57 protein-coding genes and 2 tRNA genes (2 of these 59 only partly in view) are annotated in these 54,724 nt (G+C 68.0%); 38 read left to right on the top strand and 21 right to left on the bottom strand.

All coding sequences use genetic code 11. The annotated features are described in order from the left end of the window. The 4 genes from ACN6O8_RS16905 to ACN6O8_RS16890 all read left to right on the top strand — a co-directional run. Positions 1-304: the end of a HesA/MoeB/ThiF family protein gene (locus ACN6O8_RS16905; protein WP_427992178.1), read on the top strand. It extends 452 nt beyond the left edge of the window; the window shows 304 of its 756 coding nt (coding positions 453-756); the start codon falls outside the window, past its left edge; its stop codon occupies positions 302-304. Between the two features lie 139 nt (positions 305-443). Then, complete coding sequence (locus ACN6O8_RS16900) at positions 444-1,634, top strand: GGDEF domain-containing protein (RefSeq protein ID WP_427992177.1); 1,191 nt, start codon at positions 444-446, stop codon at positions 1,632-1,634. An 82-nt stretch (positions 1,635-1,716) separates the two neighbouring features. Further along, positions 1,717-2,436, top strand: a complete 720-nt coding sequence (locus tag ACN6O8_RS16895; protein WP_427992176.1) for a FadR/GntR family transcriptional regulator — start codon at positions 1,717-1,719, stop codon at positions 2,434-2,436. Then, positions 2,433-3,845: an FAD-binding oxidoreductase gene (locus tag ACN6O8_RS16890; protein WP_427992175.1), complete on the top strand. Its 1,413-nt coding sequence runs from the start codon at positions 2,433-2,435 to the stop codon at positions 3,843-3,845. Before ACN6O8_RS16895 ends, ACN6O8_RS16890 begins: the two co-directional genes overlap by 4 nt. Positions 3,846-4,058: 213 nt before the next feature. Here ACN6O8_RS16890 and thiC read toward each other — a convergent pair whose 3' ends face one another. Beyond that, positions 4,059-5,972, bottom strand: a complete 1,914-nt coding sequence (gene thiC, locus ACN6O8_RS16885) for a phosphomethylpyrimidine synthase ThiC (RefSeq protein WP_427992174.1) — start codon at positions 5,970-5,972, stop codon at positions 4,059-4,061. 371 nt (positions 5,973-6,343) lie between these two features. On the opposite strand from thiC, the gene ACN6O8_RS16880 reads away from it, so the two are divergent. Further along, the gene (locus ACN6O8_RS16880; protein ID WP_427992173.1) at positions 6,344-6,907 is read left to right on the top strand and encodes a SecDF P1 head subdomain-containing protein; all 564 of its coding nucleotides are present in this window, start codon (positions 6,344-6,346) and stop codon (positions 6,905-6,907) included. A 76-nt stretch (positions 6,908-6,983) separates the two neighbouring features. On the opposite strand, the gene ACN6O8_RS16875 is transcribed toward ACN6O8_RS16880, so the two are convergent. Beyond that, a complete protein-coding gene (locus ACN6O8_RS16875) occupies positions 6,984-7,433 on the bottom strand; it encodes a helix-turn-helix domain-containing protein (protein ID WP_427992172.1) in 450 nt (149 codons plus the stop codon). 79 nt (positions 7,434-7,512) lie between these two features. On the opposite strand from ACN6O8_RS16875, the gene ACN6O8_RS16870 reads away from it, so the two are divergent. Next, the gene (locus tag ACN6O8_RS16870; RefSeq protein WP_427992171.1) at positions 7,513-8,229 is read left to right on the top strand and encodes a response regulator transcription factor; all 717 of its coding nucleotides are present in this window, start codon (positions 7,513-7,515) and stop codon (positions 8,227-8,229) included. Positions 8,230-8,242: 13 nt separating this feature from the next. On the opposite strand, the gene proB is transcribed toward ACN6O8_RS16870, so the two are convergent. The 4 genes from proB to rplU form a co-directional block, all read right to left on the bottom strand. Further along, positions 8,243-9,379, bottom strand: coding sequence for a glutamate 5-kinase (gene proB / locus ACN6O8_RS16865; RefSeq protein WP_427992170.1), 1,137 nt, complete (start codon positions 9,377-9,379; stop codon positions 8,243-8,245). A 58-nt stretch (positions 9,380-9,437) separates the two neighbouring features. After that, complete coding sequence (gene obgE, locus ACN6O8_RS16860) at positions 9,438-10,574, bottom strand: GTPase ObgE (protein ID WP_427992169.1); 1,137 nt, start codon at positions 10,572-10,574, stop codon at positions 9,438-9,440. 267 nt (positions 10,575-10,841) lie between these two features. Continuing rightward, entirely contained in the window at positions 10,842-11,102 is a 261-nt protein-coding gene (gene rpmA / locus ACN6O8_RS16855) for a 50S ribosomal protein L27 (protein WP_006216229.1), read from the bottom strand. Between the two features lie 35 nt (positions 11,103-11,137). Then, a complete protein-coding gene (gene rplU, locus ACN6O8_RS16850; RefSeq protein WP_175132805.1) occupies positions 11,138-11,449 on the bottom strand; it encodes a 50S ribosomal protein L21 in 312 nt (103 codons plus the stop codon). Between the two features lie 429 nt (positions 11,450-11,878). On the opposite strand from rplU, the gene ispB reads away from it, so the two are divergent. The 5 genes from ispB (at position 11,879) to ACN6O8_RS16825 (ending at position 15,306) form a co-directional block, all read left to right on the top strand. Beyond that, a complete protein-coding gene (ispB, locus tag ACN6O8_RS16845; protein ID WP_427992168.1) occupies positions 11,879-12,844 on the top strand; it encodes an octaprenyl diphosphate synthase in 966 nt (321 codons plus the stop codon). A gap of 232 nt (positions 12,845-13,076) precedes the next feature. Further along, positions 13,077-13,153: transfer RNA gene (locus tag ACN6O8_RS16840), tRNA-Pro, on the top strand. Positions 13,154-13,172: 19 nt separating this feature from the next. Beyond that, complete coding sequence (locus ACN6O8_RS16835; RefSeq protein WP_427992167.1) at positions 13,173-13,298, top strand: hypothetical protein; 126 nt, start codon at positions 13,173-13,175, stop codon at positions 13,296-13,298. Positions 13,299-13,569: 271 nt separating this feature from the next. Beyond that, on the top strand, positions 13,570-14,544 hold the full coding sequence (locus ACN6O8_RS16830) for a Bug family tripartite tricarboxylate transporter substrate binding protein (protein ID WP_427992166.1): 975 nt from the start codon (positions 13,570-13,572) through the stop codon (positions 14,542-14,544). A gap of 27 nt (positions 14,545-14,571) precedes the next feature. Continuing rightward, complete coding sequence (locus ACN6O8_RS16825; protein ID WP_427992165.1) at positions 14,572-15,306, top strand: alpha/beta fold hydrolase; 735 nt, start codon at positions 14,572-14,574, stop codon at positions 15,304-15,306. Positions 15,307-15,467: 161 nt separating this feature from the next. Here the strand turns inward: ACN6O8_RS16825 and ACN6O8_RS16820 are convergent, their stop codons facing one another. From ACN6O8_RS16820 to ACN6O8_RS16810, 3 genes are read right to left on the bottom strand one after another with little or no spacing between them, the layout of a single operon-like run. After that, positions 15,468-16,259 (bottom strand): flavin reductase family protein, encoded by a 792-nt coding sequence (locus tag ACN6O8_RS16820; protein ID WP_427992164.1) that lies wholly within the window; start codon positions 16,257-16,259, stop codon positions 15,468-15,470. Positions 16,260-16,269: 10 nt separating this feature from the next. Next, on the bottom strand, positions 16,270-17,334 hold the full coding sequence (locus tag ACN6O8_RS16815) for an LLM class flavin-dependent oxidoreductase (RefSeq protein ID WP_427992163.1): 1,065 nt from the start codon (positions 17,332-17,334) through the stop codon (positions 16,270-16,272). A gap of 33 nt (positions 17,335-17,367) precedes the next feature. Next, positions 17,368-17,544: a hypothetical protein gene (locus ACN6O8_RS16810; protein WP_427992293.1), complete on the bottom strand. Its 177-nt coding sequence runs from the start codon at positions 17,542-17,544 to the stop codon at positions 17,368-17,370. Between ACN6O8_RS16810 and ACN6O8_RS16805 the strand changes: the two genes are divergently transcribed. Beyond that, positions 17,474-18,382: a LysR substrate-binding domain-containing protein gene (locus tag ACN6O8_RS16805; RefSeq protein WP_427992289.1), complete on the top strand. Its 909-nt coding sequence runs from the start codon at positions 17,474-17,476 to the stop codon at positions 18,380-18,382. The two genes, ACN6O8_RS16810 and ACN6O8_RS16805, sit on opposite strands and share 71 nt — an antisense overlap. A 9-nt stretch (positions 18,383-18,391) precedes the next feature. Here ACN6O8_RS16805 and ACN6O8_RS16800 read toward each other — a convergent pair whose 3' ends face one another. Next, positions 18,392-19,270: an SMP-30/gluconolactonase/LRE family protein gene (locus ACN6O8_RS16800; RefSeq protein ID WP_427992162.1), complete on the bottom strand. Its 879-nt coding sequence runs from the start codon at positions 19,268-19,270 to the stop codon at positions 18,392-18,394. 255 nt (positions 19,271-19,525) lie between these two features. Between ACN6O8_RS16800 and ACN6O8_RS16795 the strand changes: the two genes are divergently transcribed. The 7 genes from ACN6O8_RS16795 to ACN6O8_RS16765 are packed head-to-tail and all read left to right on the top strand — an operon-like array spanning position 19,526 to position 27,246. Further along, a complete protein-coding gene (locus ACN6O8_RS16795; protein ID WP_427992161.1) occupies positions 19,526-20,296 on the top strand; it encodes an enoyl-CoA hydratase/isomerase family protein in 771 nt (256 codons plus the stop codon). 2 nt (positions 20,297-20,298) lie between these two features. Further along, on the top strand, positions 20,299-22,431 hold the full coding sequence (locus tag ACN6O8_RS16790; protein WP_427992160.1) for an acetate--CoA ligase family protein: 2,133 nt from the start codon (positions 20,299-20,301) through the stop codon (positions 22,429-22,431). 8 nt (positions 22,432-22,439) lie between these two features. Beyond that, a complete protein-coding gene (locus tag ACN6O8_RS16785; protein WP_427992159.1) occupies positions 22,440-23,645 on the top strand; it encodes an acyl-CoA dehydrogenase family protein in 1,206 nt (401 codons plus the stop codon). Next, the gene (locus tag ACN6O8_RS16780; RefSeq protein WP_427992158.1) at positions 23,642-24,586 is read left to right on the top strand and encodes an acyl-CoA dehydrogenase family protein; all 945 of its coding nucleotides are present in this window, start codon (positions 23,642-23,644) and stop codon (positions 24,584-24,586) included. The genes ACN6O8_RS16785 and ACN6O8_RS16780 overlap by 4 nt, the downstream gene beginning before the upstream one ends. Before the next feature lie 4 nt (positions 24,587-24,590). Further along, positions 24,591-25,355, top strand: coding sequence for an SDR family NAD(P)-dependent oxidoreductase (locus tag ACN6O8_RS16775; protein ID WP_427992157.1), 765 nt, complete (start codon positions 24,591-24,593; stop codon positions 25,353-25,355). After that, positions 25,355-26,518, top strand: a complete 1,164-nt coding sequence (locus ACN6O8_RS16770; RefSeq protein ID WP_427992156.1) for an SDR family NAD(P)-dependent oxidoreductase — start codon at positions 25,355-25,357, stop codon at positions 26,516-26,518. Before ACN6O8_RS16775 ends, ACN6O8_RS16770 begins: the two co-directional genes overlap by 1 nt. Next, positions 26,515-27,246 (top strand): carboxymuconolactone decarboxylase family protein, encoded by a 732-nt coding sequence (locus tag ACN6O8_RS16765; RefSeq protein ID WP_427992155.1) that lies wholly within the window; start codon positions 26,515-26,517, stop codon positions 27,244-27,246. Before ACN6O8_RS16770 ends, ACN6O8_RS16765 begins: the two co-directional genes overlap by 4 nt. Before the next feature lie 21 nt (positions 27,247-27,267). Here the strand turns inward: ACN6O8_RS16765 and ACN6O8_RS16760 are convergent, their stop codons facing one another. Next, positions 27,268-27,648 (bottom strand): hypothetical protein, encoded by a 381-nt coding sequence (locus ACN6O8_RS16760; RefSeq protein WP_427992154.1) that lies wholly within the window; start codon positions 27,646-27,648, stop codon positions 27,268-27,270. A 166-nt stretch (positions 27,649-27,814) separates the two neighbouring features. Between ACN6O8_RS16760 and ACN6O8_RS16755 the strand changes: the two genes are divergently transcribed. The 3 genes from ACN6O8_RS16755 (at position 27,815) to ACN6O8_RS16745 (ending at position 30,712) form a co-directional block, all read left to right on the top strand. Beyond that, on the top strand, positions 27,815-28,801 hold the full coding sequence (locus tag ACN6O8_RS16755; protein WP_427992153.1) for a Bug family tripartite tricarboxylate transporter substrate binding protein: 987 nt from the start codon (positions 27,815-27,817) through the stop codon (positions 28,799-28,801). 47 nt (positions 28,802-28,848) lie between these two features. Further along, positions 28,849-29,628 carry an SDR family NAD(P)-dependent oxidoreductase gene (locus tag ACN6O8_RS16750; RefSeq protein ID WP_427992152.1) on the top strand — a complete coding sequence of 260 codons (780 nt, stop codon included), beginning with the start codon at positions 28,849-28,851 and terminating at the stop codon, positions 29,626-29,628. Between the two features lie 475 nt (positions 29,629-30,103). Continuing rightward, entirely contained in the window at positions 30,104-30,712 is a 609-nt protein-coding gene (locus tag ACN6O8_RS16745; protein ID WP_427992151.1) for a class I SAM-dependent methyltransferase, read from the top strand. Between the two features lie 42 nt (positions 30,713-30,754). On the opposite strand, the gene ACN6O8_RS16740 is transcribed toward ACN6O8_RS16745, so the two are convergent. The 4 genes from ACN6O8_RS16740 to ACN6O8_RS16725 all read right to left on the bottom strand — a co-directional run bounded on the left by ACN6O8_RS16740 (position 30,755) and on the right by ACN6O8_RS16725 (position 34,541). Beyond that, the gene (locus ACN6O8_RS16740; protein WP_427992150.1) at positions 30,755-31,570 is read right to left on the bottom strand and encodes a carbon-nitrogen hydrolase family protein; all 816 of its coding nucleotides are present in this window, start codon (positions 31,568-31,570) and stop codon (positions 30,755-30,757) included. A 12-nt stretch (positions 31,571-31,582) separates the two neighbouring features. Further along, the gene (locus ACN6O8_RS16735; RefSeq protein WP_427992149.1) at positions 31,583-32,446 is read right to left on the bottom strand and encodes a serine hydrolase; all 864 of its coding nucleotides are present in this window, start codon (positions 32,444-32,446) and stop codon (positions 31,583-31,585) included. 11 nt (positions 32,447-32,457) lie between these two features. Then, on the bottom strand, positions 32,458-33,903 hold the full coding sequence (locus tag ACN6O8_RS16730; RefSeq protein ID WP_427992148.1) for a gluconate:proton symporter: 1,446 nt from the start codon (positions 33,901-33,903) through the stop codon (positions 32,458-32,460). A 266-nt stretch (positions 33,904-34,169) separates the two neighbouring features. Then, positions 34,170-34,541 (bottom strand): MerR family transcriptional regulator, encoded by a 372-nt coding sequence (locus ACN6O8_RS16725; protein WP_427992147.1) that lies wholly within the window; start codon positions 34,539-34,541, stop codon positions 34,170-34,172. A 91-nt stretch (positions 34,542-34,632) separates the two neighbouring features. Between ACN6O8_RS16725 and ACN6O8_RS16720 the strand changes: the two genes are divergently transcribed. Beyond that, on the top strand, positions 34,633-35,541 hold the full coding sequence (locus ACN6O8_RS16720; protein ID WP_427992146.1) for an alpha/beta fold hydrolase: 909 nt from the start codon (positions 34,633-34,635) through the stop codon (positions 35,539-35,541). A 39-nt stretch (positions 35,542-35,580) separates the two neighbouring features. Here the strand turns inward: ACN6O8_RS16720 and ACN6O8_RS16715 are convergent, their stop codons facing one another. Beyond that, a complete protein-coding gene (locus ACN6O8_RS16715; protein ID WP_427992145.1) occupies positions 35,581-36,015 on the bottom strand; it encodes a SecDF P1 head subdomain-containing protein in 435 nt (144 codons plus the stop codon). Positions 36,016-36,086: 71 nt separating this feature from the next. On the opposite strand from ACN6O8_RS16715, the gene ACN6O8_RS16710 reads away from it, so the two are divergent. The 6 genes from ACN6O8_RS16710 to otnK all read left to right on the top strand — a co-directional run bounded on the left by ACN6O8_RS16710 (position 36,087) and on the right by otnK (position 41,307). Then, complete coding sequence (locus tag ACN6O8_RS16710; RefSeq protein WP_427992144.1) at positions 36,087-36,545, top strand: hypothetical protein; 459 nt, start codon at positions 36,087-36,089, stop codon at positions 36,543-36,545. Between the two features lie 160 nt (positions 36,546-36,705). Beyond that, on the top strand, positions 36,706-37,344 hold the full coding sequence (locus tag ACN6O8_RS16705; RefSeq protein WP_427992143.1) for an aldolase: 639 nt from the start codon (positions 36,706-36,708) through the stop codon (positions 37,342-37,344). Positions 37,345-37,380: 36 nt separating this feature from the next. After that, complete coding sequence (gene otnI, locus ACN6O8_RS16700) at positions 37,381-38,172, top strand: 2-oxo-tetronate isomerase (RefSeq protein WP_427992142.1); 792 nt, start codon at positions 37,381-37,383, stop codon at positions 38,170-38,172. Next, the gene (denD, locus tag ACN6O8_RS16695; protein WP_427992141.1) at positions 38,169-39,146 is read left to right on the top strand and encodes a D-erythronate dehydrogenase; all 978 of its coding nucleotides are present in this window, start codon (positions 38,169-38,171) and stop codon (positions 39,144-39,146) included. Before otnI (ACN6O8_RS16700) ends, denD begins: the two co-directional genes overlap by 4 nt. Further along, the gene (ltnD, locus tag ACN6O8_RS16690; protein WP_427992140.1) at positions 39,143-40,048 is read left to right on the top strand and encodes an L-threonate dehydrogenase; all 906 of its coding nucleotides are present in this window, start codon (positions 39,143-39,145) and stop codon (positions 40,046-40,048) included. The genes denD and ltnD overlap by 4 nt, the downstream gene beginning before the upstream one ends. Continuing rightward, on the top strand, positions 40,045-41,307 hold the full coding sequence (gene otnK, locus ACN6O8_RS16685; RefSeq protein WP_427992139.1) for a 3-oxo-tetronate kinase: 1,263 nt from the start codon (positions 40,045-40,047) through the stop codon (positions 41,305-41,307). Before ltnD ends, otnK begins: the two co-directional genes overlap by 4 nt. Positions 41,308-41,386: 79 nt before the next feature. On the opposite strand, the gene ACN6O8_RS16680 is transcribed toward otnK, so the two are convergent. Together ACN6O8_RS16680 and ACN6O8_RS16675 are read right to left on the bottom strand one after the other, a co-directional pair. After that, on the bottom strand, positions 41,387-42,094 hold the full coding sequence (locus tag ACN6O8_RS16680) for a FadR/GntR family transcriptional regulator (protein ID WP_427992138.1): 708 nt from the start codon (positions 42,092-42,094) through the stop codon (positions 41,387-41,389). Between the two features lie 49 nt (positions 42,095-42,143). Continuing rightward, the gene (locus ACN6O8_RS16675) at positions 42,144-43,064 is read right to left on the bottom strand and encodes a LysR substrate-binding domain-containing protein (protein ID WP_427992137.1); all 921 of its coding nucleotides are present in this window, start codon (positions 43,062-43,064) and stop codon (positions 42,144-42,146) included. A gap of 171 nt (positions 43,065-43,235) precedes the next feature. Between ACN6O8_RS16675 and ACN6O8_RS16670 the strand changes: the two genes are divergently transcribed. From ACN6O8_RS16670 to ACN6O8_RS16650, 5 genes are all read left to right on the top strand, one after another. Further along, positions 43,236-44,567, top strand: coding sequence for an MFS transporter (locus ACN6O8_RS16670; protein ID WP_427992136.1), 1,332 nt, complete (start codon positions 43,236-43,238; stop codon positions 44,565-44,567). Then, positions 44,567-45,658: a M14 family metallopeptidase gene (locus ACN6O8_RS16665; protein ID WP_427992135.1), complete on the top strand. Its 1,092-nt coding sequence runs from the start codon at positions 44,567-44,569 to the stop codon at positions 45,656-45,658. The genes ACN6O8_RS16670 and ACN6O8_RS16665 overlap by 1 nt, the downstream gene beginning before the upstream one ends. Before the next feature lie 213 nt (positions 45,659-45,871). Then, on the top strand, positions 45,872-47,890 hold the full coding sequence (locus tag ACN6O8_RS16660) for a TonB-dependent receptor domain-containing protein (RefSeq protein ID WP_427992288.1): 2,019 nt from the start codon (positions 45,872-45,874) through the stop codon (positions 47,888-47,890). 74 nt (positions 47,891-47,964) lie between these two features. Continuing rightward, the gene (otnI, locus tag ACN6O8_RS16655; protein WP_427992134.1) at positions 47,965-48,750 is read left to right on the top strand and encodes a 2-oxo-tetronate isomerase; all 786 of its coding nucleotides are present in this window, start codon (positions 47,965-47,967) and stop codon (positions 48,748-48,750) included. 129 nt (positions 48,751-48,879) lie between these two features. Beyond that, complete coding sequence (locus ACN6O8_RS16650; protein ID WP_427992133.1) at positions 48,880-49,863, top strand: Bug family tripartite tricarboxylate transporter substrate binding protein; 984 nt, start codon at positions 48,880-48,882, stop codon at positions 49,861-49,863. Positions 49,864-49,921: 58 nt separating this feature from the next. Here the strand turns inward: ACN6O8_RS16650 and ACN6O8_RS16645 are convergent, their stop codons facing one another. After that, positions 49,922-50,821 (bottom strand): EamA family transporter, encoded by a 900-nt coding sequence (locus ACN6O8_RS16645; protein ID WP_427992132.1) that lies wholly within the window; start codon positions 50,819-50,821, stop codon positions 49,922-49,924. 22 nt (positions 50,822-50,843) lie between these two features. Then, entirely contained in the window at positions 50,844-50,987 is a 144-nt protein-coding gene (locus ACN6O8_RS16640) for a hypothetical protein (RefSeq protein ID WP_427992131.1), read from the bottom strand. Positions 50,988-51,124: 137 nt separating this feature from the next. On the opposite strand from ACN6O8_RS16640, the gene ACN6O8_RS16635 reads away from it, so the two are divergent. After that, complete coding sequence (locus tag ACN6O8_RS16635) at positions 51,125-51,601, top strand: Lrp/AsnC family transcriptional regulator (RefSeq protein ID WP_427992130.1); 477 nt, start codon at positions 51,125-51,127, stop codon at positions 51,599-51,601. Between the two features lie 147 nt (positions 51,602-51,748). On the opposite strand, the gene ACN6O8_RS16630 is transcribed toward ACN6O8_RS16635, so the two are convergent. Then, positions 51,749-51,824 (bottom strand) — tRNA-Phe (locus ACN6O8_RS16630). Positions 51,825-52,108: 284 nt separating this feature from the next. Here ACN6O8_RS16630 and hemA point away from each other — a divergent pair. From hemA to prmC, 3 genes are all read left to right on the top strand, one after another. Further along, the gene (gene hemA, locus ACN6O8_RS16625; RefSeq protein WP_427992129.1) at positions 52,109-53,383 is read left to right on the top strand and encodes a glutamyl-tRNA reductase; all 1,275 of its coding nucleotides are present in this window, start codon (positions 52,109-52,111) and stop codon (positions 53,381-53,383) included. A gap of 82 nt (positions 53,384-53,465) precedes the next feature. Then, positions 53,466-54,548: a peptide chain release factor 1 gene (prfA, locus tag ACN6O8_RS16620; RefSeq protein WP_427992128.1), complete on the top strand. Its 1,083-nt coding sequence runs from the start codon at positions 53,466-53,468 to the stop codon at positions 54,546-54,548. A 13-nt stretch (positions 54,549-54,561) separates the two neighbouring features. Next, on the top strand, positions 54,562-54,724 hold the 5' end (the start) of the coding sequence (gene prmC / locus ACN6O8_RS16615; protein WP_427992127.1) for a peptide chain release factor N(5)-glutamine methyltransferase. It continues 665 nt past the right edge of the window; 163 of the gene's 828 nt are visible here — the first part of the coding sequence; the start codon lies at positions 54,562-54,564; the stop codon falls past the right edge of the window.

Raw genomic sequence — 54,724 nt, 5'->3', positions numbered from 1 at the left:
CATCCGTTTCGACGGCCAGGTCAGCGTCTACGACCTGCGCGATCCCGAAGCGCCGTGCTACCACTGCCTGTTTCCCGAGGCGGACGACGTCGAGGAAGCCAACTGCGCCACCATGGGCGTATTCGCGCCGGTGGTCGGCATCATCGGCAGCATGCAGGCGGCCGAGGCCCTCAAGCTGCTGTCCGGGGTGGGCGAAAGCCTGTCGGGCCGGCTGCTGTGGCTGGACGTGCGCACCATGCAGTGGCGCAGCGTCAACGTGCAGCGCGATCCCGAGTGCGCGGTCTGCGGCGGCCGCGATCACTGACACGCACGGTCGCCCATCGTTCCGTCCCCTTAAATTCCGCGCCATCCTTGCCCGCCAGGACAATATAAAAGGCCTGAAATACCTGCTATAACGCCAGCCAGCCTGCCGCTCCACGGCAGGCAGCATTGGACGTGACGGTGTGGATACAGGACTGAGATTCAGCCTGCCGAAATGGCGGTTGACCCGTTGGTTGACGGATTCCGGGCAGGACACGCCCGCGGATATTCGCGCCGCCTTGATCGCCAGTCTGTTTGGCACTCTGCCGATCTTTGCCGGCGGCGTCATCAATACCCTGATGATCTCCGGGGTGGTGACATGGCGCCGGCCCGAGCCGCTCTATATCTCTTGGCTGATCCTGGAGATCCTGCTGGCCGGGGTGCGGGTCACCATCCTGCGGTCGGCCTTGCGCAATGCCGCGCGCGGCGGTAACACCCATACCGACATCTACATCGTGCTGGCGCTGCTGTGGGCCTTCAGCGTCGGCTACGGGGTGTTCGTCACCTTCCTCAACCACGACTGGCTGGCGGCCACGCTGGCGGGGGTGTCCTGCGGCGCCATGGCCGGCGGCATCTGCTTTCGCAACTACGGCGCGCCGCGGCTGGTGGGGGCGATGATCTTCCTGAGCCTGGGCCCGATGTGCCTGGGCGCGCTGTTCGCCGGCGAATACATCACCGCCATCGTCTTCATCCAGATTCCGTTCTACCTGGTCAGCATGAGCATCGCCTCGCAGCGGCTGCGGCGCATCCTGGTGTCCACCATGCTGGCCGAGCGCGAGAACGAGCGCCGCGCCAGCCTGGACGCGCTGACCGGCCTGGCCAACCGCGCCGGCCTGGAAGCGGCGCTCGAACGCATCTGCACCAGCGCGCGCGAACACGATAGCGCCGCCGCGCTGTTCTACATGGACATGGATGACTTCAAGATCATCAACGACACCCATGGCCACGCCGCCGGCGATCATGTTCTGAAGACCATCGCCCAGCGCATGCGCGCCATGCTGCGGGTCGACGACGTTGCCGCCCGCATCGGCGGCGACGAATTCATCGTGCTGGTCACAGGCATCGACGCCACCGCCGCGCTGCGCCTGGGCAATCACCTGCTGCGCGATGTCAGCCAGCCCATCGTGCTGGGCGACGGCGTGCGCATCAGCGTCGGGCTGTCGATCGGCATCTCTATCATCTCCGGGACCAACCGCAAGGCGCAGGCGGTGCTCGATGCCGCCGATGCCGCGTTGTACCGTGCCAAGGCGCGCGGCGGCCGGCGCTGCGCCGTGGCCAGCCTGCCGGATACCGAAGGCGCGCGCCAACCGGGCGACGCCACGAAGGCGGCCTGAACCGCGCCGGTACCTTGCCTAGCGGATCGGATCGATGAAAGTTATCAGATAACCTGAAAAGTATCGGCTATACTCGACCGCTATGCTGACCAAGAGCCTGACCCTCACCGAGCGGGTCGCCCGCCAGATCGCGGGCGATATCGCCCACGGCGTCTATCCCGTGGGCGCCAAGCTGCCGTCCGGCCGCGTCCTGGCCGGGCAGTACGGGGTCAGCGCTGCCGTCATCCGCGAAGTCACCGAACGCCTGCGCGCCCAGGGCCTGATTCAGAGCCGCCAGGGTTCGGGCTGTGTGGTGCTGGCGCGCACCGGCACGCAAGGCTTCCAGGTTCCCACCGACATCGCCGTCAGCCGCGAACAACTGGCCAACGTCTACGAACTGCGCATGGAACTGGAAGGCGGCGCCGCCGCGTTGGCGGCCGAGCGCCGCAGCGCGGTCGATCTGGACGCGATGGCCCGCGCCCTGGCTGACCTGGAACGCCACCAGCACCATCCCGAACACGGCGTCGAGCACGACATCGCCTTCCATCTGGCGATCGCGGCCGCGACCCACAACCCGTTCTACCAGGATCTGCTGCAGTACCTGAACCTGCAACTGCGGCTGGCCGTCGCCACCGCCCGCGCCAACAGCCGCCAGTTGGCCGGCATGACGGATGCCGTGCACCACGAACACGTGGTCGTGTTCGAGGCCGTCCGCGACCGCGATGCGGTGCGCGCGCGGCGCGCGGCCGAGCGCCATCTGCGGCAGGCGGCCAGCCGCCTGCGCCTCGATTCCCTGTTTCCCGCCTCCAGGCAGACATCATGAGCACAACCGACATCGCCCAGCGCCTGGTCCAGGCCCTGGGCCCCGACACCGTCTTCACCGCCCGCGAAGACATCGCGCCCTGGCTGTCCGACTGGCGCGGCCTGTACAACGGCCACGCGCAGGCGGTGGTGCGTCCGCGCACCACCGCCGAGGTCGCCACCTGCCTGGCGCTGTGCAACGAGGCCGGCGTGCCGGTGGTGCCGCGCGGCGGCAACACCGGCCTGTGCGGCGGCGCCACGCCCGATGCCGCGCCCGTCAATGTCGTGCTGAGCCTGGACCGCATGAACGCCGTGCGCGCCATCGACACCGTCGCCAACACGATGGTTGCCGAGGCCGGCTGCATCCTCGGCAACCTGCGCCGCGCGGCGCAGGACGCTGGCCGCCTGCTGCCCCTGAGCCTGGCGGCCGAAGACTCCAGCCAGATCGGCGGCAACGTTGCCACCAATGCCGGCGGTGTCAACGTGGTGCGCTACGGCATGGCGCGCGAACTGGTGCTGGGCCTGGAAGCGGTGTTGCCCAACGGCGAGATCTTCAATGGCCTGCGCACCCTGCGCAAGGACAATACCGGCTACGACCTGAAGCAACTGCTGATCGGCTCCGAAGGCACGCTGGGTGTCATCACCGCCGTGGCCCTGCGCCTGTTCCCGCGCACCGATGTGCGCTCGGTGGTGCTGGCCGCGGTCGAATCCCCGGCCCAGGCCCTGCAACTGTTCGAGCTCCTGTTCGAGCAATGCGGCGCCCGCCTGCAGGCCTTCGAGTACTTCTCGGGCGATTGTCTCGACCTGGTCCTGGCCCACGCCGCCGGTGTGCAGGAACCGTTCGACCAGCGCTATCCCGCCTACGTGCTGGTGGAATTGGCCGACACCGCCGACGAAGCCGCCCTGAACGCGCTGCTGGAGACCGTGATCGGCACCGCGCTCGAACGCGGCCTGTGCCTGGACGCCGCCGTGTCCGCGTCGCTGGCGCAGTTGCTGGCATTGTGGAAGCTGCGCGAGGAGATCTCCGAAGCCCAACGTGCCGACGGCCCGCACCTCAAGCACGACGTATCGCTACCGATCGAGCGCATCCCCGACTTCATGACCACGGCCGAAGCACGCGTGCGCGCGCTGTACCCCGACATCCGCCCCTTCATCTTCGGCCACTTCGGCGACGGCAATCTGCATTACAACCTGTCGCGCCCCGCCGGCGCCGACCGCGGCTGGGTGGCCGAGCATGGCGCCGCGATCACCGACGCGGTGCTGGACGAAGTCAACCGCTACGGCGGCAGCATCAGCGCGGAACACGGAATCGGGCAGCTCAAGCGGGAGCATTTCCTGCATAGCAAGGATGCCGTGGAATTGCGGCTGATGCGGGAGATCAAGCGGGTGTTGGATCCCAAGGGGATCATGAATCCCGGCAAGCTGCTGTAGGGTCTGCTGGCGGCGAGGGCGCCTTGTAGGTTGCCCCCCGGGCGGGCGCGGCCGCGGGGGCGGACGGCTCAAGTCCCTCACGCTTGGCGCAAGAAGATCGGACTGACTCCGTAAAAAAGCAAAGCATCCAAGAAAAAAGGCCCGAAGCGAGCGCTCCAGGCCTTCATCGCCGCTCGCGACCGCCAAAAAATACGGCAGCCCGAGATCGGCAGATCATTGCCGGTGATAAACCTCGGCGCCCTTCTTCACGAACTCGATCGACTTCTCCTGCATGCCTTTTTGCAGCGCTTCCTTTTCGGTCACGCCCTGCGACGCCGCATAATCGCGCACATCCTGGGTGATCTTCATGCTGCAGAAATGCGGCCCGCACATCGAGCAGAAGTGCGCCACCTTCATCGAGTCCTTCGGCAGCGTCTCGTCGTGGAACTCCTTGGCCGTATCCGGATCCAGGCCCAGGTTGAACTGGTCGTCCCAACGGAACTCGAAGCGTGCCTTGGACAGCGCATTGTCGCGGATCGCCGCGCCCGGGTGGCCCTTGGCCAGGTCCGCCGCGTGCGCAGCGATTTTGTACGTGATGATGCCGTCCTTCACGTCCTTCTTGTTCGGCAGCCCCAGGTGCTCCTTGGGCGTCACATAACAGAGCATCGCCGTGCCGTACCAGCCGATCAGCGCCGCGCCGATGCCCGAGGTGATGTGGTCGTAACCGGGCGCGATGTCGGTCGTCAGGGGGCCCAGCGTGTAGAACGGCGCCTCGTGGCAGTGTTCCAGCTGCAGCTCCATGTTTTCCTTGATCATCTGCATCGGCACGTGGCCCGGGCCTTCGATCATCACCTGCACATCGTGTTTCCAGGCCACCTGCGTCAGCTCGCCCAGTGTCTTGAGCTCGGCGAACTGGGCTTCGTCGTTGGCGTCATAGCCCGAACCCGGACGCAGGCCGTCGCCCAGCGAAAAGCTGACGTCGTAGGCCTTCATGATTTCGCAGATTTCCTCGAAGCGCTCGTACAGGAAGCTTTCCTTGTGGTGCGCCAGACACCACTTGGCCATGATCGAGCCGCCGCGCGAGACGATGCCTGTCATGCGGTCAGCCGTCATCGGGATGAACGGCAGGCGCACGCCGGCGTGGATCGTGAAATAGTCCACGCCCTGTTCGGCCTGTTCGATCAGCGTGTCGCGGAAGATCTCCCAGGTCAGCTCCTCGGCCTTGCCGTCGACCTTCTCCAGCGCCTGGTAGATCGGCACCGTGCCGATCGGCACCGGCGAATTGCGGATGATCCACTCGCGCGTCTCGTGGATGTGCTTGCCGGTGGACAGATCCATGACCGTGTCGCCGCCCCAGCGGATCGCCCAGGTCATCTTTTCGACTTCCTCGCCGATGCCCGAGCTGACGGCCGAGTTGCCGATGTTGGCGTTGATCTTCACCAGGAAGTTGCGGCCGATCGCCATCGGCTCGATTTCCGGATGGTTGATGTTGGCCGGAATGATGGCGCGGCCGCGGGCGATCTCGTCGCGCACGAACTCGGGCGTGATGGCAGCGGGAATGGCGGCGCCGAACGACTGGCCCGGATGCTGGCGCAGCAGGCGCTTGACCATCTTCTCGCCGTCCGGACCGCTGGCGCGCAGCGTTTCCAGGTACTGCTCGCGGCGCAGGTTTTCGCGGATCGCCACGAATTCCATTTCGGGCGTGATGATGCCGCGGCGCGCGTAGTGCATCTGCGTCACGTTGGCACCGGACTTGGCGCGCCGCGGCGGGCGGCGCAGGTCGAAACGCATCGCGGTCAACTTGGGATCGGTCAGGCGTTCCTTGCCGTAGTCGCTGGTCGGGCCGGACAGCAGCTCGGTATCGCCGCGTTCTTCGATCCAGGCGCGGCGCAGCTCGGGCAGGCCGCGGCGGATGTCGATCTTGGCGTCCGGGTCGGTATACGGGCCGCTGCAGTCATAGACCGTCAGCGGCGGGTTCTTCTCGCCGCCGAACATGGTCGGCGTGTCGGCCTGCTCGATCTCGCGGAACGGGACGCGGATGTCGGGCCGCGAGCCGGTTTCATAGACCTTGCGCGATTTGGGCAGCGGCGCGACGGCGGCCGAGTCCACCTCGGCGGTGGCGGCCAGGAATTTGGGATTGGCGTTCATGGAAAGCTCCAAGCGAATGGTTTGGAGCCGATCGGGAATGGACTCCCGCCATGCGGGCATGGCGGGAATACGGCTCCCAGCATCGGCATTATCCGTACTGGTACGAAGGGACTCTCTCAACACGTCGGGCCGGTTCGGCGCGACGAGTACCCCTGCGCGAGAGCGAAGTATAGAGCCTGCCCGGCCGTCAGGCGAATGACGCCGATGCTGCGCCGCCGCAGCGCGCATCACGGCAAGCGCGTGGCCGTCGGTAGTACCGGTTTACATTTGGATTCAGACTGCGGAGACAGTGCCATACAGGTTCTGTACACTTTTTCACGTCAGCCGGCGTTCAGCCCACCGGCCCCAGTCCACTCAAGAAGGAAACGAGCATGCAACTGACCCTCCGCAAACTGGCGCCCGCCCTGGTTGTCATGACCCTTGCGCTTGCGGGTTGCAAGACCGCCCCGACCAAATCCGGTGCCGCCGCCACGCCCGACACGGCGGGCCAGCAGCAGTCGTCCGCGCAGCAACCCGCCACCGCTTCGGTCGTCGAGTTCTACGTCGCCCAGACCCAGTCCGGTCCCGGCCTGGTTGAAGTGAGCCTGCCCGACGGCAAGATCTACATGCAGCAGCAGCCGGTGCTGACGCGCGCCGACCTGACCGAAGCGGCCGCCCTGGTCGATCGCCAAGGCGCCAACTTCGTCGGTCTGCGTTTCTCCGAAGCCGGCGCGCGCAAGCTCAATGACATCAGCAGCAAGAACGTCGGCAACATGCTGGCGTTGGTGATCGACCGCGAACTGATTGCCGCGCCCCGCATCGGTGAGCCGCTGAACCGTGGCGTGCTGGCCTTCGGCGTGCCCTCGGCCCAGGCCGCCTCGGACATCGCCGCCCGGATTCGCGGCGAAAGCGCGCCGGCGGCTGGCGGGGGCGCGCCCGCGCCAGCCAAGCCCTGAACGGCAGGCGTCCACAAAAAAGCCCGGCGATGCCGGGCTTTTTTATCCCGCCGACAGATTGCCGGCAACGGCGAGGTCAGGACTTGCGGCCACGCGGCTTGATGCCGCGGCGCGCCTGCGCCGATTCGATGAACGTCAGCGTCAGGGCTTCGAGCGTCGTCCGGTCGTCCGCCGTGAGCGTATCGAACTGCGCTGGCGAGATATTGGGAAAAGGCCACGGCGCCAGCGGACGCGTGCGCCGCGCGATTGCGCGAGGCAGCGGCTCGGACACCCCGGTGGCAGGCAGCGTGTCGCTCAGGTCGTAGCTTTCCATGGGCAGTTCCATGGGGCCCTTGCCCGTCTCCAGCCATTCAAGCTCCACCTTGAGCACCTGTGCCAGCTTGCGCAGCGAACGGCTCGAATGCCGCAGCCCGCTTTCATAGCTGCCGATCGCGCTTTGCGACAGGCGCGCCATGCGCGCGAGCGTCTTCTGCGTGTGGCCTCGCAGAAGTCGAGCGTGCTTCAGTCGGTCTGAAAAAGTTTTCACGCGTCGATTGAAGCTTGCACCGTAGGCACTTTGGTGGATATAAATATTACTTAAGTGATAACTTCGGAAAGGTCAGGCCATGCAGGAAAGAGGTTACGTCCTGGTCGTGCAACTTGGTGGAACGGCGTGCAATAAATTCGTCCATACCTTGCGCCAATTCCAATGGGAGGTCGGCCTGTGCCGCTCGCCAGAGGGTGTGCTGGCGCGCTTGCGCAGCGAGCCCGCCGACGTGGTGGTGCTGCGGGGCATGGATGAAAATCTGACGGAACTGATTACCGCGCTGCGTCGTGCCGCGCCCACCTGCTCGGTGGTCTGGCAATCTCCTGATGACATGCCCCAGGCACGCATTGCCGCGCTCGATGCCGGCGCCCACGTGTGCGTGCCGGCGCAAGCCAACATTCCCGAATGGGACGCCGTGCTGCGCAACCTGATCCGTTGCCAGCATTCCGCCACGGACGCGATGCCGCGTTGGCGTGTCGATGGCCGCGCCCGGATGCTGGCCGGCCCCGCGGGCGAACGCCTGCCGCTCACCAACACCGAACGCGCCTTCTTCGTCAGTCTGTTGAACGCGCCGCATCAATGCCTGCCGCGCGAAGGCTTCTTCCCCGACGCCTCGCGTGACCCGATGGACGGCGCGCGCCGCGTGGACGTGCTGGTTTCGCGCCTGCGTTCCAAGGCGCGCCGGCTCAACATCGACCTGCCAGTGCTGGCGGTGCGTGGGTGGGGCTATATGTTGATGCCACAGGGCGCGGCCGGCTTAGGCGCGGCCGGCCTAGGCGCGGCCGGGCAGGACTAGTCCCGCGTTGGTGTCAGAGCACGACCAGGTTGTCGCGGTGCATCAGTTCCGGGTCGGTCATGCTGCCCAGGATGCGGGCGATCTGCGATGACGGCTGGCGCAGGATGCGGCGGGTGTCGGCCGACGAATAGTTGATCAGGCCGCGCGCGCATTCACGGCCCTGGCCGTCCACGCACGCCACCACGTCGCCGCGGCCGAACTCGCCTTCCACATCGACCACGCCGATCGGCAGCAGGCTCTTGCCTTCGCGCAACAGCGCCTGCACGGCGCCGTCGTCCAGCACCACGCGGCCACGCAGCCGCAGGTGATCGGCCAGCCATTGCTTGCGGGCCGACCACACCGGCAGCACGGCGCGCAATTCGCTGCCGATGCATTCGCCTTGCGCCAGGCGTGTCAGCACGTTGCGTTCGCGGCCGGAGGCAATCACGGTGTGCGCGCCGCTGTGCGCCGCGCGCTTGGCCGCCAGCACCTTGGTCAGCATGCCACCGGTGCCGATGCCGCTGCCGGCGCCGCCGGCCATGGCTTCCAGCGCCGGATCGCCGGCCTGGACGTGCGCCATGAACTTCGCGTCGGGATTCTTGCGCGGGTCGGCGTCGTACAGGCCGCGCTGGTCGGTCAGGATGATGAGCGTGTCGGCTTCGATCAGATTGGTGACCAGCGCGCCCAGGGTGTCGTTATCGCCCAGGCGGATCTCGTCGGTGACCACCGTGTCGTTTTCGTTCACGATCGGCACCACGCCCAGACGCAGCAGCGCGAACAGGGTGCTGCGCGCGTTCAGGTAGCGATGGCGGTCGGCCAGGTCTTCGTGGGTCAACAGGATCTGCGCGGTGCGCAGGCCGAATTCGGCGAAGGCCGCTTCGTAGGCCTGGCACAGGCCCATCTGGCCCACCGCCGCCGCGGCTTGGAGTTCGTGCATCACCGAGGGGCGCTTGCGCCAGCCCAGGCGGGCCATGCCTTCGGCAATGGCGCCGCTGGACACCAGCACGACCTGCTTGCCCTGCTTGCGCAGCGCGGCGATCTGGGCTGCCCAGTGCGCCACGGCGGCGCGATCCAGGCCGCGGCCTTCATTGGTGACCAGCGATGAGCCAACCTTGGCGACGAGGCGCTGGGCGTTGGCAACGACGGAAACGGCGGGTGATTCGGCAGACATGATGGCGGCGGGCTGCGGCGCGAGAAAAGGCGTAATCGAACGAGACTGCGATTATGGCTTATTCGTCGCCGCGCGGTGCGGCCGGCTGCTTGTCGGCATCGGTGCGGGTGTCGTCGAAGCGCGGGTCTTCGGCCACGTAGGTGCCGTCGGCCTGGTCTTGCGCCAGCTGTTCCTTTTCGCGCTCGGCGTCGAGGTAGTCCTGCAGCGCGTAGATCAGATCCTGGGTGCCGTCGCCGGACAGACCGGAAATGCCGAACACCGGGCCCTTCCAGTCGTACAGCTCGACGAAGCGGCGCTTGGTGTCTTCCGGATCGGGCACCATGTCCAGCTTGTTCAGCACCAGCCAGCGCGGCTTGGCGGCCAGCTCGGGATCGTAGCGGCGCAGTTCCTCGACGATGGCGCGGGCATCGACCACGGCCTGCTCGACGGGATCCGCGTCGGGATCGGGCGTGGACACGTCGACCAGGTGCAGCAGCACGCGGGTGCGCGCCAGGTGGCGCAGGAACAGGTGGCCCAGGCCGGCGCCTTCGGAGGCGCCTTCGATCAGGCCGGGAATGTCGGCCACCACGAAGCTGCGCGACGGCGATGTGCGCACCACGCCCAGGTTCGGGTGCAGGGTGGTGAAGGGGTAATCGGCGATCTTCGGCTTGGCGTTGGAGATGCGGGTGATCAGCGTGGACTTGCCGGCATTGGGCAGGCCCAGCAGGCCGACGTCTGCCAGCACCTTCAGTTCCATGCGCAGGTAGCGGTGTTCGCCTTCCTTGCCGGGCGTCCACTGGCGCGGGGCGCGGTTGACGCTGGACTTGAAGTGCATGTTGCCCATGCCGCCCTGGCCGCCGGCCGCCAGCACGACCTTCTGGTCGTGGCGGTTCAGGTCGAACAGGACTTCGCCGGTTTCGGCGTCATGGATGATGGTGCCGACGGGCACGCGCAGCGTGATGTCCGGGGCGGCGGCGCCGTACTGGTCCGAGCCGCGGCCGTTTTCGCCGTTCTTGGCGCGGTGCAGGCGCGCGTAGCGGAAGTCGATCAGCGTGTTGATGTTGCGGTCGGCCACCGCATAGATGCTGCCGCCGCGTCCGCCGTCGCCGCCGTCGGGGCCGCCCTTGGGAATGAATTTTTCGCGGCGAAAGCTCGCCACGCCATTGCCGCCTTTGCCGGCGACGACTTCGATGGTGGCTTCGTCTACGAATTTCATGATGTCTGCGCGTGTATGAGGTAAGAGGCCGCGCCGCCTTGGCGGGGCGTTGCCGAAAGGGCAGGGCGGAACACTCCGCTCATTCTGCCTGAAAACCGCCCGGGCCTTGCGGCGGGCGGGGTCGCCGCGAGGCGGCGAGGACCGCCGCGTCGTCGCGGTGGTCGGGAAGGAAAAAGCCCTGCCGCATGCGACAGGGCTTTGCCGTTCTGGCTGGCGGCGGATCGCTGAGGCGACCGCGCCACTGGCCGGATCGTGCTGCGTCGAGGATTACTCGGCGGCGACGATCGAAACGGTTTGCTTGTTCAACGCGCCCTTGAAGCCGAATTGAACCTTGCCGTCGATCAGCGCGAACAGGGTGTGGTCCTTGCCCATGCCGACGTTCACGCCAGCGTGGAAACGGGTGCCGCGCTGACGCACGATGATCGAACCAGCGGGAATCAGTTCACCGCCGAAAGCCTTGACGCCCAGACGCTTCGATTCTGAGTCGCGTCCGTTTCGCGTAGAGCCGCCGCCCTTTTTCTGTGCCATGTTTAGCTCCTGCTAATGTGGTACCGAGTCGCGTCTCAAGCCGTGATGGCTTCGATGCGGATTTCGGTGTAGTTCTGACGGTGGCCCTGATGCTTCTGATAGTGCTTGCGACGGCGCATCTTGAAGATCTTGACCTTGTCGTGGCGGCCTTGCGCAAGAACCGTTGCCTTGATCACGGCGCCGGCGACGAGGGGCGTACCAACTTTCAGTTGATCGCCTTCGCCCACGGACAGCACTTGATCCAGGGTGATTTCTTGCCCAATGTCAGCCGGTATCTGTTCTACCTTGAGTTTTTCGCCAATGGCAACACGGTACTGCTTGCCACCGGTTTTTACGACCGCGTACATGGGGTGTTCCTTAAATGGGTAAATGGGTTCATTCGCTTGCCGGCCCTGCGGGGCTGGCGGTACTTGCCTGGCGTTGCCAAAGTGGCGTTTCAAGGCAAAGCGCGCGTAATTCACCGACGTAATTCGGCCATCTCTGACCGAATCTGCGATATTAGCCCGCAGCTGGGGAAAAGTCAAAAAGCGCTTGCAGGCTAAGGGCTTAGGTGTCGTCCGGGCGCCGCGTCGGGGGGGGGCGCAACCGAAAAAACGGGGGCGGGCCGGTTCGGCGCGGCGCCGTGGGCCGGGCGTCCCCGTCCCGGGCGGGGGCGTGGCTACGTCCCGCTTTGGCTCCTGACAGCCCGTATAATCGCTGGTCGAATCCCTCCGCCCTGCCGGCGGCCCAGCGGTAAGAGCTGTTACGAACGGCTCGTTTCACACTCCGGATACGTCTTGAACCTCCCCGCGCTCATTGCTCCCATAGTTGACGATATGAAGGCCGTCGATGCGGTTATCCGCGAGCGGCTGAATTCCGATGTGGTGCTGATCCGTACGATCGGCGACTACATCATTGGCGCGGGCGGCAAGCGCATGCGCCCGGCGATGGTGCTGATGGTGGCGCGCGCGCTCGGCTATCAGGGGACGCATCATCAGCTGCTGGCCGCCGTGGTGGAGTTCATCCATACCGCGACGCTGCTGCATGACGACGTGGTCGACGAGTCCGACCTGCGCCGCGGGCGCGAGACCGCCAACGCGGTGTTCGGCAACGCCGCCAGCGTGCTGGTGGGCGATTACCTTTACTCGCGTTCGTTCGAGATGATGGTCGAGGCCGACTCGATGCGCATCATGAGCATCCTGTCCGAGGCCACCACGGTGATCGCCGAGGGCGAGGTGCTGCAATTGCTGAACGTGCACGATCCGGACGTCTCGCAGGAGCGCTACCTGCAGGTGGTGCGCTACAAGACCGCAAAGCTGTTCGAGGCCGCCGCCCAGGTCGGCGCGGTGCTGGCCGGCGCCACGCCCGAGCAGGAAGCCGCGGCGGCCGCCTATGGCCGCCATGTGGGCACGGCCTTCCAACTGGTCGACGACGTGCTCGACTACAGCGGCGATGCCGCCGCGCTGGGCAAGAACGTCGGTGACGATCTGCGCGAGGGCAAGCCCACGCTGCCGCTGATCCGCGTGATGGAAGTGGGGACGTCGGAACAGCAGCAGTTGATCCGCGACGCCATCAAGACGGGCGACGCCGACTTCGCCGCCGTGGCCGCCGCCATCCAGGCGACGGACGCCCTGGAACACGCCCGCCAGGCCGCCGTGGCCGAGGCGGATCGGGCGCGCGAAGCACTTTCTGCATATCCCGTTTCCCCTTTTCTAAATTCTCTGTTAGAATTCTGCGCTTTCGCGGTGAATCGAGATCGCTAGCTAAAAAGCAGTACGAAAGTGGTGCTTTAAAGCAAGCGGCAAGAACAAGCAGGCAAGCGACGAGCGGGCAAGCGATAATCAACGAGCAGCAGATCGCGCGTTGAAATTCACACGGCGGAGGAGGCCTTGAAAAAGGCAGTCTTTAAGCCAAAGCGAAAAAATGATTTGGTTGCACTGAGCGCAACGAAGTCAGTAGTTGTAGGGTGTGGGGTGGTAAACCCATATCCAGACTCGGGGCGTAGCTCAGCCTGGTAGAGTACTGCGTTCGGGACGCAGGAGTCGGAGGTTCGAATCCTCTCGCCCCGACCACTTATCTGTGGTCGAATTCATGAAGGTGTTTCCCGACACCGTCAGCAATGGCCGGAACCGCGAAAGCGGCGCCGGCTTTTTTGCGTTTGCGCTCTTTCTGCGCCAGCGGGATGAACGATTGGGCCACGAGCCGAGCGCGGCTTGATCCGCGTCATCACGCGTGGCGGGCTCGTTACGGAAGACTGCGTCCAGCAAGGCTTCGATCCCGGGGATCGATATCGTGTGCTCGGACGCTGTCTCGGGCATGAGCGTCGCTCCGTATCGCTCGCATATCCATAGTTGGAATCGTTCGTTGCCGCCGGCCGGCGCGCCTCTTAGCCTGTTCGCTGTGTAATGCGGGCGTTCGACACCGACGGGGTGGCCGAGGCCGGCGCCGCGCGGCGCCGGACGCCCGCGGGCTTTGTGGAGCGTGCGGTTTGAAGTTCTCTCGTTTCTGGACCCAGGTGCAAGGCCTGGCGGTGGTATTCCTGTTGGGCGCGATGGTTCCGGCCAGCGCTGGCTATCCCGACAAACCGGTGCGCCTGGTGCTGCCGCTGGCTCCGGGCGGTGCCATGGACGTCCTCGGGCGTGGCCTGGCCGAGCGTCTCGGGGCGCTGTGGCAGGTGCCGGTCATCGTCGAGAATCGCGCCGGCGCGGGCGGCAACATCGCCGCCGACCAGGTGGCGCGCGCCGCGCCCGACGGCTATACGCTGCTGTTGACCGGCGACATGCTGGTGGCCAACCAGACCCTGTTTCAGGGCACCATCAACTATGACCCGGTCAAGAGCTTCGCGCCCATCAGCATCGTGGCGGCGACGCCGCCGGTGATTGTGGTGCGCGCCGATTCGCCCGTGCGCGACATCGCCGGGCTGCGCGAGGCGGCCAGTCAGCATGTCGTCAACATCGGCACCCCGGGCTACGGCAATAGCAACCACCGCGCGCTCACCCGCCTGCAGCAGCAATTGCAGGGCACCGTGCAGCACGTGCCGTACAAGGGCGCGGGGCCGGCGGTGGTGGCGCTGCTCGGCGGCGAGATCGATGCCGCCATCGTGGCGCTGCCCGCGGTCTCCAGCCTGATCGCCAACGGTCAGGTCCGCGCGCTCGCCGTGCTGCAGGACAATCGCAATGACACCGTGCCGCAGGTGCCGACGGCGGCGCAGGTCGGCCTGAAGATGGATGGCGACACCGGCTGGTTCGGCCTGCTGGCGCCGGCGGGCACCGCGCCGGAAATCGTCGAGGATGTCTGGCGCGCGGTGCGCCAGGCCATCACCGAGCCGGACTTCCGCGCGCGCCTGCTGGCCATCGGTTTCGAGCCGATCGCCGACCGGCCGCGGGCCTTCGCCGAGCGCATCGCGCGCGATGCCGGCAAGTTCCCGGCGCTGCTGCGTGACAGCGGCGTGGCCCTGCAATGACGCTTTGCTGACGCGCACGAGGCCGCCATGCCCTTCCTGACCATCGGCAACGCCGAACTCCACTTCGACATCCAGGGGCAGGGCGACGCCGTGCTGGCGCTGGCCCCCGGCGGCATGCTTTCGCATCGCGAACTGTGGCGCGTCACGCGCGACGGCCGGCCGCGCGAGTACCCGGACCCGGTCGCCGCGCTCGCCAGCCGCTACCGCGTGATCGCCCCGGACCAGCGCAACGCCGGCCGCTCGCGCGCGCCGGTGCTGGCCAGCGACGGCTGGACCACCTACGCGCGCGATCACCTGGGTCTGCTGGACGCCCTCGGCGTGCAGCGCTTCCACGTGATCGGCTCCTGCATCGGCTCGTCGTTTGCGCTCAAACTATGCGAGCTGGCGCCCGAGCGCGTCGCGTCGGCGATTCTGCAACAGCCCATCGGCATTGCCGGACAGGAGGGCAAGCGCGGGGAATCGTTCGACCAATGGGCCGACACCCTGCGCGCGCGGGATCCCGTCATCGATGAACGGGCGCTGGAAGGTCTGCGGCGCAACCTATTTGGCGGCGAGTTCGTCTTCAGCGTCAGCCGCGACTTCGTGCGTCGCAACCCGATTCCGCTGCTGATCCTGGGCGGAAACGACCCGCTGCATCCGCGTGCCGTCTCGCTGGAGCTGGCGCAGTTGGCGCCCGCGGCCACGCTGGTCGAGGGCTGGAAGGATCAGCCGCAACGCTACCTGGACGCCATCCAGGACTTTCTGGCCCGTCACCCCGTCTGAGCGGCGCTGCGCGGGCAGCATATCTGGGCCCAATGCGGTCGATGTCGCAGACACGGGCGAAATGGCCCGGCTACCCCGGCCGCACCGCAGGCGTCCAGGGCCAGCGCCGGCGCACCGCCATTCGCCAACCGGCGCGGGCCTGATCGGCAAGCGGCGCGACCTCACTGCAGCAGCGACAGCCGGTGCGTGGCGGCGTTGAAGTTGACCAGCGGCTGCGCGGGCCGGCAGGCCGTTTTGCGGATCTTGCCGACGATCAGGTCGTGTGTGCCGAGCGCCTCGGTGCAAACGATGTCGCACTCGATGCTAGCCAGGGCATCGGACAACACAGGCAGGCCCTGATCGGTCATCACCCAGCCGCCATGGGCAAAGCGCGCGCTGCCCTGCGGCTGGCGCAAAAAGGCCTGGATGACCTCGCCATGGTCCTCGCCGAGCACGTTGGCCACGAAGCGGCCATTTCGCAGCAGCGCGTTGCGCGCCGATGCGGTCTGCTGCACGAAGAACCCCACCATGGGCGGTTCGGCCGAGATCGACGTGAGGCTGGAGACTATCAGGCCCGCCACTTCATCGCCGTCGCCGGTGCTGACCGCGCTGATGCCCGCGGGCAAGGCCCGCATCGCTGCCTTGAAGTCATCCACCGACACCACCGGATCGCGCTCATTGATGACCATGTGGGCGCGGATGTCGCCGCGCTCGTCCACCCAGCCGTGCCGCGCCGCATAATCCACCATGGCCGAGAAGCCGGCCTCCCAATGCGGGTCGCCGGCGTGCTGCGACAGAAAGCGCAGCACCGAGGGCGCCAGGCGCAGATGGCGCTCGTCCTCGCGCCGGCCCACGCGGGCAATGGCCAGCTCCAGCCGCTCGCGCGGTTGCGGGTCGGCCAGCACATCGAGCCGGCGAAAATCCGTCGGATGGCGCAGGGTAATTGCGCCGGCATTGCTCAGGTAGATCTGCATGGCCGTCTCCTCAGGCGACTGCCGCCGCGCTGCCGATTTCCTTGCGGATGGCCGGAATGATCTTGTCGCCCCACAGTTCGATCTGGCGCAGCATGGTCTTCTGGTCGAAATCGCCCAGCTGGGTCTGCAAGGCAATGTGCTTGGGACGCAGGATGCTGATTTCTTCCAGCATCTTGTCGATCACCTCGTTGACCGAGCCCACCGGCAGGTTCTTGCGCAGCTGGTCAAAGGTCGGGTCGGTTTCGGACGGCACTTCCTTGACCATGTAGCCGTCGTCGCTTTGCGCCCGGCGGTATTTCAGGCTCTCCGAAATCCGGCGCTGGAAGCGCGCGCAATCCAGGTAGGCGTCGATCTCGCTCTTGTTATCCGAAGCGTAGCCGCAGCGCAGGAAGCCGAACTTCACGTCGCGGTCCAGATCCTTGCCGTTGTCTGCAGCCACTTTCTCCAGGCGCCCGCGCAGCCCGGCGATGGCGTCGTTGCCATTGAGCAGCGCGGTCACGAAGAGATTGTGGTGCTCGCGCACGCCACGCCCCAGCGTCACCGGATTGCCCGAAGTGACCCAGATCGGCGGCATCGGATCCTGCAGGCAGCGCACGGCGATCGAACTGGGCGGAATGCTCAGGTACTGGCCTTGGTGCTCAAAGATCTTCTGCGTCAGGCCCTTGGGAATCACATCCAGGAACTCATTGAAGATGGCGCCCGATTCGGCGATCTGCACGCCGAATCGCTCGAACTCGAACTCCTGGTAGCCAGAGCCCACCCCCAGCTCAAGCCGGCCGTTCGAGACAGTATCCACAAAGCCGACCTCGGCCAGGAAGCGCGCCGGATGATAGAGCGGCAAGATGCATACCGCCGTGCCTAAGCGGATGCGCTGGGTCTTGGCGGCGGCATGGGCTACCGTCATCAGGGGCGAGGGCGAGAGCGAATAGTTGTTGAAATGGTGCTCGGCATACCAAGCCGTATCGAAGCCCGCCTGCTCGGCGACCACCGTCTGCTCGATGGAGTTGCTGATGACTTGTCTGGAAGACTGGTGGTAACCTCGTTGCTGCGCCAGGATGAATACGCCGAATTCCATAATGTTTCCTCGATAGCGGATTTTGAGGAAATTCTAGAGGTCGGTCGCTACCGGCCGGAATACAGAAAAAGCGGCGTTCTGTGCTGCGGAAAGTGGAGGAATGATGGACAGGCTGCGCGCGATGGAGCTCTTTCTTTCGATATCGAAAACGGAGAGCTTCTCCGAAACCGCGCGGCAATTCGGTGTCTCGGCCACCTCGGTATCGCGCATGATCACCGAGTTCGAGGTCGAGCTGAACGTCAAGCTGCTGTTGCGCTCCACGCGGCAAGTGGTGCTGACCGAAGCCGGCCGCGAGTACGCCAGCCAGCTCGAAGGCATACTCTGGAACATCAACGAGGCGCACCGGCACATCACCGAGATCCGCTCCGCGCCCAAAGGCACACTGCGCGTGCATTCGCGCATGATGTTCGGCCTGGGCGTGCTGCCCGCGCTGGTGGCGGCGTTCCGCCAGCAATACCCCGACATCCACATCGAGCTGGTGCTCTCCGAGGCCAAGACCGACCTGCGGCGCAACAACTTCGATATCGATTTCCGGATCTCGCCGCCCGTCGAGGCAGGCTTGAAGCGCCGCATCCTGTTCAAGAGCGAACGCTATCTGGTGGCTTCGCCCGAGTACCTGACCGCTCGCGGCATGCCGCAGCAGCCGGCCGACATCGACGGCCATGCCTGCCTGGCTTATCAACTGCCGGGCGAACAGTACTGCTGGCGCTTCAAGCGCGAGGACGCCATCAACGAAGTTCTGCTCAAGCCGCGCCATGTCACGAACAACGGCGTTGCCCTGCTGGAGCTGGCGCGTCTGGGCGAAGGCATCGCGCTGCTTGACGACTACACCGTGCACAAGGACATCGCGAGCGGCACGCTGGTGCGGATCCTGCCGCAGTACCAGGTCACCAACACCACTTTCGAGGAAGGCATGTACGCCACTATCCTCGACACGGCCATGATCCCGGCCAAGATCCGCCTGTTCCTGGATTTCGTCGCGGGTCACGTTTCCGGGCCGGCGCTACGCTTTACCGCCTACCGGGGCACCACGGCCGGCGCCGGCTGACGCGAACGCTCAAAGTCGGATGCGGCAACGTGGCCGCGGCGCGCCGCGCTGACCGATACCCCGCACGCGCAGCAACGCACCGTCCAGCGGGCCATCGGCCGACAGCCGGCCGCTGTCGCTGATCGAGGTCACAAAGAGGTCGTCCAGGCCTTCGCCGCCAAAGCACAGCGAGGCTGGATGCCGCGCCGGCAGCTCGATGCGCCGGTCCAGCCGGCCTTGCCTATCAAACCGGGCGATGGCCCCGGCATGCACGAGCGCGGTCCACAAGCCGCCCGCCGCATCAAAACAGCAGCCGTCCGGCGCCGAGCCCAAGGCCTCGGTGTCAACGAAGACCTCGCGCTCGCGCAGGCTGCCGTCGGTGTCCATCCAGAAGCGGAAGATCTTGCGCTGCGCGCTGTCGCAGACATGGAAATAGGTGCCGGTCGGGTCGGGCGCCGGGCCGTTCACGACGCCCAGGCCTTGGGCGATGCGTGACAGCCGGCCTTGGGTGTCCAGACGATACAGGCCGCCCCGCGGCGGCTCGCCTTCCTGGCGATGGATGTGCATGGTGCCCGCCACGAAACTGCCATCAGGCATGGCCACACCGTCATTCAGGCGCAGATTGGGATGGCTGTCGCCGATGTGCGCCACGGTGCGCAAGGCGTGATCGGACGTGTTAAAGAGCGCGAAGCGCTCCTTCAGGGCCACCACCAGCTCGTCATCGCCATTGAAAGCGAAGGAGCCCAGGGGCGCCGGCAATTGCCAGTGGCGCGCCGCGCCGCTGTCGGGATCCACGGCCAGTATCTGGCCCGCGCGGCAATCCGCCATCCATATACGTCCGCGCGCGGCGTCCCATACCGGGCACTCGCCCAGGGCCGCGCGCACCGTGCCGATTCGCTCGATCTGCATCTGTCGATTGTCTCCTGACCAGACGCATGGTATCGGCCGGCGAGTCTCTGGAATATGGCGCTTTCATGCAGAACACAACCAACATTTTTGGCGTAAATCCCGCGCATATCGCGTCCATATAATCAAAAAAAACCGGCGGCCCACGGCTGCAATGCGGGGCCGGACCGGTCAATGCGACTCGAGGAGACTCACCATGCAGCATGCCGCCGGCGCGACGCGCGCCCCTGTTTTTCCCCTGTCGAACGAGGTGCCGGCATGAGCGAGGCCGCCGTCAGCTTCGAGGTCGACCGTGGCGTGGCGCTGGTCACGCTCAACCGCCCCCCGGTCAACGCGCTGAACCGGGAAACGCGGCGCCGCCTGGTGGCCATCTTCGATGAAATCTCGGAACGCGAAGACATCCGTTGCGCCGTGCTGACCGGCAGTGGCACCGTGTTCTGCGCCGGCGCGGATCTCAAGGACCGCCCCGCCGCCGACATTGCCGGCGACTTTCTGGAGCACAACCGCATCACCCGCGAGACCGGCAACGCCATCCGCGAATGCAGCAAGCCCGTGATCGCCGCGGTCAACGGCGCGGCGCTTGGCGCCGGCCTGGGCCTGATGGCGGCCTGCGACATCATGTACGCCTCGGAAAACGCCACCTTCGGCATGCCGGAGATCAACGTTGGCCTGGCCGGCGGCGCGTCGATGCTGCGCACGCTGTTCGGCCGCTCCACGCTGCGCCGGATGTTCTTCACCGGGCAGCGACTGAGCGCGCATGAGCTGCTGCGCCGCAATGTGCTCGAAGACGTGCTTGCCGCCGACGAGCTGCTGCCGGCGGCTCTGGCCATGGCTCACGAGATTGCATCAAAAGCGCCCCTGGCCGTGGTGTACGCCAAGCGCGCGGCCAACATGGTCGACCTCATGCCGCAGCGTGACGCCTACCGCTTCGAGCAGGACTTCACCATGGCGCTCGCCAAGACCGAAGACGCCCGCGAAGCGCGCATGGCCTTTCTGGAAAAGCGCCAGCCGCAGTTCAAGGGACGCTGAGCATGGCAGGACATACGCCACGCCCCGGCGCGGGGCTGCGGGCCTTTTTCGAGGCGCGCGCCATCGCTGTCATCGGCGCCTCCGACGACATCACCAAGATCGGTGGCCGGCCGGTGCACATGCTGGTCAAGTACGGCTATAAAGGCGCCGTCTATCCCATCAACCCCAAGGGCGGCGCCATCCAGGGCCTGCCCGCCTACGCCAGCGTGCGCGACACGCCGACCGCGCCGGAGCTGGCGATTATCGCCGTCCCGGCCGCCGCCACCCCGGCCGCGTTGCGCGATTGCGCCGCGCGGGGCGTGAAGGCCGCCATTGTGCTGTCGTCGGGCTTCGTCGAGGCCGGCCCACTGGGCGCCGCGCTCCAGGACGAATTGGTGGTTATCGCGCGCGAGAACGAGATGCGCGTGCTGGGCCCGAACTGCCTGGGCACGGTCAATGTAGCCGACCGGCTGATCGGCTCCTTCTCCATCGCGCTGGAAGAGAGCATGCCGCCCGTTGGTCAGGTCGGCATCGTGTCGCAGTCGGGCAATGTGGGCAGCCACACCATGCAAAGCGTGGCCCGCCGCGGCATGGGGGTGAGCCGCTTCATCGCCACGGGCAATGAAGCCGATGTGGATGTGGCCGACGGCATCGCGGCCCTGGCCGCAGACCCGGCGACCCGCATCATCCTGTGCTGCATGGAAACCTGCCGCCATGCCGGCAAGCTGATCGACGCGCTGTGCATGGCGCGCGAACGGGGCAAGCCGGTCATCGTACTGAAGATCGGCTCCACCGAGATAGGCCAGGCGGCCGCGGCTTCACACACTGGCGCGCTGACGAGTTCGGATGCCGTGATAGAAGCCGTCTTCCGCCGCCACGGCGTGTTGCGCGTGCGGTCTGTAGAGGCCCTGATCGACATCGGCCATGCGGCCTCGCTGCTGCTGCCCGGCCGCCTGCCGCGCAATGACGCGGTGACGCTGGTCGCGGCTTCCGGCGGCTTCGGCATCATGATGGCCGACGCTATGAGCGAAGCCGGGCTGGCCTTGCCGCCCCTGGCCCCGCACACCCAGGCGCGCATCCGCGAAGCGGTGCCCACTGCCAGCACCGGCAACCCGGTCGACGCCTCGGCGCAGATGTCCAGCCGTCCCGACATCCTGCTCAAAATGCTCACCGCGCTGCTTGACGACCCCTCCGACGGCGCGCTGGCCTTGTTCATGTCGCTGTCGCTCTACAACACCCGCTTGCGCGGCATCTACCTGGAGGCGCTGGCGCAGGTGCGCGCCAGCCATCCCGACCGCCTGCTGCTGATCATCAGCCAAGGCCCGGTCGAAGCCGTCGAGAAGATCAATGCGCTGGGCATCCCGGTATTCTCCAGCATCGACGCGGCCGCCACCGGACTGGCCGGGCTGGTGCGTCTGGGCCGGTTGCGCGCGGCCGATGCCGCTCCGCGGCGGGAAATGGCCGCCGAGCCGGTCGACCCCGCGGTCTTTCGCAATGAATTCCATGCCAAGCGGGCGCTGGCGCGGGCCGGCATCGACGTTCCGCAGGAGACCATCGCCCGCGATGCCGATGAGGCGGCGCGCGCGGCCGAGGCCATCGGCTACCCGGTGGTGCTGAAGATCGCCTCCGAAGACATCGCCCACAAGACCGAGGTCGGCGGCGTGGCGCTCAATCTCGCCGACGCCCAGTCCGTGCGCGAAGCCTATGTCCGCGTGAAAGCCAATGCGGCGCGCCACGCGCCACAGGCCCGCATCGACGGCGTGCTGGTCGCGCCCATGGCGCGCGGCGGCACGGAAATGATCGCCGGGATCTCGCAGGATCCGGTCTTCGGCCCCATCGTGATGGTCGGCATGGGCGGCATCTATGCCGAAGTGCTCAAGGACGTGGCCGTGCAGGCCGCGCCGGTCAGCGAAGAGGAGGCCCTGGCGATGATCCGCTCGCTGAAGATGTTCGCCATCCTGGACGGGGCGCGCGGCCAGCCCAAGGCGGATATCGACGCCGCCGCGCGCACGGTCGCGCGGCTATCGGAGTTCGCCTATCGGCATCGCGGCGAAATCGCCGAGATCGATATGAACCCCATCCTGGTGCGGCCCCAGGGTCAAGGCGTGGTCGTGCTCGATGCGCTAATGATCCCCCGCGCCGCTCCCGCACTCTGAGGACAAGCATGCACTTCGATCAACACGTGGCGGTCCCGGACCCGGCCGCCGGGCCCGAGGTTTACCGCCAGCACGCGCGCACTTGGCTGCGCGCCAACCTGCCCAACTTCATGCGCAGCGACAGCCTGGACTGGCGCGCCCCCACCCTGGCCGAAAGCAGCGCCTGGGAAGCCGCCATGTACCAGGCCGGCCTGGCCGGCATGACCTGGCCCAGGCAATACGGCGGGCATGGCCTGTCGCTGCGCGAACACCTGGCCGTGAACAAGGAGGTCGGCGCGCTGCCCATGCCCGAGAGCGTCAGCTCGATCGGCAAGGAACTGGCCGGCCCCATCATCATGGCGGTCGGGACCGAGGAGCAGAAGCTGGCCTTCCTGCCCAATATCCTGTCCATGAAGCAGTACTGGTGCCAGGGCTTCTCCGAGCCGGATGCCGGCTCCGACCTCGCCCGGCTGCGCACCAAGGCCGTGCAGGACGGCGACCAGTGGCGCATCAACGGCCAGAAAATCTGGACCAGCGGCGCGGCCAAGGCGCACTACTGCCTGCTGCTTACCCGCACCGGCACCGTGGCCGACAAGCATCGCGGTCTGCTGATGTTCGCCGTGCCCATGGACGCCCCGGGCATCCGCGTGGTGCCCATCAAGTCCATCGACGGCAAGGCGTCGTTTGCCGAGGTGTTCTTCGACGATGTCGTCGTGCCCGACAGCGCGCGGCTGGGCGCTCCGGACGAGGGCTGGAGCGCCGCCATCCGCGTGCTGTCCATCGAGCGGGCCACCAACCGCATGTACCGCCCCTGGCGCTTCGAATGCGAACTGCGCCAACTGATCGCCGCCTGCAAATCCGACAGCCAACTGTCCGGCGCCCTGGACGACGGCTACGTCCAGCGCCGCATTGGCGATCTGGTCGGCGAGATCGATGGCTTGAAGGGCCTGGTCGAACTGACCGTCGAGCGCATGATGCGCGGCGAATCCATCGGCGCGCGCGGCTCGCTCACCAAACTCTATTGGTCGGAGTGCCACCAGGCCTTCGCCGGGCTGGCCTTGTCGCTGCTGTCGCAGGTCGGCCCGCACTCCAGCCCGCTGGCGCGGCGCGCGCACGCGGCCTTCACCAATGCCTATCTGTTCGCGCGCGCCGAGAGCATCTATGCCGGCACGACCGAGGTGCAGCTCGATGTCATCGCGCAGCGCATCATGAATCTTCCCAAGGATCTGACATGAGCAGCGAAGAACTGCGCCCCGAGGAGTTCGCGCAGGCCGCCTGCGCGGCCATTAGCGACGCGCTGACGCGCCAGAACCGCCATGAGATGGCCGCGGTACTGGCCCAGGCGGGCTTGTGCGGTGTCATGGCGGCCGAAGACGACGGCGGGCTGGGCCTGGACCTGGCCTTCGCCCTGCCCATCGCCCATGCCGCCGGGCAACTGCATCTGCCGCTGCCCCTGGCCGAACAGATCCTGCTGGCGCACGCCCTGCCCGGCACGCCGCAGGCGGCCGCCCTGATTGCCGGCGAGCGCCTGGCCGGCATCGCCTGGCAGGGCAGCGTCCAGGCCGGCCACGCCCGCCTGGATCATGGCCCGGCCGATTGGATGCTGGTGGCCGACGGTGACGGTGCCGTCCTGCTCGACGTCACGGCCGCGCCGTGCCAGGAGCAATCCGCGCTCGATCCCGAGCATCCCCAGCTGTGGTTCACGCTACAGGACGCGCCGGTGCTGGCCCGCCTGGACGCCGCCGCCTGGGCGGCCTGCGAGCGTCGCGCGCACCTGCTGCTGGCCGAATTCGCCAACGGCGCGGCCGAAGGCGCCCTGCAGGCCGCCGCCAGCTATATGGCCACCCGCGTGCAGTTCGGCCGCCCCCTGTCGGCCAAGCAGGCGGTGCGCCACCTGCTGGCGCGCATGCGGCTGCTGCAGGAGGTCTCGAGCGCGGCTATCCGCCGCGCCATGCAGACCGACGAATATGGCGGTTCGCGCGACACGCGCCCGGCCCTGGCCGGCGCGCTGGGCAATGCCGCCTACGTCATCGAAAAAGCCATCCACCTGCATGGCGGCATGGGTTTCACCTGGGAACTGCCTCTGCACCACGCGCTGCGCGCCGTGCGCAAGCTGGACGCCGCCTTCGGCGGCCTGTCGTGCGCCACGGGCCGCGCCTACATTCAATCGGTATAAGGAAATGAGCATGCAACAAGACCTGGCCGGGCGCGTGGCGCTCGTTACCGGTGCCGGCGCCGGCATCGGCCGCGCCACGGCCTGCCTGCTGGCCGCGCGCGGCGCCATCGTCGGCGTCAACGACCTCAAGCAAGAACTGGTCGATGCGGCGGTCGCCAGCATCATCGCCGAGGGCGGCAAAGCCTTCTCCGTCACGCAGAATGTCTCGACCCGCGAAGGCATCACCGAGGCCGTGCAGCGAACCGCCGAACAGGGCGGGCGCTTTGACATCCTGGTCAACAACGCGGCCTGGGTGCGCTACCAGAGCGTGCCCGACATCCAGCCCGAAACGATGGATCGCATGCTGGACATCGGCTTCAAGGCGGTGGTCTGGGGAATCCAGGCCGCCGCCGCCGTGATGGACGCCGAACGCGGCGGCGCCATTGTCAACGTTGCCTCGACCGCCGCGCTGAAATCGGCTCCCAACTCCATCGTCTATTCCGGCATCAAGGCTGGGATCCTGGGCATCACCCGCGCGGCGGCCGCTGAGCTCGGCGCGCGCAACATCCGCGTCAACGCCGTCTGCCCGTCTGCCGTTCCCACCGAGGGCACGCAGCGCAACCGCAATGCCGAACGCGATGCGCGCCGCGTCGCCAGCACGCCCATGGGTCGGCTGGGCACCGTGCAAGACATCGCCAGCGGCATTGCTTTCCTCTCCAGCGACGAAGCCCGCTTCATCACCGCGCAAGGCTTGGTGGTGGATGGCGGCATTACCTTCACCACGCTGTGATGGAGACGGTCCTTCTGACCGGCGCGGCCAGCGGCATCGGCCGCGCCACCGCGCGTCGGCTGGCGCGCGGCGGCCGGCGCTGCGTCCTGGTGGACCGTAATGCAGAGGCCCTGGCGTCTCTGGCCGATGAGCTTGGCGCGACGCATGTCTTACGCGTGGCCGACCTTACCGACCCGGCGCAGATCGCGGCGCTGGCCGAGGGCCTGCCGCCGCTGCACGCGCTCATCAACAATGCCGGCATGACCGATGACAGCAACCAGCCCATCATCGGGCTGGCTCCTGCGGGCTGGCAGCGCCTGCTCGATCTGAACCTGCACGCCCCGGGCCGCCTGCCGCTGGCGCTGCGCGAACGCCTGGTTCCCGGCGCGCGTATCGTCAACGTGGCCTCCGGCGCCGGCTTGCGCGCCATTCCCTGGCGGGGCGCCTACAGCCCCAGCAAGGCCGGGCTGATCGCGCAGACCCGGGCCATGGCGAAGGCGTTTCCGGCCTGGCGCTTTACGGTTCTCTGCCCGGGCTTTGTGCGCACCGAACTGGTGGCCGGGCTGATCGCGGCCGGCCGCCTGGATCCGGCGCGCGCCGTGGCCAAGATTCCCCTGGGCCGGCTGGGTGAGCCGGAGGATATCGGCTGCGCCTTGGCTTTCCTGGCGAGCGCCGAGTCGGCCTCGCTCACGGCCGATCTGCTGGCCGTCGATGGCGGTTCGTCTGTCTTCGGCGGCAGCCAGGCCTACGCGCCCAGCCCCCATGCGCCCATGGCTTGCGACACGCCGCTGGCGCTGCGGGTACGGGGTCCCTGGGACGGCCCACGGCAAGACGCCGCCGAAGGCTATCCGGCGTTGCTCGATACCCGTGTGCTGGCGAGCCCGCCGGGCCGGCGGCTAGAGGCTATCGTACAGGCGGCGCGGCAGGCCGCGCCCGACGGGCCGGGCAGCCTGACCCTGCTGCTGCCGCGCGACCAGGACGAAACCTGGGAAGGTGCCGGCGAGCGCGCCGCGGCGCGCATGCTGATTGCCACGCTGGCCTGCGAATGGGGCCCCAAGGCGGCACGCATCAACGCTGTCGAAGTGCCCGCCGGCACGGACCCCGCCACCTGCTTGCCGCTGCTGCGCTTCGTGGCCGGCGCGCAGGCGCAATACCTGACCGGACAGACCCTGGGTAGCCCATGACCGATCCCGACCACATCAAAGCGTGTTTCATTGCCGCGCGCGGCTACTGGCGTCCCTGGAACGACGCGCTGCTGCGCGCCAACCCGGCCTTCCTGTCGCATTACGCGGCATATGCCGGCCATCCGGCGCGCAGCGGGCCGTTGTCCGCGCGCATGGTGGAGCTGATCTATGTTGCGCTCGACGCCTCGGCCACCCATCTCTACGAACCGGGCCTGACCACGCATATGCGGCTGGCGCGGCAGGCCGGCGCCAGCGAAGCGGACTTGTTCGATGTCCTGCACCGGGTCACGCTGCAAGGCCTGAGCGCGGTGTTCCAGGCGGCCGACCTGTTGCATGAAGCCGCGCCGCTGCCGGCGCTGGCGGCGGACGATCCGCTGCGCGCGCGCATTGCCGCGACCTGCCCCGAACACGCCGCCAGCCTGCAGCGCCTGGCGGCCGCCGATCCTGGCTACGTTGCCGTGCTACTGGATTTTCTCGCCCACGGCAGACCGGCGGGCGGGCTGAGCCCCGACGAACAGGTATTGATCGACGTGGCCCTGCACGCCTGCTTCACGCACGCCGACATGGCGACCACCCGCGCGCTCATCGAGCAGGGCCTGGCGCTGGGCATCGCGCGCCCCGCCCTGCTGCAGGCCATGCAATTGGGGGCCCATCTCGCGGTGCACGGTGCGGCGCTTGGCGCAACCGTGCACGCCCGCGAGACGGCGCCGGCGGAACGCCAGGGATAAGCCCGCGCCAGGGGCCGGCGCTCACTGCGGCGCCACGCCACCCTCGCGCGCGGCGGCCGCCAGCCGCTCCCTGACCGGTTCGGCGCTGCCGGTTCGCACGGCCACGCCATGACTGCTGTGGAACACCATGTTGGGAATACCTTGCTCCGCGAACGTTTTCACGCCGGGCAGAAGGCGCGCGCTCCCAGGGCGTCCCGTGTAGGCCAGCACCTTCACGTGGGGATTGTCCTTCACGCTCTGGGTCGTAGCGAGATAGCGTCGGCCTTGGCGCCCGGAGGATACGGCGCCACGAGCCGGATGGGGTTTGTCCGGATAGTGCGCCCGCGCGCCGGTGGCGATCGAAAACAGGGTGCGGAAGAGCGCGCTGCCAAGCAGCGAGCGGCGACGGATGGCGAGGGGCATGGATCGCTGTCTCGGCGGTTGTCCGCGGCAAAAGCGTATCGGCCGCCGCGCCGCCGATTCCCCCTGCATCGCGCAGTTCTGATCTGCGGTTTCAGCTATAGGCAATTCAGTTGAGCTACCTAGAATTTAGGGGTTCAGATAACTCAAAAAATTCGGAGACGCAGCAATGACCCATTCCTTCCTCACCCGGCGCGCCGTGCTGCTGGGTACCCTGTTGATGAGCCTGGGCGCCCCTGCCTGGGCCGCCGAGGACAACTGGCCGCAGCGCCCGATCCGCCTGGTGGTCGCCGGCTCTCCCGGCGCCGGCGGCGACATTTTCGCCCGCCTGATTTCGGCCCCGCTGGCCAAGGCGCTCAAGCAGCCGGTGGTGGTGGAGACCAAGCCCGGCGCCAATGGCATGATCGCCGCCGACACGGTGGTCCGGGCGGCCAATGACGGCTACACACTGCTGTTCGCCCCCTCGTCCACCATTTTGCTGAATCCCGTGGTGCTGCCCACGCTGCCCTACGATACGGACAAGGACCTGCTGCCCGTGGCCCAGGTCGGCGCGGCCGGCATTCTGCTGGTCGCCAACCCGAGCACCGGCTTCAAGAACCTGGCCGACATGGTGGCCTACGCCAAGGCCCACCCCGGCAAGCTCGCCTACGGCTCCTGGGGCACCGGCTCGTCGGGCCATCTGGCCATGGAAGGCATCAAGGCGCACTACGGCCTGGATATGCCCCATGTCCCCTACAAGCAACTGGTCACCGAAAGCACCGACCTGATCGCCAACAACATCAGTGTCGGTTTCATGGACATCGCCTCGCCCATTCCCCACATGCGCGCCGGCAAACTGATCGCGCTCGGCCAGACCGGTTCGCGCCGTTGGCCCGCCTCCAGGGAAGTGCCCACCCTGGCCGAGCAAGGCTACAAGTTCGAGGCCGACGGTTGGTATGGCGTCTTCGCGCCGGCTGGCACGCCACCCGAGATCATCAAGCGCCTCAATGCCGAGATCTACCGCGCACAGCACGACCCCGAAGTGCAGGAGAAAATCGAAGGGCAGAACATGATCGTCCCGGCCGACGCCTCGGCCGCGGAATTCGCCGCCTCGATCAAACGCGACGCCGTCATCTGGCAAGACCTGGCGAAACTCGCCGACCTGAAGAACAAGTAGGTGAAGGCGCGCCCGCAGACGCCAACCTCGCTCAAGGGGCAACACCCATGGATATGCCTTCCGCTTTTTCCACCCACGCCTTGCAAGGCCGTGTGGCCGTCGTGACCGGCGCCGCGGGCGGCATCGGCCTGGCCATCTGCCAGCAGCTGCGGGCGATGGGCGCGGCCATCGTGCAGGCGGACCTCCAGGCCGACGACAGCATCGCCGCCACGGGCAGCCTGATGAATGTGCGCTGCGACATCGCCGACCCCGACTCGGTGGCCCGCATGGCCGACCTGGTTCGCTCGCGCCTGGGCCGCTGCGACGTGCTTGTCAACAACGCCGCCGTCAGCGCCGCGCCGACCAGCCTCGAAGCCTTCCCGATCGACCTGTGGGATCACCTGTTCCGCGTCAACCTACGCGGCGCCCTGCTGTGCGCCCAGGCATTCTTCCCCCTGATGCGCGACCGGCAGGCAGGCAGCATCGTCAACGTGGCGTCGATTTCCGCCCAGGCTCCCACCCGCGTCGGCGCCTACGGCGCGACCAAGAGCGCGCTGCAGGCCCTGACCCGCCAGATGGCCGTTGAATGGGGCCCGCGCGGCATCCGCGCCAACACCGTCAGCCCTGGCATGATTCGCACGCCGCTGTCCGAAAAACACTATAGCGACGAAGCCGTGCTGCAAAGGCGCATCGCCAGCATTCCTTCCCGGCGCATTGGCCTGCCAGCCGACATCGCGGGCGCTGTCGCCTTTCTGGCCAGCGATGCTTCCACCTATGTCAACGGCCAGGACATCGTCGTCGACGGCGGCTTTCTCAAAGCCTCGCTGACCAATATTTACAGCGTCTGAGTGGTAGCCAACGTGTCTACGGGTTGAATGCCGCTTGAGGCCTCACGAGTCGATATGGCGTATCGAATCAACTTTATCCGAATAACCCCTCGAATCTCTGGCGGGTAGTCTGGCGCAGGCCTTTTCATGCTGCGCGCGAGTGCGAAGAAAGATCGATGGCGCGGCCAGGCGCATGGCGCGTGGCCTCTTTTTGAAGCTTTCTGCCGCACTTTTTTGCTGGTTATTGCGCTCTTCATCTGTTTCAGACGAAGTGAAGGGGGATGTCGGACTCATTGTGATCAAACATATTGATTTCGCCGTGCCGGATCGGCAAACATATCCACCGCTATCGGCACTTCTGAGACGCATGGTTAATGCAGCTTGCCGGTAATTCCCGAGCCAGTTTGACGGGCGCTGCATGGAATCTGGTTTTTTCAACGCATCCCATACCGCTGGCTCAACCTTCGAGGATCAGTGCGGAAACATAATGACGGGTATGCGCAAGTTGAAGTACATCGGCAAGCGGGCGTTGTTCAGGCTGTCGCCGGCGCTGGCCGAACGCTGCGGGGTCGACTTCAGGCTGGAGGCGCCCAACCGGGACTTTCTCGAACAGCATATCTTCGGCTATCTGAACCGCTTGGCTGCCGGCGGGCAAGCGCCGCAGGAACTGCTGTTCCTCGGCCTGGACAAGCACAACTGGCACTATCCGCGTTTGCTGCGCGCGAACTTCCATTCGCTCGACATCCTGCCGCGCAGTGCCGTCTACGGGCGCCCGGGGCGGCATTGGGTTGGCGATGCGCTCCAGATGGCGGCGCACTATGGCGCGGACGCTTTCGACGTGGTCATCGCCAACGGCGTGCTCGGTTCCGGCATTGACGGCCAGGACGGCCTGCGTGGCCTGCTGGCGCAATGCCGCGTGGTACTCAAGCCCGGCGGTGTGTTGGTGCTGGGCTACAACGATCTGCCCGAGCGCACGCCCTTTCCCGTCGTGGTGGATGGCGGGTTCGAGGAGTTCGTGCCCGACATCGACGGCGTAATCGCTTCGCGCCACATGGTGGATGACCCCTTCCGGCATGTCTACTGCTTTTGCCGCAAGGCCGGCTGACGGGAATTCCTGCAGCCAGACGACCAGGCAGGTCGGCGCCGGTCACCCCGGATAGAGATCCGTGCGGCGATGATCCCAGGCCGGCAGGCCGGCGCGCAGGGTGGCCACGCGCTGGGGGTCGATGTCGGCGATGATGTGGCCGGTGCGGTCCGGCATGCAGGCCAGCACCGTGCCCCAGGGGTCGATGATCATGCTGCGGCCCAGACAGGGCAGGCCGGGGCCGTCGCCGCCGATCTGAGCGGCGGCGATCACGTAGCATTGGTTCTCGATGGCGCGCGCGCGCAGCAGCGTTTCCCAGTGGTCCCGGCCCGTGTGCAGGTTGAAGGCCGCGGGCACCGCCAGCACGTTGGCGCCGCGTGCGCGCAGGGCGCGGTAGAGTTCGGCGAAGCGCAGGTCGTAGCAGATGCTCAGGCCCAGCGTCAGTCCCGCCGCCTCGACCGTTTGCAGGTGCGCGCCGGGCGCGAAGTCGGCGGACTCGCGGTAGGGCGTGCCATCGACCACCGCGTCGTACAAATGCACTTTGCGGTAGGTGGCGGCGATGGCGCCGTCCGGCGCGAAGGTGACTCCGGTGTTGCCGAGCCGGTCTTCATCGGCCAACCGTTCATGCATCGAACCCAGATGGATCCAACAGGCGTGGCGTTGCGCCAGCGCCGCGATGCGTGCCGTCACCTCGCCGGGGATCGGGCTGGCGGCGGCGCGCAGCGTTGGCGTAGCGCCGCGCACGTCGCTGTACTCGGGCGTGACGATCAGGGCTGCGCCGTCGTTGGCCGCCGCTGTGATCGCGTGTTCCAGCGCGGCCAGGTTGGCCGCGCGATCCCGGCGGCTGTCGAGTTGGATGGCTGCCACTCTGATGGACATGCGGATTCCTTTTCAGTGTGCGAGCGCCTGGGCTTTCAGGCCCAAGGCCACCACGCGCGCAATCTGGCCCAGCAGGGCGGCGCCTTCGCCGCCTTGGAGGGTCTGGGCGGTTTGCCAGTCGGTGAACCCGTCGGCCAGCACCGCCAGCACCACGCTGCGGTTGTCGACGGTGAGGATGCCGGCGTCATGGCGCAGGCCCGGCAACTGGCCGGCCTTGCTGGCCAGGCGGGCCGGCGCGGGCAGCGCGGCGCCGAAGTGGGCGCGTTCGCGCTGGTCGGCCAGCACGTCGAGCGCGAAGGCTCGCAAGGGCGCGGGCAGCGCGCCGTCGCGCAGCATCCAGCAGAACGCGGCGGTGGCATCGCCGGCACTGGTGAAATTGTCGCGGCCGGCCTCGCGCGCGGCGGCGTCCATCATGCGGCGCTGCAGGCGGCTGGCCGTCAAGCCGGCGCGCAGGCTCCATTGGTTGACCGCGTCGAATCCCAGCAGCTCGATCAGCGCGTTGGTGGCGACGTTGTCGCTGAGCACGATCATCAGCCGCGCCAGTTCGGCCAGCGACAGGGTGGCGACGCTGGGCAAGTGGGCAAGAATGCCGGTGCCGCCGGCGCGGTCGCCGCTGGCGGGCAGGGCCAGCGGCTGTTCGAGCGAGTAGCGGCCAGCGGCCGCCGCGTCGAGCAGCGCCAGCAGGATGGGCACCTTGATGATGCTGGCCGAGGGTTGCAGGCGGTCGGCATGGCGCGCCAGCACGATGCCGCCATCGAGGTCACGCAGGCTCAGCGAGACCCGCGCCGGCGTCGCCGCCAGCAAGGGCGCCAGCGCCGTGTCGACATGCTGGCGCAAGGCGTTGTGGTCCAGTGGTTGCGATCCCAACGGGAACATGGTCGATCTCCTCAGACCAGGAAGAAGAACAGCGACGAGAACAGGCAGAGGTTCACCACGATCACCGCCCAGCCGTTGTACAGCATGTATTTGAGTTCACCGGAGCGCGCCAGGCCCATCTGGCCGAACATGTCGGAGGTGGGGAAGGGCCCGAACCAGTCGATCTGCGAGCTGCCGAGAATGACCGCCGTGGTGGCCGCGGGGCCGACGCCGGCGGCCGCCAGCAGCGGGCCGAAGATCTTGGCGGTGAAGGTCATCTGCGCGACGGCCGCGCCGGGAATGTGGCCGATGACGTTGAACCACAGCACGATGACGCACAGCATGGCGCCGCTGATGCCGGCCAGGTGGGGTTTCGCCAGCTCCAGGACGGCATGGTAGGCGTTGAGCTGGTCCACCAGTACCAACACTGGATTGAACAGCCAGAACAGGAAAAATATCCAGATCAGTTTGCCGGTGCCCGCGTACATGGCCTGCAGGATCGCGCGCGGGCCCATGCCGCCGGCCAGGCCGGTGGTGGCCGCCAGCGACACCATGACGATGATGGCGAAGGCATAGCCGGCCTTGGCCAGCACGCCGGCGATGGCCAGGATGATGATGGTCAGGCAGAACGCCCAGGCCGCGCGCAGCGCGGTGGGCGAGGGGGCGGCGGCCAGGTCGAGCGCGGCCATGCTGGCGCCGGCTTCTTCGTACTGATGCGTCGCCTCGGTCATCTTCTGGATGCGGCCCGACATGAACCAGCCGGCCAGCAGTGTGGCGGCGGCCATCGGGATGCCCGCCACCAGCAGATACTGCGGATAGCTCAGCCCGGTCAGGCCGGTGACCGTGACCACGTTGGGCGTGAAGGGCCCCAGCACCAGTCCGGCCGAGCCGGCGGTCTGGAACAGCGCGGCCACGGAGGGCGGCGACAGGCGCACGGCCGCGGCGATGGGAATTACCACCGCGGCGATGATGGCGTTGCCGCCGGCCAGGGTGCCCAGCGCGCCGCAGATCAGGGTCGACGTCACCATGATGCCCAGGCGCACGCGCACCTGGTTCGACAGGCCGATGCGGCGCACGATGGCGCGCACCATCTGTTCCGCGGCGCCGGTGCGCGAGGCGACTTCGCCCACGCCCGCGCCAAGCACGATGATCAGGCCGACCACCGCGATGAACGAGCCTAGCGATTCGGCCAGCAGCTTGCTCATGGCGATGGGCGTGGTGCCCGTCATGATGGCGCCGAGCACGATGGCGGCGATGGTGGACAGCACGATGTCGACGCCGAGCAGCGCGATGATGGCGAACACCAGCACCGGCGTCAGGCCCCACAGGCTGGTCTGGCCGGGCAGGGCGAAGTGGGTGTACAGCGCGATGGCCAGCCCCACGAGGAATACCGCGATCGCGGCGTTGCGCCGGCGCGGCTGCAACGCGCCGCCAGCGGGCGGGCGTGGCGCCGCCGCCGATTGTGCCAATGAGGTCATGTCTTCTCCGTCCCTATCGTCTCTGTGGCCTGGCCGTGGCGCGTATCGCGCACGGCCGCTGTCGGCCTATTGTTGTCATCCCGCCTGGTGGGCAGACGTGGATTTCCAGCGGTTTGCGTCCGAGCGGCCAGGCGCGCAATGGGCCGCCTGGCGCGGACGGTGAGAGTGTGGGCGCGAGGCGGGACAGGTTCAAATGCATGGTCGGGGTGCGGGCATAACCTTTGGTTATGGCCCCGCGCTCGCCGTCAGGCATGATTCCGCGAGGCCTAGGCGCCTTCGGCCAGCATCTGGCGCAGGCGCGCGCGGCGGCGTTCGAGGGCGGCGATCTGCCGTTCCACCGACGCCAGCCGTTGGCGCTGCACGGCGGAGGTCTCGGGGCAGGCCGCCGCGCCTTCGATCATGCGCATGCAATCGGGAAAGCCCTGGATCTCGGCCAGGCTGAAGCCAGTGGCGATCAGGCGCTGGATCTGCCGCACCTGGCCGATCGCGGCGGGGGGAAAAGTACGATAGCCGTTGGCGGCGCGCGCGCTGGCCAGCAGGCCGTGGGCGTCGTAGTGGCGGATCGAGCGCAGGCTGGCGCCGGTGGCGCGGGCCAGGGCGCCGATCGACATCGGCTGGGCGGCGGGCGGGGGTGGCATGGCGAAGATTCACGAAGCGATGGCTTGACTCTAACACTGGTGTGAGGGTCGAGACTGCGATTCCCCTTTTGTCATCCAGGAGTCAGTTGCCATGCCGGGTCATCCGCTTTTTCGTTGTTTCCGCCACCTGCTGCTGGCCATCGCCCTGGCAGGGGCGAGCGCCGTGGCGCTTGCCGATACCCGCCAGTACACCGCCGCGGCGCCGGACGGCGTGACGCTCGCCATCCAGGAGTCCGGTGATCCGGCCGGGCCCGCCGTGGTGTTCGTGCATGGCCTGCTGGGCAGCCGCCTCAGTTGGGAGGCGCAACTGTCCAGTCCGCTGTTGCAGCGCTACCGCCTGATCACCTACGACCTGCGCGGCCATGGCCAGTCGGGCAAGCCGGGCGCGGCGCGCGCCTATACGGACGGGCGGCGCTGGGCCGACGACCTGGCGGCCGTGATCGCGGCGACGGGCGCGCGCCGGCCGGTGCTGGTGGGCTGGTCGCTGGGCGCGGCGGTGACGACCAATTATCTGGCCGCGTATGGTGACGCGGACATCGCCGGCGCGGTTTACGTGGGCGGTGTGATCGAGTTGGATGCCGGCCAGATCGCGCCGCATCCCGAGGTGTATCGCGGCATGGCGTCGACCGACCTGAGGGCGCACCTGGACGCCGAACGGGCCTTCCTGGCGCTGTGCTTCCATACGCAGCCGGACGTGGCCACGTTCGAACGCTTGCTGGCCAATGCGGCCCTGGCCGCGCCCGAGATGCAGGCCGCGGTACCGCGGATGACGATCGCGTCCGGGCAAGGCCTGGGCGCGATGCGCAAGCCGATGTTGCTGATCTACGGGGCACGCGATGCGCTGGTGCGCGCCGCGCCGTCGATGGAACGCGCCCGGCAGTTGAATCCACGCGTGCGCACGACGGTATATGCGGCGTCGGGGCATGCGCCGTTCCTGGAGGAGGCCGAGCGCTTCAATCGCGATCTGGCCGCCTTCGTCGACGCGGCCGCCGGGCGCTGATGCCCGCGATGAACGGCCGTGGGCAGGCCGTGGATTGGCTCAACCGCCAGAAGACGGCGCGGGGCGCTTGGTTGGCCGGGTGGGCACGTCGCCCGGCGTGGTGCCTTCGTCGTCCACCGTGAGGCCGCCGCCGGCCATGATGCCCCGGGCGATCTCGTCGGCCGATTTGCCGGCGAAGCCATGTTCACCGGCGATAATGCGGAAGCTGTCGCCTTCGAGCGGGCTTTGCAGTGTGGCCGAGGACAGCAGGACGCCGTTCGCGCGCAACTGGATGCGCTTGCCGACGCGGTTGCGGGTGAAGTCGGCCAGCGCCTGGCGACTGTCGGGGTGCAGCACCACGTCGACGTAGCGCGTCGACGTTTGCGGTTCGATGCCGGCGGTGGCCTGGTCCGCCCGCAGGGCCACGCTCTCGGCGTGGGACGCGGCGGCGGCCAGCAGCAGGGCGGCGCAGGCAAGGGAGCGGAAAACGGTCATGAGCGGACTCCGTGGGGCGGATCGATGACGGCATCCTAGCCCGATCGCCGGCGGCGCATATTACGACTTGTATGCGGACGCTGGCATTGCCTGCCGTCAGCGGGCGTGGAAGCGGCCGCGTCAGGCCGCTACCATGGCGGTTCCATGAATGTGTCTCGGAAAGCGGCAAGGTGGCGCTGCGCGGCGCGATTCCGTCGCCGGCGTCCGATGAACGCGAACTGACGCTGACGTATGGCAACGCGGCGCTGGGTTTCGACTCGGGCGATGAGCCGGCTTACGTGGTGTCGGATTTTCCGCAGGGGGTATTCACGCTGGTCGTCCCGGACGGGGCCTGGCCGCTGACGCTGTATGCGTTGCCGGGCACCGTGGCGATCGGGAAGATCGCCAACGGCGATGTCGCGGGCACTTTCCAGGCCAAGCTGGCCGCGCCGCGCCCCGGCGGGCCGACCGCGTCGGGGGGTGGGCAACCCGCTCAAGGCGACCCTGAATTGCAATTACCGCGACGCACTATGAGCGCCGGTCCCTGTTAGGGAGCCGGCCCTTCGGGGATAGGGCGCGCCGTCTTACCGGGTAATCCCGCTACCGGGCTTTTCGGCAAAATTTGTATGATGACCATATGAATTCACCGAGGGAGCCCAGCATGCCGCAAGTCCTTTCCATCGCACGTGGCCGCGGCGCGGGCGGTGCCCGATGACCCCGGAAGCCCGTGTCCGCGAGGAAATCTGCGCCGTCGGCGCCAGCCTCTACCAGCGCGGCTACACCGTGGGCGCGGCCGGCAACATCAGCGCCCGGCTCGACGACGGCTGGCTGATCACCCCCACCGATGCCTGCCTGGGCCGGCTGGATCCGGCCGAGCTGGCCAAGGTCGACCTGGCCGGCAATGCGGTCGCGGGCGGCAAGCCGTCCAAGACGTTGGCGCTGCATCTGGGGATCTATCGGGCCGATCCGGCCGCGCGCGGCGTGGTGCATACGCATTCGACCCATCTGGTGGCGTTGACGCTGGCCGGTGTCTGGCGCCAGGACGAGGTGCTGCCGCCGATCACGCCTTACCAGGTGATGAAGGTGGGCCGCATTCCGCTGATTGCCTACCGACGCCCGGGCGATCCGGCGGCGGCCGCGCAGGTGGAGGCACTGGCCGGCCAGGTGCGCGGTGTGCTGTTCGAGCGTCTGGGGCCGGTGGTGTGGGAACGCTCGGTGTCGCACGCCGCCTACGCGCTGGAGGAATTGGAAGAGACGGCCCGCCTGTGGCTGATGGCCGAGCCGCGGCCCGCGCCCCTGTCCGAGACGGCCATCGAAGAACTGCGCGCCGTGTTCGGGGCGCGCTACTGAGCCGCGCCGCGCCCGCCGCAATCTGAAGGAGCCAAGATGCCACGCCTGGCCGCGAACCTGAGCATGATGTATGCGGAGCACCCCTTCCTGGATCGTTTCGCCGCCGCCGCGCGCGACGGCTTCCGGGGTGTGGAGTTCCTGTTCCCCTACGACCATCCGGCCGCTGAAATCCGGGCCCGGCTGGACCGCCACGGGCTGACCCAGGCGCTGTTCAACGCGCCGCCGGGCGATTGGGCCGGCGGTGAACGCGGCATCGCCGCGCTGCCGGGCCGCGAAGACGAGTTCCGCCGCGGCCTGGATCGGGCGCTGGAATACGCGGCGGTGCTGGGCAACCGCAGCCTGCATGTGATGGCGGGCCTGATGCCGGCCGGGCAGGACCGCGCCGCGCATCGTCAGGTTTATCTGCGCAATCTGGAGCGGGCCGCGCACGCTGCCGCCACGGCCGGCGTGACCATCGTGATCGAGCCGATCAATCCGCGCGACATGCCCGGCTATTTCCTGACCCGCCAGGACGAGGCCCAGGCGATCCGCGCCGAGGTCGGCGCCGCCAACCTGCGGGTGCAGTTCGATTGCTACCACTGCCAGATCGTCGAAGGCGACCTGGCGGTAAAGCTGCGGCGCGACATGGCGGGCATCGGCCATATCCAGATTGCCGGCGTGCCGGATCGCCATGAGCCCGACCTGGGTGAACTGAATTACCCCTACCTGCTGGCGCTGATCGATACGCTGGACTATGCGGGCTGGATCGGCTGCGAATACCGGCCCAAGGGCGCCACGACGGCGGGACTGGGCTGGGCCAAACCCTATCTCGCGGGAGGCGAGCGATGAAGATACTGATCACCGGCGGCGCCGGCTTCCTGGGACAGCGCCTGGCGCGCAAGCTGCTGGAGCAGGGGCGCCTGTCGCTGGGCGGCGAGCGCACGCCCATCACCCGGATCGACCTGCTCGACGTGGCCCGCACCGACGCCATCAACGACACGCGCGTGCGCTCGATCGAGGGCGACGTCGCGGATCCGGCCTGCCTGCGGTCGCTGATCGGCACCGACACGGCGGTGATCTTCCATCTGGCGGCCATTGTCAGCGGCCAGGCCGAGGCCGATTTCGACCTGGGCATGCGCATCAACCTGGATGCCTCGCGCGCGCTGCTGGAGGCCTGCCGCCAGCGTGGTCATCGGCCGCGCGTGGTGTTCACCAGTTCGGTCGCGGTGTACGGCGGCGCCCTGCCGGAAACGGTGCGCGACGATACCGCGCTCAATCCGCAGTCTTCCTACGGCACGCAGAAGGCAATCGCGGAATTGCTGCTGGCCGACTATACGCGCCGCGGCTTCGTCGATGGCCGCGCGCTGCGGCTGCCCACCATCAGCGTGCGGCCGGGGCGGCCCAACGCGGCGGCTTCGTCCTTTGCCAGCGGCATCATCCGCGAGCCGCTGAACGGCGAGCCGGCGGCATGTCCCGTGGCACCGGACACGCGCCTGTGGCTGTTGTCGCCGCGCCGCGCGGTGCAGGCGTTGATAGACGGCTGCGAGCTCGATGCCGCAGCGGTGGCGGATCGCCGTCCCATCAACCTGCCGGGCGTGTCGGTGACGGCGGCGCAGATGGTGCAGGCCTTGCGCGAGGTCGCGGGCGAGGCGGTGGCCGACCGCGTCGGCTGGCAGCCCGACGCACGGGTGCAGGCCATCGTCGGCAGTTGGCCGGGGCGTTGGGACACCACACGCGCGGCGCGCCTGGGGCTGGCGGGCGACCGCGATTTCACCGAAATCATCCGCGCCTACATCGGCGACGACTTGGGGGACAAGGTATGAGCCAGGCCAACGAAGCGCGCGCGGTGGGTGTGATAGGCCTGGGCGCGATGGGCGCGGGCATCGCGCAGAGTCTGCGGCGGGGTGGATGCCGGGTGCATGCCTACGACATCCGGCCCGGCGTGGCGGCGGCGTTCGCCGAACATGGCGGCGTGGCCTGCGCGACGCTGGTGGACATGGCCGCCGCCTGCGACGTGGTGGTCAGCGTGGTGGTGAACGCGCAGCAGACCGAGCGCGTGCTGTTCGGCGAGGGCGGCATTGCCGCGGCCATGCGGCCCGGCAGCGTGTTCGTGATGTGCTCGACGGTGGATCCGGCCTGGTCGAGCGCGCTGGAGGCGCGCCTGGCGGCGCGCGACATCCACTACCTGGACGCGCCGCTCTCCGGTGGCGCGGCCAAGGCCGCGACCGGCCAGATGACCATGATGACCGCCGGCACGCCGGCCGCCTATGCCGCATGCGGCGGCGTGCTGGAAGCCATGGCGGGCAAGGTCTACCGGCTCGGCGAGCGGGCCGGCGCGGGCAGCAAGGTCAAGATCATCAACCAATTGCTGGCCGGCGTGCACATTGCCGTCGCGGCCGAGGCCATGGCGCTGGGCCTGCGCGAAGGGGTCGATGCGCACGCCTTGTACGAGGTCATCACCCACAGCGCCGGCAATAGCTGGATGTTCGAGAACCGCATGGCCCACGTGCTGGCGGGCGACTACACGCCGCTGTCGGCGGTGGATATCTTCGTGAAGGATCTGGGACTGGTGCTGGATACCGCGCGCCACAGCAAGTTTCCGTTGCCGCTGGCCGCCACCGCGCACCAGATGTTCATGCAGGCTTCGGCCGCGGGCCACGGCCGCGACGACGACAGCGCGGTCATCAAGATCTTTCCCGGAATCACCTTGCCGGAGTCCGCATGACGATCAGACTGGGGTGCATCGCCGACGACTTCACCGGCGCCACCGACCTGGCCAACAATCTGGTGCGCGCCGGCATGCGCACCGTGCAGGCCATCGGTGTGCCGGCCGGGCCGCTGGAGGCCGCGGCGGATGCGGTGGTGGTGGCGCTCAAGACCCGTACCCTGCCGCCGGCCGAGGCCGTGGCGCAATCGCTGGCGGCGCTGGCGTGGCTGCGGGCACAGGGCGCCGCGCAGATCTACTTCAAGTACTGCTCGACCTTCGACAGTACGCCGCAGGGCAATATCGGCCCGGTCACCGACGCGCTGATGACGGCACTGGATACGGATTTCACCATTGCCACGCCGGCCTTTCCCGACAACCAGCGCACGGTGTTCAAGGGCTATCTGTTCGCCGGCGATGTGCCGCTGAATGAATCGGGCATGCGGCACCATCCCCTGACGCCGATGACGGACGCCAATCTGGTGCGGGTGCTGTCGGCGCAGACGCGGCGCAAGGTGGGCCTGATCGACTACACGGTGGTGGCGCGCGGCGCCGATGCGATTCGCGGCCGCATCGATGAACTGCGGCGCGACGGCGTCGGGATCGCCATCGTCGATGCCATTTCCAATGACGACCTGCTGGCGCTGGGACCGGCGCTCAAGGGCATGCCGCTGGTGACGGCCGGTTCGGGCGTGGCGATCGGCCTGCCCGGAAACTGGGGGCTGGCGCCGGGGGCGGCCGCGGGTCTGCCGCGCGAGCCGGGCGCGCAGGCGGTGGTGGCGGGCAGTTGCTCGACCGCGACCCAGGGGCAGGTGGCCGCGTTCATCGCGGCGGGACGTCCGGCGCTGGCGCTCGATCCGTTGCGCATCGCCACGGGCGAGGACGTCGTGACGCAGGCGCTGGCCTGGGCCGCGCCACGCCTGCCCGACGGCCCGCTGTTGATCTATTCCACGGCCCGGCCCGCTGCCGTGCAGGCGGCCCAGGCCAGCCTGGGCGCGGCGCGGGCCGGCGCCCTGGTCGAGGAGACGATCGCGCGAATCGCGCTGGGCCTGGTGCGGCACGGCGTGCGGCAACTGATCGTCGCGGGCGGCGAGACCTCCGGCGCGGTGGTGCAGGCGCTCGGGTTGACGCAGTTGACCATCGGCGAGCAGATCGATCCGGGCGTGCCCTGGTGCGCTGGTGTCGCGCAGGCGGCGCGGGCGCGCATCAGCATCGCGCTCAAGTCGGGTAATTTCGGGGGGCCGGATTTTTTCACGCGGGCATTTCGCCAAGCCGCTTGAGGCGGTCGCGTGCCGTCATCACAGCGGCGCAACGGGGAACAGGGGCTGTGGCGCCCTTGGCGTGGTTGCCGCGGGAAGGCTAGCGGTGCGCCTCGCGCAAGCGCGTGGCGGCGTTGACCATGTGGATGCGCGCGGCGGCGCGCGCCGCCTCCGCGTCCTGGCGGCGGATGGCGTCGACGATGGCCTCGTGTTCGCGCAGCACCGCGCGCATCTGGTCGGCGTGGCGCGCTTCATTGCCGCGCGTGACGCGGGTGGCGGCTTCGAGATACTGGCTGACGAAGGCCAGGGTTGCGAGGAAATACGGATTGCCGGTGGCGCGGGCGATGCTGCGATGGAAGGCCACGTCTTCCTTGACGCCGTCACCGCCGTTGTCGACCGCGGTGGTGATCGCCGCCAACGCCGCGTCGATGGCCGCCATGTCGCGCTTGCCCCGGCGCGCCGCGGCTTCCGCGGCGATTTCGGTTTCCAGCGCGCGGCGCAGGTCGACGATATGCAGCACCGCGTGCAGCGAGCCCAGCTCGGCCGCGTCGATGCGCAGCGCGCGCTGGCCGCCGTGGCCGGTGACGAACACACCGCTGCCCTGGCGCGCTTCGACGATGCCGTCCTGGCGCAGCCGCGACACCGCTTCGCGGATGACGGTGCGGCTGACCCCGAACTGCTCGGCCAGGCGGGTTTCGGTGGGCAGTTTTTCTCCGGGCGGCACGCGACCGGCGTCGATCTCGGCGAGCAGTTGCTTGGCCACCGTATCGGTCAGCGTGGGAGGCGTGTGGAGTCGGGGAAAGGCCATGGCTTGGGGCCGCGCAAGCAGGGCGCGGCGGCGCTCCGGGACAGGGGCTTCATGATAACCCGCCGTCCGCGGCGGCCGCGCGGGCCCGGTACAGACAGTCCATGAAAAATTGCGCGGCCGGCGTCGGGGGCGAATCGGCCCGCGTCAATATCGATACCCGCGCCGCCGGCAGCGGGTGAGCCAGCGGCAGGATGCACAAGGATGTGGGCGCCAGCACGCGGTGCAGGCCATTGCGCACGAAAAAGCCCACCGCGTCGCTCTGCCCCAGGATCGCCAGGGCGATGGCGATGGACTGGCACGGAATCACATCGGTGGGCGGCGGCAGGCCGCGTTCCGTGTAGGCCAGGCGCAGCAGGTTGGTGGGGGTTTGCGTATTGCCCGGCATCAGCCACAGCAGGTCGCGCAGGTCGGCCAGGTCGGTCGCGTGGCGCAGGGGGTGGTCGGCGCGCGCGCCCACCGCCAAGGGCAGCGAGAACAGGGTGGTGCGGGCAAAGCCGTCGTAGATGTCGCCGTCGTATTCGGTTTGCACCACCAGGTCGTAGCGACCCGTCTCCAGCTGTTCGTGGCTGTAGGGCGGCGCGACTTCATGGAAGGCCACCGCGACGCGCGGCATGCGGGCGCGGAACGCCGCCAGCGCGGCCGGCAGGATCGGCAACACCGACGAGCTGATGGCCAGGTTGAGCGTGCCGCCTTCGCCGTCGCGCATTTGGTCGATGTCTTCCTGCGCGCGCCGCGCTTCCTGCAGGATCAGCACGGCACGTTTGTGCAGCGCCTGGCCGTAGGGCGTCAGCTCGACGCCTTTGGCGCTGCGCCGCACCAGTTCGGCGCCCAGGCTCTGCTCCAGTTCGCGCAGGCTGCGCGTGGCCGCCGGTTGGGTGACGCACAAGGCGCGCGCGGCGGCGCGGATGCTGCCGTGTTCGGCGATCAGCACGAAGGCGCGCAACTGGCGCAGGTTCATCGGTGCGGCCACGGCGGGATATAAGCAAAAGTCATCACTGCGCCAAAAATACTGTCTTTTGCGTTTCGGCGGCCATCCGTATATTCACTAGGCCTGTGCGACGCTGCTGGTGGCGCGGACAGGCCCTAGCCACGGCTTGCGGACACACGGGCCGGCTTAGAGATCGGACATCAAGGGGAAAACATGTCTATCGCCATCGCGGCCGGCGCCGGCGCGCGCAGCCTGCATACGTCATCCATGCGCCGGCGGGTCATCGCCGGCACCACCATCGGCAATGCGCTCGAGTTCTTCGACTTCACCGTCTTCACCTTCTTGATGCTGGTGATCGGCCCGCTGTTCTTTCCGGCGGCCTCCAGCTACGGGCAGTTGCTGCTGACCACGGCCACGTTCGGCGTCGGCTTCCTGATGCGGCCGGTGGGCGGCATGCTGATCGGCTCGTACGCCGACCGCCATGGCCGCCGTGCCGCCATGACGCTGACGCTGTGGCTGATGGGCCTGGGGTGCGCGCTGATCGCCGCCGCGCCCACCCACGCCCAGATGGGCCTGCTGGGGCCGGTGATGATGGTGTTGGCGCGGCTGATCCAGGGCTTTGCCGCCGGCGGCGAGGTGGGTGCCTCGACCACGCTGCTGGTCGAGCACGCGCCGCCGTCGCGGCGAGGCTTTTATTCCAGTTGGCAGTTCGGCAGCCAGTCGCTCGGCGTGGCGTTGGGCGCGGTGGTGGTGGGCGCCTTGACCGCCGCGCTGACCGCCGAGCAGATGCAGGCCTGGGGCTGGCGCGTGCCGTTCGTGATCGGCATTCTGACGGTGCCGGTGGGCGCCTACATCCGCCGCAATCTCGAAGAAACGCTGCACCTCGACGAACCGGCCGCGCGCCGGCCGCGCGCGGGCGGCCATCAGCCGCTGCGCCGGATCTTCGCCCAGCACAAGAGCGAGGTGGCCAAGGGCATTCTGCTGATGATCGGCGGCATGGTCTGTGCGCAGATCATCGGCTTCTATATGCCGTCTTATGCGCACCGCGAACTGGGCCTGCCGGCGACCTCGACCCTGTCGGCCAGCGTGGTGGTCGGCGCGGTCGGTTTCCTGTTCGCGCCGCTGGTCGGCATGCTGGCCGACAGGGTGGGGCGCAAGCGCGTGATCTTCTGGTCGCGGGTGACGACGGTGGCGGTGCTGCTGCCGTGCTTTCACTGGCTGATCGCCGCGCCCAGCAGCGCGCGGCTGATGCTGGTGGTGGCGCTGCTGTCGATCCTGCTGGCGCTGCAATCGGCGCCCGGCATCACCATGCTGCCCGAGCTGTTCCCGAAATCCGTGCGCACCACCGGCATGTCGGTGGTGTACGGCCTGGGGATTTCCGTGTTCGGCGGTTTTGCCCAGTTCTTCGTGACCTGGCTGCTGCACGTGACCGGCAATCCCATGGCGCCCGCCTGGTACCTGATGGTGGCGGTGGCGCTTTCCACGGTGGTGCTGTTCTGGATCCGTGACCGCACCGGCGACGATATCGACAACCAGGAGGCCTGATGCAAGCCGCTACGCCCTATTTTTCCCGCAGCTACGCCGAAGCGCGCGCGCGCTTCACCGCCGCCGCCCGGCCGCTGGCCGCGCATTTCGCTTCCTATCCGATCGCGCCCAAGGGGCGCGAGGGCGAGGAGCTGGCCACCGATGTGGCGCTGATCGGCGATGCCGGCGCCACGCGGCTGCTGATCATGACTTCCGCGACGCACGGCGTGGAGGGCTTCTGCGGTTCGGGTTGCCAGCTCGCGTTGCTGGATGACGCCGGAATGCTGGAACGCGCGCGCCAATCCGGTGTGGCGCTGTTGCTGGTGCACGCGGTGAACCCGCATGGTTTCTCGTGGATCGCGCGCACCGACGAGGGCAACGTCGACCTGAACCGCAACGCCCAGCCCTTTGACGGGCAGACGCTGCCGGCCAACCCGGAGTACCGGCGCATCCATGAACTGCTGCTGCCCGCGCAGTGGCCGCCGTCGGACAGCAACCGCGAACAGATCGCCGCCTACATCGCCACCCATGGGCTGGCGAGCTTCAAGCAGGCCGTGACCCGCGGCCAATACACCCACGCCGATGGCCTGTTCTATGGCGGTGACCGTCCGGCCGCGTCGCTGGCGAACCTGCGCCGTATCCTCCAGGAGCATGCGGCCGGCTACGCGCGGATCGGCTGGATCGATGTGCATACGGGGTTGGGGCCGCGCGGCCATGGCGAGAAGATCTACGCCGGCCGCCGCGATGAGGCCGAAGTGGCGCGGGCGCGCCGCTGGTGGGGCGCCGACATCGCCGTGCCGTACCAAGGCACGTCGGCGTCGGTGGACATCACCGGTCATCTGGCCGGGCTGATCTACCAGGCCTGTCCCGATTCGATCCCGACCTCGATGGCGCTGGAGTACGGCACCCAGCCTTCCGAGCAGGTGGTGGACGCGCTGCGCGGCCGCAACTGGCTGCGCGCGCATCCCGATGCCGCGCCGGCCTTGCGTGAGCGGATCCTGCGCACGACGCTGGAGGCATTCTATTGCGACGCGCCGGACTGGCATGGCGCGGTGCTCGGGCAGAGCCGGGTTGCGGTGCTGCAAGCCGTGCTGGGCCTGGCGGCGGACTGAGGCTTGCCGGCAGGGCCGATCCCGCGGGGATCGGCTTGCATTGTCATTGATATGTTATATCATGCTTCAGTTATTTGTAATGATATAACATATAAGAGGCTGAAAATGACAAGCAAGACGCAGGGACAGCAGGGGGTGCGGGCAAGGCGTGGCATGGCCCGGGCAGGGCGGATTCGCAGCGCGCGGGCGCTCAAGCCCCTGGTCTGCTCCCTGATGCTGGGCGCGCCCGTGGCCCAGGCCGAGACCGACGCCGATCCGTCGCGCAGTCGCACGCTGGCGCCGATCACGGTGTCGGCCAATCCGCTGGGCCTGGATCTGAACAGCACCATGCTGCCGGCTTCCGTGCTGGAAGGCGAGGAACTGGTCGAGCGCCGCGCCGGCACGCTGGGCGAGACCCTCAAGAGCCAGCTGGGCGTGAACAGCGACACCTTCGGCGGCGGCGCCAGCCGGCCCGTGATCCGCGGCCAGACCGCGCCGCGCGTCAAGGTGCTGTCCGATGGCTCCGAAGTGATGGACGCGTCCGGCATTTCGCCGGATCACGCGGTGACGGTGGAACCGCTGCTGGCCGAGCGCATCGAGGTGCTGCGCGGCCCGGCCACGCTGCTGTACGGCGGCGGGGCGATCGGTGGCGTGGTGAACGTGGTGGACAAGAAGATTCCCACCGCCGTGCCCGGCAAGGGCGTGGAAATGGAGGCCGAGCTGCGGGGCGCCACCGGCACCAAGGAGCGCGCCGGCGCGGTCGGCATCACCGCCGGCGAAGGCCAGTTCGCGGTGCGGGTCGAGGGCATGAAGCGGCGCACCAGCGACTACGACGTGCCGGACTGGCCTGGCGGCAAGCTGGCCGGGTCGTACAGCGAGTCCACGCAAGGTACGGTCGGCATGTCCTGGATTACCCCGCGCGGCTACGTCGGCCTGGCCTTCACGCACCTGGAAAGCAAGTACGGGCTGCCCGGCCACAATCACGAATACGAAGGCTGCCATCCCCACGGCACGCACCTGCACTGCGGTGGCCACGACCACGACCACGAGGGCGAGGAAGGCGAGGCGGGCCATGATCACGACCACGAACATGGCGGCGTGCCCTACGTCAAACTGCGCAGCAACCGCCTGGATCTGCGCGCCGAATACCAGGACCCGTTCGCCGGCTTCGAGAGGATCCGCGTGCGTGGCGGCCTGACCGACTACCAGCACGACGAGATCGAGGGCGGTCAGGTGGGCACCCGCTTCAAGAACAAGGGCTACGACCTGCGCGTGGAGTTGCAGCACAAGCCGGTGGCCGGCTGGCGCGGCGTGATCGGGCTGCAGAACGCCTACAGCGACTTGCGCGCCGACGGCGAGGAAGCCTTCCTGCCGCGCAGCCGCACGCGTTCGAACGGTCTGTTCGTGCTGGAGGAATACCAGTTGAACGACTGGCGTTTCGAGATCGGCGCGCGCCAGGACTGGCAGCGCATCGCGCCGTCCGGCGGCGCCTCGCGCAGCAGCCTGTCGGGCACCTCGCTGTCCGCCGCCGCCATCTGGGACTTTGCGCCGCAGTACTCCGTGGCCCTGTCGCTGTCGCGCTCGCAGCGCCTGCCGACCGCGCAGGAGCTGTATGCCGACGGCGTGCACTTGGCCACCAACACCTATGAACTGGGCAACACCGGCCTGGGTCGCGAGACCTCGCGCAACATCGACCTGACCCTGCGCAAGCATTCGGGCGATACGACCTTCTCGGCCAGCGTGTTCCACAACCGCGTCAAGAACTACATCTACGCCGATACGCTGGACCGCTACGAGGATTTCCGCCTGATCGAATACACCCAGCGCGACGCCGAATTCACCGGCGTCGAAGGCGAGCTGCGGCACCAGTTCACGCCGCTGTTCTCGGCGGCGGTGTTCGGCGACTACGTGCGCGGCAAGCTGACCGGCGGCGACGGCAACCTGCCGCGCATCCCGGCGGCGCGCGCCGGCCTGCGCGGCAACGTCAAATGGCAGCAATGGTCGGGCGGCATCGAGTACGCGCGCGTGTTTGCGCAGAAGGACATCGCCGCCTACGAAAGCAGCACGCCGGGCTACAACCTGGTCAACGCGGTGGTGGCGTATCGCGGCCGCTACGGCGCCACGGGCTACGAGGTCTACCTGCGCGGCACCAACCTGTTGAACAAGCTGGCCTACAGCCACGCCTCGTTCATCTCGTCGGTGGCGCCGCTGCCCGGACGCAGCGTGATGCTGGGCATGCGCCTGACCTATTGAGGGCGGCGGCGGCCCCGCCGCGCGGGCGGATGATGTGCTAAGTTCCCGCCATGCCGCCCGCCCCGGAGTCCGCCATGCTGAAGTTCGCCGCCAACCTGTCGATGATGTACCCGGAACATGCCTTCCTGGACCGCTACGCAGCCGCCGCGGCCGACGGCTTCGCGGCGGTCGAATGCATGTTTCCCTATGAAGCGCCGGCCGCTTTCGTGCGCGAGCGCATGGATGCCGCCGGCGTGTCGCAGGTGCTGTTCAATGCGCCGCCGGGCGTGACCGCGCGCGGCGAGCGCGGCCTGGCCGCGCTGCCGGGCCGGCAGGACGAATTCCGCGCCGGCATCGAGCAGGCGCTGGGCTATGCCACCGCGCTGGCCTGCGCCCAGGTGCACGTGATGGCCGGCGTCGCGCCCGCCGGCGTTGCGCGCGCCGCCATGCTGGACTGCTACCGCGAGAACCTGGACTGGGCCGCGCGCCAGGCGCGCTCGGCCGGCGTGACGCTGCTGATCGAGCCGATCAACCCGCGTGATATTCCCGGCTATTTCCTCAACCGGCAGGACGAGGCCCATCAGGTGGTGCAGGCCGTCAACGCCCCCAACCTGAAGGTGCAGATGGATCTGTATCACTGCCAGATCGTCGAGGGTGATGTCACCACCCGGCTGCGCCAATACCTGCCGACCGGACGGGTCGGCCACCTGCAGATCGCCGGCGTGCCGCTGCGCCAGGAGCCCGACCAGGGCGAACTGGATTACGGCTGGATCTTCTCGGTGCTGCGCGAACTGGATTACACGGGCTGGATCGGTTGCGAATACCGTCCGGCGGCCGGCACCTCGGCCGGCCTGCGCTGGTTGGCCGCGGCGCGCGCTTGAGCGCCGTTGCGCGCCGCCTGCCGTCGATGCCTCTTGCGCCACGATCTCTATCTCGCCCTGTCGCGGCGCGCCCAAAATATAGTTAATATGTTAATTAAATCAAGAACGGCAACACCCGGAGACAACCCCATGTCCAGAAGAGGCTTTATCCGCCGCGCGCTGGCCACCGTGGCCGTGGCGGCCTTCGCCGCGCCGGCCGCGCCCGCGCTGGCGGCCGAATTTCCCGACCATCCGATCCGCTGGCTGGTGCCGTTCAGCGCCGGCGGCGGCAGCGATCTGGCCACCCGCATCGTGGCCAGGCACGTCAGCCAGACGCTGGGCCAGCCGGTGGTGGTGGAGAACCGCCCGGGTGCGGCCACCATCGTGGCGGCCCAGGAAACCGCGCGCGCCGCGCCCGACGGCTACACCCTGATGACCGCCGGCATGAGCACGCTGGCGCTGAACCCGTGGCTGTACAAGCAACTGCCGTACGACCCCTGGAAAGACCTGAAGCCGGTGTCGACGCTGGTGGCGCTGCCCATTGTGCTGGTGGCCGCGCCGGCGTCCGACCTGAAGAACATGCCGGAGGTGATGGAATACCTGTCCGGCAGCAAGACGGCCAGCTACGCCTCGCTGGGCGTGGGCAGCCCGCACCACCTGGCGATGGAAATGTTCCTGACGCTGTTCGGCGGCAAGGCCACCGCGATTCCATACAAGGGCACGCCGCCGGCCTTGCAGGACGTGGCGGCGGGCGTGGTGCCGCTGATGATGGCCGACCTGGCCGCGGCGCGGCCCTTGATCCAGGCGGGCAAGTTGCGCGCCATCGCGGTGCCCGCGCGCACACGTTCGGAACAGTTGCCGCAGGTGCCGACCTTTGGCGAGGCCGGCGGGCCGCCGCTGGAAGCCACGGCCTGGCAAGGCGTGGTGGCCCCGGCGCGCACGCCCAAGGCGGTGGTCGACAAGCTCAGCGGCGCGATCCAGGCGGCCTTGAAGTCGCCCGAGGTGATCAGGCAGCTCGAGCAGCAGGGCATGGAGCCCATGGGCAGCTCATCGAACGATTTCTACGATTACGCCCGCCGCGAGTACGAGAACTGGGGCGTGGTGATCCGGCAGAAGAATATCTCGGTGGATTGACGCGGCGCGCGATGGCCGCCGGCGACGGGCCGGGCCGTCGCGCATTGCGGCGCGGCGCTTATCCCGCCGCGGCGGCGCGGTTCTGCCGCCGCGCGGTGGCGGCGCAGCCGGCCGAGGCGATGATGATGCCGCAGATCGCCAGCCACTGCGTGCCGGACAGGTGCTCGTTCAGCACAATGACGCCGGCCAGCGCGCCCATGGCCGGTTCCATGCTCAGCAGCACGCCGAAGGTCTTTTGCGGCAGGCGCCGCAGCGCCACCATCTCCAGCGAATAGGGCAGGGCGCTGGACAGGATGCCGACCGCGACGCCGGCCAGGATCAGCTTCGGATCCAGCAGCGCCATGCCGGCGTGGGCCGCGCCCACCGGCAGCGCCACCAGGGCGGCGGCCAGCAAGCCCAGCGAGGTTGCCTGGCCGCCGTGCACGTTGCCGGCCTTCTTGCCGAAGATGATGTACAGCGCCCAGCACACCGCCGCGCCCAGCGCGTAGGCGATGCCGGTGGGGTCGAGGTCGTGCATCGACTGGCCGGTCGGGATCAGCAGCACCAGTCCGGCCAGCGCGCAGGCGATCCAGACGAAGTCGATGGCGCGCCGCGACAGCGCCACCGCCAGCGTCAGCGGACCGGTGAACTCAATGGCGATGGCCACGCCCAGCGGCAGAGTGCGCAGCGCCATGTAGAACAACAGGTTCATGCAGGCCAGCGTCACGCCGTACAGGGCGATCTTGGCGGCGTTGCGCCGTGTCAGCGGAAAGCGCCACGGGCGCCAGAACGCGATCAGGATGATGGCGCCGATGACGATGCGATAGGCCGTCGTGCCTTGCGCGCCCACCTCGGGAAACAACGACTTGGCGAACGAGGTGCCGACGCACAGCGAGGCCATGGCGCCGATCAGCGACAGGGTCGGCATCAAGGTGGAGGCGGAGGCATTGCGTCCGGATTGGAGGGTGGCGGCGGTCATGGTGCTGCGTCTGCGAAAAAAGTCAGGGGGTCGAGGTCTGGGCGTTGGAGTAGAGCACATACAGGGCCCGTGCCAGCGTCACCGCCGGCACCTGGATGAAGCCGGCCATGGGAAATCGGGCCGCGCCCGGACGCGAGAGCGGCCGGCGGGCTCTCAGTGTAAGCAAGGCCGGTGATTATTTCCTGCAGCCGGCGGGCCGCAAATGAAGTTTCCCGTCGAATTCGGGGCCAGGGTGGGGCGCGGACCCGTTTAGAATCCGCCAACAGGCCCGCCCGGCCTGGTTCATCGCCGTCCGAGCCCCCCATGGAACTAGACGATTTCGACCTTCAGATCCTGCGAAGCCTGCAGGAAGACAACCAGCGCACCAGCCAGGAGGTGGCCGCGCGCGTCAACCTGTCGCCGGTGTCGTGCCTGCGCCGCATGAAGCGGCTGCGCGAATCGGGAACGGTGCTGGGCGATGTGTCGGTGGTGGATCCGGCGGCGGTGGGGCGCAACATCATGATGGTGGTGCTGGTGTCGCTCGAAAGCGAGCGCGCCGACAAGCTCGACTCCTTCAAGCGCGCCATGCGCCACGCGCCGGAAATCATGCAATGCCTGGCGGTCACGGGCGAAGTGGACTTTGTCGTCACCATGACCGTGCGCGACATGGCGGAGTACGATGCCTTCGCGCAGCGCCACTTCTGGGGCGATCCCAACGTGAAGCGCTTCTCGACCCTGGTGGTGATGAACCGCGTGAAATACGGGCTGGCCGTGCCGACCGCGCGGCCGGACGACGAATAGAGAGGAACGCCCCTGGCCTTGCATCGCGTGCGGCCGTGGCTGGAGCGCGCCGGGGCCGTGGTCCGCCAATCCGGCCCACCTATCCGGCTCACCAACCCGACCCGCCAATGCAAAAGCCCGGCTCCAAGGAGCCGGGCTTTTTTATTCTGGTGGCCTGGGGCGGAATCGAACCACCGACACGCGGATTTTCAATCCGCTGCTCTACCAACTGAGCTACCAGGCCAACGAAGTCCGCAACTATACACAATTTTTTGGACTTGTGCCAGCCGCGCCGAAAAAAGCTTGAAGAATTTTCGGTGCGCCTTCCCACGTGGCAAGGGGCAAGGCGCGCATACTACCGCAAACGGCGATTGCATGGGGTGCGACGCAGGGTCGCGGCCAGGGGGCCGAATGGCGTGGGGATAACCCGCGGGAGTATAATCATGGCCGGTTCGCTGTTACATGCACGCTGCACCGCATGGGCTTTGCGGGGACCACAGCTCTAATACTCACGGCCTTGTCCTTTACATGTCGGTAGCTGTCCTAGCCTTCGGTCTGAATCACACGTCCGCGCCGGTGTCGGTTCGCGAACGCGTGTCCATGCCCGTCGACCTGGTCAAGCCGGCGCTGGAAGGCCTGCGTTCCGCGTTCGGCGGATCGGTGCGCGAAGCCGCCATCCTGTCGACCTGCAACCGCACCGAGATCTATTGCGCCGCCGACGGCCACGTGGCCGACCAACTGCCCGCCTGGCTGGCCGAGCACAACCGCCTGGATGCCGGCACGCTGCGCCCGCATCTGTACCGCCACCAGCAGGACGAAGCCGTGCGCCACGCCTTTCGCGTGGCCAGCGGGCTCGATTCCATGGTGCTGGGCGAAACCCAGATCGTCGGCCAAATGAAGGACGCCGTGCGCGCGGCCGGCGAAGCCGGTGCGCTCGGCACGCTGCTGCACCAGATGTTCCAGCGCACCTTCTCGGTGGCCAAGGAAGTCCGCTCGCAGACCGCCATCGGCGCGCAGTCGGTGTCCATGGCCGCCGCCGCGGTGCGCCTGGCCGAACGGGTGTTCGGCAACCTGGATCAGGCCCGCACGCTGTTCATCGGCGCGGGCGAAATGATCGAACTGTGCGCCACCCACTTCGCCGCGCAGCGTCCGCGCAGCATGGTGGTGGCCAATCGCACGGCCGAACGCGCCGAGCTGCTGGCCAACCGCTTCTCGGCCAGCACCATGAAGCTGTCCGACCTGACCGAGCGCCTGTCCGAATTCGACGTGGTCGTTTCCTGTACGGCCAGCTCCCTGCCGATCCTCGGGCTGGGGATGGTGGAACGGGCCACGCGCTTGCGCCGCCACCGCCCCATGGTCATGATCGACCTGGCCGTGCCGCGCGACATCGAACCCGAGGTCGGCCGCCTGGACGACGTCTACCTGTATTCCGTCGATGACCTGGGCCGCCTGGTCCAGACCGGCACCGATGCGCGCCGCGCCGCGGTGGTGCAGGCCGAGGCCATCATCGAAACCCGCGTCCAGGGCTTCATGCACTGGATGCAATCGCGCGAAGTGGTGCCCGTCATCCGCGACCTGCACCAGGCCGCCGACGACGTCCGCGCCGCCGAACTCGAACGCGCCCGCCGCCTGCTGGCGCGCGGCGAATCGCCCGAGGCCGTGCTGGAGCAACTGGCCCACGGCCTGACCCAGAAATACCTGCATGGCCCGCTGGCGGCGCTCAACCGCAGCGAAGGCGAGGACCGCAAGCAGTTGCTTGCCTGGATGCCGCGCCTGTTCCCCGGCCGCGACTCGCGCCGTTAGCGGCGCTGCCTCCGCCCCGCCTTGCGGCGGGCGCTCGTTGCGGGCGCCCGCCATCCTCGTTTTCCTTTGCTGAATTCCCATCATGAAATCTTCCATGCGCAGCCGGCTGGAGCACCTGTGTCACCGCCTGATCGAGGTGGACGCGCTGCTCGCCGAACCGGAAACCGCGTCCGACATGGACCGCTTTCGCAAGCTGTCGCGCGAGCGCGCCGAGCTGGAGCCGGTGGTCGAGGCGTTCACCGCCTTCGTGCGCGGCGAGCAAGACCTGGCGGCCGCGCAGGAGATGTTGTCCGATCCCGAGCTGAAGGCGATGGCCGAAGACGAGATCAAGAGCGGCCGCGTCAAGCTGGAATCGCTGGAGGCGGCGCTGCAGTTGCTGCTGCTGCCGCGCGACCCCAACGACGGCCGCAGCGTGTTCCTGGAAATCCGCGCCGGCACCGGCGGCGACGAAAGCGCGCTGTTCTCCGGCGACCTGCTGCGCATGTACACGCGCTACGCCGAACAGCGCGGCTGGCGCGTCGAGTTGATGTCGGAGAGCCCGTCGGAACTGGGCGGCTACAAGGAAGTGATCGCGCGCATCGAGGGCGACGGCGCCTATGGCCGCCTGAAATTCGAATCCGGCGCGCACCGCGTGCAGCGCGTGCCGGCCACCGAGGCGCAGGGGCGCATCCATACCTCGGCCTGCACGGTGGCCGTCATGGCCGAAGCCGATGAGATGTCGGAGATCGTCATCAACCCGAGCGACCTGCGCATCGATACCTTCCGCGCCAGCGGCGCCGGCGGCCAGCACATCAACAAGACCGACTCGGCCGTGCGCATCACGCACTTGCCGACCGGGCTGGTGGTGGAATGCCAGGACGACCGCTCGCAGCACCGCAACAAGGATAAGGCCATGCAGGTGCTGGCCGCGCGCCTGAAGGACAAGGAAACCCGCGAGCGCCAGAGCAAGGAAGCGGCCGAGCGCAAGAGCCTGATCGGTTCCGGTGACCGTTCCGAGCGTATCCGCACCTACAACTTCCCGCAGGGCCGCGTCACCGACCATCGCATCAACCTGACGCTGTACAAGCTGCAGCAGATCATGGAAGGCGATCTGGAAGAACTGACCGGCGCCCTGATCGCCGAGCACCAGGCCGAGCAGTTGGCGGCGCTGGGCGACGACGTCTGATCCGCGCCGGCCGATGACCGACCAGATCAAGCGCCTGTTGCTGGACACGCGCCTGCCGCGGCTCGAGGTGCGCATGCTGCTCGAACACGTGCTGGCCAAGCCGCGCGCCTGGCTGCTGGCGCATGACACCGATCCGCTGGCGCCGGAGGTGGCGGCGGCCTACGAAGGCCTGGCGC

This window comes from Achromobacter sp., from assembly GCF_050285565.1.
Taxonomy (GTDB): Bacteria; Pseudomonadota; Gammaproteobacteria; order Burkholderiales; family Burkholderiaceae_B; genus Achromobacter.
The sequence above is the reverse complement of the archived record's forward strand: the minus strand, read 5'-3'. Positions and strand labels throughout refer to the sequence as shown.

Bases quoted from the DNA above. Each gene is read 5' to 3' on its own strand.
- ACN6O8_RS16895 (WP_427992176.1), top strand. From the start codon at position 1,717: ATGCTGACCAAGAGCCTGACCCTCACCGAGCGGGTCGCCCGCCAGATC.
- ACN6O8_RS16890 (WP_427992175.1), top strand. From the start codon at position 2,433: ATGAGCACAACCGACATCGCCCAGCGCCTGGTCCAGGCCCTGGGCCCC.
- thiC (WP_427992174.1), bottom strand. From the start codon at position 5,972: ATGAACGCCAATCCCAAATTCCTGGCCGCCACCGCCGAGGTGGACTCG.
- ACN6O8_RS16880 (WP_427992173.1), top strand. From the start codon at position 6,344: ATGCAACTGACCCTCCGCAAACTGGCGCCCGCCCTGGTTGTCATGACC.
- ACN6O8_RS16870 (WP_427992171.1), top strand. From the start codon at position 7,513: ATGCAGGAAAGAGGTTACGTCCTGGTCGTGCAACTTGGTGGAACGGCG.
- proB (WP_427992170.1), bottom strand. From the start codon at position 9,379: ATGTCTGCCGAATCACCCGCCGTTTCCGTCGTTGCCAACGCCCAGCGC.
- obgE (WP_427992169.1), bottom strand. From the start codon at position 10,574: ATGAAATTCGTAGACGAAGCCACCATCGAAGTCGTCGCCGGCAAAGGC.
- rpmA (WP_006216229.1), bottom strand. From the start codon at position 11,102: ATGGCACAGAAAAAGGGCGGCGGCTCTACGCGAAACGGACGCGACTCA.
- rplU (WP_175132805.1), bottom strand. From the start codon at position 11,449: ATGTACGCGGTCGTAAAAACCGGTGGCAAGCAGTACCGTGTTGCCATT.
- ACN6O8_RS16835 (WP_427992167.1), top strand. From the start codon at position 13,173: ATGAAGGTGTTTCCCGACACCGTCAGCAATGGCCGGAACCGCGAAAGC.
- ACN6O8_RS16825 (WP_427992165.1), top strand. From the start codon at position 14,572: ATGCCCTTCCTGACCATCGGCAACGCCGAACTCCACTTCGACATCCAG.
- ACN6O8_RS16820 (WP_427992164.1), bottom strand. From the start codon at position 16,259: ATGCAGATCTACCTGAGCAATGCCGGCGCAATTACCCTGCGCCATCCG.
- ACN6O8_RS16815 (WP_427992163.1), bottom strand. From the start codon at position 17,334: ATGGAATTCGGCGTATTCATCCTGGCGCAGCAACGAGGTTACCACCAG.
- ACN6O8_RS16810 (WP_427992293.1), bottom strand. From the start codon at position 17,544: ATGCGCGATACCGAGGTGGCCGAGACACCGAATTGCCGCGCGGTTTCG.
- ACN6O8_RS16800 (WP_427992162.1), bottom strand. From the start codon at position 19,270: ATGCAGATCGAGCGAATCGGCACGGTGCGCGCGGCCCTGGGCGAGTGC.
- ACN6O8_RS16795 (WP_427992161.1), top strand. From the start codon at position 19,526: ATGAGCGAGGCCGCCGTCAGCTTCGAGGTCGACCGTGGCGTGGCGCTG.
- ACN6O8_RS16790 (WP_427992160.1), top strand. From the start codon at position 20,299: ATGGCAGGACATACGCCACGCCCCGGCGCGGGGCTGCGGGCCTTTTTC.
- ACN6O8_RS16785 (WP_427992159.1), top strand. From the start codon at position 22,440: ATGCACTTCGATCAACACGTGGCGGTCCCGGACCCGGCCGCCGGGCCC.
- ACN6O8_RS16780 (WP_427992158.1), top strand. From the start codon at position 23,642: ATGAGCAGCGAAGAACTGCGCCCCGAGGAGTTCGCGCAGGCCGCCTGC.
- ACN6O8_RS16775 (WP_427992157.1), top strand. From the start codon at position 24,591: ATGAGCATGCAACAAGACCTGGCCGGGCGCGTGGCGCTCGTTACCGGT.
- ACN6O8_RS16770 (WP_427992156.1), top strand. From the start codon at position 25,355: ATGGAGACGGTCCTTCTGACCGGCGCGGCCAGCGGCATCGGCCGCGCC.
- ACN6O8_RS16765 (WP_427992155.1), top strand. From the start codon at position 26,515: ATGACCGATCCCGACCACATCAAAGCGTGTTTCATTGCCGCGCGCGGC.
- ACN6O8_RS16760 (WP_427992154.1), bottom strand. From the start codon at position 27,648: ATGCCCCTCGCCATCCGTCGCCGCTCGCTGCTTGGCAGCGCGCTCTTC.
- ACN6O8_RS16755 (WP_427992153.1), top strand. From the start codon at position 27,815: ATGACCCATTCCTTCCTCACCCGGCGCGCCGTGCTGCTGGGTACCCTG.
- ACN6O8_RS16750 (WP_427992152.1), top strand. From the start codon at position 28,849: ATGGATATGCCTTCCGCTTTTTCCACCCACGCCTTGCAAGGCCGTGTG.
- ACN6O8_RS16745 (WP_427992151.1), top strand. From the start codon at position 30,104: ATGCGCAAGTTGAAGTACATCGGCAAGCGGGCGTTGTTCAGGCTGTCG.
- ACN6O8_RS16740 (WP_427992150.1), bottom strand. From the start codon at position 31,570: ATGTCCATCAGAGTGGCAGCCATCCAACTCGACAGCCGCCGGGATCGC.
- ACN6O8_RS16735 (WP_427992149.1), bottom strand. From the start codon at position 32,446: ATGTTCCCGTTGGGATCGCAACCACTGGACCACAACGCCTTGCGCCAG.
- ACN6O8_RS16730 (WP_427992148.1), bottom strand. From the start codon at position 33,903: ATGACCTCATTGGCACAATCGGCGGCGGCGCCACGCCCGCCCGCTGGC.
- ACN6O8_RS16725 (WP_427992147.1), bottom strand. From the start codon at position 34,541: ATGCCACCCCCGCCCGCCGCCCAGCCGATGTCGATCGGCGCCCTGGCC.
- ACN6O8_RS16720 (WP_427992146.1), top strand. From the start codon at position 34,633: ATGCCGGGTCATCCGCTTTTTCGTTGTTTCCGCCACCTGCTGCTGGCC.
- ACN6O8_RS16715 (WP_427992145.1), bottom strand. From the start codon at position 36,015: ATGACCGTTTTCCGCTCCCTTGCCTGCGCCGCCCTGCTGCTGGCCGCC.
- ACN6O8_RS16710 (WP_427992144.1), top strand. From the start codon at position 36,087: ATGCGGACGCTGGCATTGCCTGCCGTCAGCGGGCGTGGAAGCGGCCGC.
- ACN6O8_RS16705 (WP_427992143.1), top strand. From the start codon at position 36,706: ATGACCCCGGAAGCCCGTGTCCGCGAGGAAATCTGCGCCGTCGGCGCC.
- otnI (WP_427992142.1), top strand. From the start codon at position 37,381: ATGCCACGCCTGGCCGCGAACCTGAGCATGATGTATGCGGAGCACCCC.
- denD (WP_427992141.1), top strand. From the start codon at position 38,169: ATGAAGATACTGATCACCGGCGGCGCCGGCTTCCTGGGACAGCGCCTG.
- ltnD (WP_427992140.1), top strand. From the start codon at position 39,143: ATGAGCCAGGCCAACGAAGCGCGCGCGGTGGGTGTGATAGGCCTGGGC.
- otnK (WP_427992139.1), top strand. From the start codon at position 40,045: ATGACGATCAGACTGGGGTGCATCGCCGACGACTTCACCGGCGCCACC.
- ACN6O8_RS16680 (WP_427992138.1), bottom strand. From the start codon at position 42,094: ATGGCCTTTCCCCGACTCCACACGCCTCCCACGCTGACCGATACGGTG.
- ACN6O8_RS16670 (WP_427992136.1), top strand. From the start codon at position 43,236: ATGTCTATCGCCATCGCGGCCGGCGCCGGCGCGCGCAGCCTGCATACG.
- ACN6O8_RS16665 (WP_427992135.1), top strand. From the start codon at position 44,567: ATGCAAGCCGCTACGCCCTATTTTTCCCGCAGCTACGCCGAAGCGCGC.
- ACN6O8_RS16660 (WP_427992288.1), top strand. From the start codon at position 45,872: ATGCTGGGCGCGCCCGTGGCCCAGGCCGAGACCGACGCCGATCCGTCG.
- otnI (WP_427992134.1), top strand. From the start codon at position 47,965: ATGCTGAAGTTCGCCGCCAACCTGTCGATGATGTACCCGGAACATGCC.
- ACN6O8_RS16650 (WP_427992133.1), top strand. From the start codon at position 48,880: ATGTCCAGAAGAGGCTTTATCCGCCGCGCGCTGGCCACCGTGGCCGTG.
- ACN6O8_RS16645 (WP_427992132.1), bottom strand. From the start codon at position 50,821: ATGACCGCCGCCACCCTCCAATCCGGACGCAATGCCTCCGCCTCCACC.
- ACN6O8_RS16635 (WP_427992130.1), top strand. From the start codon at position 51,125: ATGGAACTAGACGATTTCGACCTTCAGATCCTGCGAAGCCTGCAGGAA.
- hemA (WP_427992129.1), top strand. From the start codon at position 52,109: ATGTCGGTAGCTGTCCTAGCCTTCGGTCTGAATCACACGTCCGCGCCG.
- prfA (WP_427992128.1), top strand. From the start codon at position 53,466: ATGAAATCTTCCATGCGCAGCCGGCTGGAGCACCTGTGTCACCGCCTG.